General features: G+C 59.8%; 52 protein-coding genes (2 of these 52 cut by a window edge). 28 read left to right on the forward strand and 24 right to left on the reverse strand.

What is annotated here, in order from left to right:
• Window positions 1-196, reverse strand: the start of a protein-coding gene (locus tag ACP7E6_RS00825) for an alpha-E domain-containing protein (protein WP_426227034.1). It extends 743 nt beyond the left edge of the window; 196 of the gene's 939 nt are visible here — the first part of the coding sequence; it begins with the start codon at window positions 194-196; the stop codon falls past the left edge of the window.
• Window position 197: 1 nt separating this feature from the next.
• The gene (locus ACP7E6_RS00830) at window positions 198-1,592 is read right to left on the reverse strand and encodes a circularly permuted type 2 ATP-grasp protein (protein WP_426228480.1); all 1,395 of its coding nucleotides are present in this window, start codon (window positions 1,590-1,592) and stop codon (window positions 198-200) included.
• Between the two features lie 359 nt (window positions 1,593-1,951).
• Between ACP7E6_RS00830 and ACP7E6_RS00835 the strand changes: the two genes are divergently transcribed.
• Window positions 1,952-2,833 (forward strand): DMT family transporter, encoded by an 882-nt coding sequence (locus tag ACP7E6_RS00835; RefSeq protein WP_426227036.1) that lies wholly within the window; start codon window positions 1,952-1,954, stop codon window positions 2,831-2,833.
• A 137-nt stretch (window positions 2,834-2,970) separates the two neighbouring features.
• Here the strand turns inward: ACP7E6_RS00835 and ACP7E6_RS00840 are convergent, their stop codons facing one another.
• A complete protein-coding gene (locus tag ACP7E6_RS00840) occupies window positions 2,971-4,035 on the reverse strand; it encodes a GGDEF domain-containing protein (protein WP_426227038.1) in 1,065 nt (354 codons plus the stop codon).
• A gap of 290 nt (window positions 4,036-4,325) precedes the next feature.
• The gene (locus ACP7E6_RS00845) at window positions 4,326-5,876 is read right to left on the reverse strand and encodes a DEAD/DEAH box helicase (protein WP_426227040.1); all 1,551 of its coding nucleotides are present in this window, start codon (window positions 5,874-5,876) and stop codon (window positions 4,326-4,328) included.
• 847 nt (window positions 5,877-6,723) lie between these two features.
• On the opposite strand from ACP7E6_RS00845, the gene ACP7E6_RS00850 reads away from it, so the two are divergent.
• Complete coding sequence (locus ACP7E6_RS00850) at window positions 6,724-7,170, forward strand: host attachment protein (RefSeq protein WP_426227042.1); 447 nt, start codon at window positions 6,724-6,726, stop codon at window positions 7,168-7,170.
• A gap of 7 nt (window positions 7,171-7,177) precedes the next feature.
• On the opposite strand, the gene ACP7E6_RS00855 is transcribed toward ACP7E6_RS00850, so the two are convergent.
• Together ACP7E6_RS00855 and mnmD are read right to left on the reverse strand one after the other, a co-directional pair.
• Complete coding sequence (locus ACP7E6_RS00855; protein WP_426227044.1) at window positions 7,178-8,764, reverse strand: trimethylamine methyltransferase family protein; 1,587 nt, start codon at window positions 8,762-8,764, stop codon at window positions 7,178-7,180.
• 111 nt (window positions 8,765-8,875) lie between these two features.
• Window positions 8,876-9,628 carry a tRNA (5-methylaminomethyl-2-thiouridine)(34)-methyltransferase MnmD gene (gene mnmD, locus ACP7E6_RS00860; protein WP_426227046.1) on the reverse strand — a complete coding sequence of 251 codons (753 nt, stop codon included), beginning with the start codon at window positions 9,626-9,628 and terminating at the stop codon, window positions 8,876-8,878.
• Window positions 9,629-9,666: 38 nt separating this feature from the next.
• On the opposite strand from mnmD, the gene ACP7E6_RS00865 reads away from it, so the two are divergent.
• The gene (locus ACP7E6_RS00865; protein WP_426227048.1) at window positions 9,667-10,806 is read left to right on the forward strand and encodes an NAD(P)/FAD-dependent oxidoreductase; all 1,140 of its coding nucleotides are present in this window, start codon (window positions 9,667-9,669) and stop codon (window positions 10,804-10,806) included.
• 90 nt (window positions 10,807-10,896) lie between these two features.
• On the opposite strand, the gene ACP7E6_RS00870 is transcribed toward ACP7E6_RS00865, so the two are convergent.
• Window positions 10,897-11,286, reverse strand: a complete 390-nt coding sequence (locus ACP7E6_RS00870) for a PRC-barrel domain-containing protein (RefSeq protein WP_426227050.1) — start codon at window positions 11,284-11,286, stop codon at window positions 10,897-10,899.
• A 203-nt stretch (window positions 11,287-11,489) separates the two neighbouring features.
• Between ACP7E6_RS00870 and ACP7E6_RS00875 the strand changes: the two genes are divergently transcribed.
• The 6 genes from ACP7E6_RS00875 to ACP7E6_RS00900 all read left to right on the forward strand — a co-directional run bounded on the left by ACP7E6_RS00875 (window position 11,490) and on the right by ACP7E6_RS00900 (window position 15,204).
• Window positions 11,490-12,296 carry a DUF1045 domain-containing protein gene (locus ACP7E6_RS00875; protein WP_426227052.1) on the forward strand — a complete coding sequence of 269 codons (807 nt, stop codon included), beginning with the start codon at window positions 11,490-11,492 and terminating at the stop codon, window positions 12,294-12,296.
• 131 nt (window positions 12,297-12,427) lie between these two features.
• Entirely contained in the window at window positions 12,428-13,357 is a 930-nt protein-coding gene (gene puuE, locus ACP7E6_RS00880; RefSeq protein ID WP_426227054.1) for an allantoinase PuuE, read from the forward strand.
• Window positions 13,357-13,860: a 2-oxo-4-hydroxy-4-carboxy-5-ureidoimidazoline decarboxylase gene (gene uraD, locus ACP7E6_RS00885; protein ID WP_426227056.1), complete on the forward strand. Its 504-nt coding sequence runs from the start codon at window positions 13,357-13,359 to the stop codon at window positions 13,858-13,860. The genes puuE and uraD overlap by 1 nt, the downstream gene beginning before the upstream one ends.
• A 42-nt stretch (window positions 13,861-13,902) precedes the next feature.
• Window positions 13,903-14,400, forward strand: coding sequence for an ureidoglycolate lyase (locus tag ACP7E6_RS00890; RefSeq protein WP_426228482.1), 498 nt, complete (start codon window positions 13,903-13,905; stop codon window positions 14,398-14,400).
• Window positions 14,401-14,415: 15 nt separating this feature from the next.
• A complete protein-coding gene (gene uraH, locus ACP7E6_RS00895; protein WP_426227057.1) occupies window positions 14,416-14,778 on the forward strand; it encodes a hydroxyisourate hydrolase in 363 nt (120 codons plus the stop codon).
• Window positions 14,779-14,919: 141 nt separating this feature from the next.
• A complete protein-coding gene (locus ACP7E6_RS00900) occupies window positions 14,920-15,204 on the forward strand; it encodes an addiction module antidote protein (RefSeq protein WP_426227059.1) in 285 nt (94 codons plus the stop codon).
• Between the two features lie 7 nt (window positions 15,205-15,211).
• Here ACP7E6_RS00900 and ACP7E6_RS00905 read toward each other — a convergent pair whose 3' ends face one another.
• Window positions 15,212-16,348, reverse strand: coding sequence for an alpha-hydroxy acid oxidase (locus ACP7E6_RS00905; RefSeq protein WP_426227061.1), 1,137 nt, complete (start codon window positions 16,346-16,348; stop codon window positions 15,212-15,214).
• A gap of 108 nt (window positions 16,349-16,456) precedes the next feature.
• The gene (locus ACP7E6_RS00910) at window positions 16,457-17,422 is read right to left on the reverse strand and encodes a helix-turn-helix domain-containing protein (RefSeq protein ID WP_426227063.1); all 966 of its coding nucleotides are present in this window, start codon (window positions 17,420-17,422) and stop codon (window positions 16,457-16,459) included.
• A 159-nt stretch (window positions 17,423-17,581) separates the two neighbouring features.
• On the opposite strand from ACP7E6_RS00910, the gene ACP7E6_RS00915 reads away from it, so the two are divergent.
• From ACP7E6_RS00915 to ACP7E6_RS00935, 5 genes are all read left to right on the forward strand, one after another.
• A complete protein-coding gene (locus tag ACP7E6_RS00915; RefSeq protein ID WP_426227065.1) occupies window positions 17,582-18,808 on the forward strand; it encodes an extracellular solute-binding protein in 1,227 nt (408 codons plus the stop codon).
• 178 nt (window positions 18,809-18,986) lie between these two features.
• Window positions 18,987-19,895 (forward strand): carbohydrate ABC transporter permease, encoded by a 909-nt coding sequence (locus ACP7E6_RS00920; RefSeq protein WP_426227067.1) that lies wholly within the window; start codon window positions 18,987-18,989, stop codon window positions 19,893-19,895.
• Window positions 19,895-20,746 (forward strand): carbohydrate ABC transporter permease, encoded by an 852-nt coding sequence (locus ACP7E6_RS00925; protein WP_426227069.1) that lies wholly within the window; start codon window positions 19,895-19,897, stop codon window positions 20,744-20,746. The genes ACP7E6_RS00920 and ACP7E6_RS00925 overlap by 1 nt, the downstream gene beginning before the upstream one ends.
• A gap of 48 nt (window positions 20,747-20,794) precedes the next feature.
• Window positions 20,795-21,892, forward strand: coding sequence for an ABC transporter ATP-binding protein (locus ACP7E6_RS00930; protein ID WP_426227070.1), 1,098 nt, complete (start codon window positions 20,795-20,797; stop codon window positions 21,890-21,892).
• Entirely contained in the window at window positions 21,892-23,823 is a 1,932-nt protein-coding gene (locus ACP7E6_RS00935; RefSeq protein WP_426227071.1) for a beta-galactosidase, read from the forward strand. The genes ACP7E6_RS00930 and ACP7E6_RS00935 overlap by 1 nt, the downstream gene beginning before the upstream one ends.
• Before the next feature lie 68 nt (window positions 23,824-23,891).
• Here the strand turns inward: ACP7E6_RS00935 and ACP7E6_RS00940 are convergent, their stop codons facing one another.
• The 4 genes from ACP7E6_RS00940 to ACP7E6_RS00955 form a co-directional block, all read right to left on the reverse strand.
• Window positions 23,892-24,236, reverse strand: coding sequence for a hypothetical protein (locus ACP7E6_RS00940; protein WP_426227073.1), 345 nt, complete (start codon window positions 24,234-24,236; stop codon window positions 23,892-23,894).
• Between the two features lie 82 nt (window positions 24,237-24,318).
• Entirely contained in the window at window positions 24,319-25,641 is a 1,323-nt protein-coding gene (guaD, locus tag ACP7E6_RS00945) for a guanine deaminase (protein WP_426227075.1), read from the reverse strand.
• Window positions 25,638-26,876 carry a urate hydroxylase PuuD gene (gene puuD, locus ACP7E6_RS00950; RefSeq protein ID WP_426227077.1) on the reverse strand — a complete coding sequence of 413 codons (1,239 nt, stop codon included), beginning with the start codon at window positions 26,874-26,876 and terminating at the stop codon, window positions 25,638-25,640. The genes guaD and puuD overlap by 4 nt, the downstream gene beginning before the upstream one ends.
• A gap of 81 nt (window positions 26,877-26,957) precedes the next feature.
• Window positions 26,958-27,866 (reverse strand): LysR substrate-binding domain-containing protein, encoded by a 909-nt coding sequence (locus ACP7E6_RS00955; RefSeq protein WP_426227079.1) that lies wholly within the window; start codon window positions 27,864-27,866, stop codon window positions 26,958-26,960.
• A 37-nt stretch (window positions 27,867-27,903) separates the two neighbouring features.
• On the opposite strand from ACP7E6_RS00955, the gene ACP7E6_RS00960 reads away from it, so the two are divergent.
• Window positions 27,904-28,170: a hypothetical protein gene (locus tag ACP7E6_RS00960; RefSeq protein WP_426227081.1), complete on the forward strand. Its 267-nt coding sequence runs from the start codon at window positions 27,904-27,906 to the stop codon at window positions 28,168-28,170.
• Between the two features lie 43 nt (window positions 28,171-28,213).
• Here the strand turns inward: ACP7E6_RS00960 and ACP7E6_RS00965 are convergent, their stop codons facing one another.
• Both ACP7E6_RS00965 and ACP7E6_RS00970 read right to left on the reverse strand, forming a co-directional pair.
• On the reverse strand, window positions 28,214-28,507 hold the full coding sequence (locus tag ACP7E6_RS00965) for a putative quinol monooxygenase (protein WP_426227083.1): 294 nt from the start codon (window positions 28,505-28,507) through the stop codon (window positions 28,214-28,216).
• A gap of 46 nt (window positions 28,508-28,553) precedes the next feature.
• Window positions 28,554-29,522, reverse strand: a complete 969-nt coding sequence (locus ACP7E6_RS00970) for an alpha/beta fold hydrolase (RefSeq protein ID WP_426227085.1) — start codon at window positions 29,520-29,522, stop codon at window positions 28,554-28,556.
• An 83-nt stretch (window positions 29,523-29,605) separates the two neighbouring features.
• Here ACP7E6_RS00970 and ACP7E6_RS00975 point away from each other — a divergent pair, with 83 nt between their 5' ends.
• Window positions 29,606-30,190 (forward strand): TetR/AcrR family transcriptional regulator, encoded by a 585-nt coding sequence (locus ACP7E6_RS00975; protein ID WP_426227086.1) that lies wholly within the window; start codon window positions 29,606-29,608, stop codon window positions 30,188-30,190.
• Between the two features lie 3 nt (window positions 30,191-30,193).
• Here ACP7E6_RS00975 and xdhC read toward each other — a convergent pair whose 3' ends face one another.
• The 3 genes from xdhC to xdhA form a co-directional block, all read right to left on the reverse strand.
• Window positions 30,194-30,988: a xanthine dehydrogenase accessory protein XdhC gene (gene xdhC / locus ACP7E6_RS00980; protein WP_426228484.1), complete on the reverse strand. Its 795-nt coding sequence runs from the start codon at window positions 30,986-30,988 to the stop codon at window positions 30,194-30,196.
• Between the two features lie 24 nt (window positions 30,989-31,012).
• Complete coding sequence (gene xdhB / locus ACP7E6_RS00985) at window positions 31,013-33,355, reverse strand: xanthine dehydrogenase molybdopterin binding subunit (RefSeq protein WP_426227088.1); 2,343 nt, start codon at window positions 33,353-33,355, stop codon at window positions 31,013-31,015.
• Window positions 33,356-33,524: 169 nt separating this feature from the next.
• The gene (gene xdhA, locus ACP7E6_RS00990; protein ID WP_426227090.1) at window positions 33,525-35,000 is read right to left on the reverse strand and encodes a xanthine dehydrogenase small subunit; all 1,476 of its coding nucleotides are present in this window, start codon (window positions 34,998-35,000) and stop codon (window positions 33,525-33,527) included.
• Between the two features lie 222 nt (window positions 35,001-35,222).
• On the opposite strand from xdhA, the gene glpK reads away from it, so the two are divergent.
• The 7 genes from glpK to sbmA all read left to right on the forward strand — a co-directional run bounded on the left by glpK (window position 35,223) and on the right by sbmA (window position 42,174).
• Window positions 35,223-36,716 carry a glycerol kinase GlpK gene (gene glpK / locus ACP7E6_RS00995; protein ID WP_426227092.1) on the forward strand — a complete coding sequence of 498 codons (1,494 nt, stop codon included), beginning with the start codon at window positions 35,223-35,225 and terminating at the stop codon, window positions 36,714-36,716.
• A gap of 58 nt (window positions 36,717-36,774) precedes the next feature.
• Window positions 36,775-37,080 (forward strand): type II toxin-antitoxin system Phd/YefM family antitoxin, encoded by a 306-nt coding sequence (locus tag ACP7E6_RS01000; protein WP_426227094.1) that lies wholly within the window; start codon window positions 36,775-36,777, stop codon window positions 37,078-37,080.
• Complete coding sequence (locus ACP7E6_RS01005; protein ID WP_426227096.1) at window positions 37,077-37,499, forward strand: type II toxin-antitoxin system VapC family toxin; 423 nt, start codon at window positions 37,077-37,079, stop codon at window positions 37,497-37,499. The genes ACP7E6_RS01000 and ACP7E6_RS01005 overlap by 4 nt, the downstream gene beginning before the upstream one ends.
• 117 nt (window positions 37,500-37,616) lie before the next feature.
• Window positions 37,617-38,675: an LLM class flavin-dependent oxidoreductase gene (locus ACP7E6_RS01010; protein WP_426227098.1), complete on the forward strand. Its 1,059-nt coding sequence runs from the start codon at window positions 37,617-37,619 to the stop codon at window positions 38,673-38,675.
• A 78-nt stretch (window positions 38,676-38,753) separates the two neighbouring features.
• Window positions 38,754-39,503 carry a type I methionyl aminopeptidase gene (map, locus tag ACP7E6_RS01015; RefSeq protein ID WP_426227100.1) on the forward strand — a complete coding sequence of 250 codons (750 nt, stop codon included), beginning with the start codon at window positions 38,754-38,756 and terminating at the stop codon, window positions 39,501-39,503.
• 82 nt (window positions 39,504-39,585) lie between these two features.
• On the forward strand, window positions 39,586-40,785 hold the full coding sequence (locus ACP7E6_RS01020; protein ID WP_426227101.1) for an MFS transporter: 1,200 nt from the start codon (window positions 39,586-39,588) through the stop codon (window positions 40,783-40,785).
• 117 nt (window positions 40,786-40,902) lie between these two features.
• The gene (gene sbmA / locus ACP7E6_RS01025) at window positions 40,903-42,174 is read left to right on the forward strand and encodes a peptide antibiotic transporter SbmA (RefSeq protein ID WP_426227102.1); all 1,272 of its coding nucleotides are present in this window, start codon (window positions 40,903-40,905) and stop codon (window positions 42,172-42,174) included.
• A gap of 13 nt (window positions 42,175-42,187) precedes the next feature.
• On the opposite strand, the gene ACP7E6_RS01030 is transcribed toward sbmA, so the two are convergent.
• Entirely contained in the window at window positions 42,188-43,195 is a 1,008-nt protein-coding gene (locus ACP7E6_RS01030) for a polysaccharide deacetylase family protein (protein WP_426227103.1), read from the reverse strand.
• A 136-nt stretch (window positions 43,196-43,331) separates the two neighbouring features.
• Between ACP7E6_RS01030 and ACP7E6_RS01035 the strand changes: the two genes are divergently transcribed.
• The 3 genes from ACP7E6_RS01035 to der all read left to right on the forward strand — a co-directional run bounded on the left by ACP7E6_RS01035 (window position 43,332) and on the right by der (window position 46,188).
• Entirely contained in the window at window positions 43,332-43,919 is a 588-nt protein-coding gene (locus ACP7E6_RS01035; RefSeq protein ID WP_426227104.1) for an NnrU family protein, read from the forward strand.
• Window positions 43,920-44,027: 108 nt separating this feature from the next.
• Complete coding sequence (locus ACP7E6_RS01040; RefSeq protein WP_426227106.1) at window positions 44,028-44,699, forward strand: tetratricopeptide repeat protein; 672 nt, start codon at window positions 44,028-44,030, stop codon at window positions 44,697-44,699.
• A 67-nt stretch (window positions 44,700-44,766) separates the two neighbouring features.
• Window positions 44,767-46,188 carry a ribosome biogenesis GTPase Der gene (der, locus tag ACP7E6_RS01045; protein WP_113312766.1) on the forward strand — a complete coding sequence of 474 codons (1,422 nt, stop codon included), beginning with the start codon at window positions 44,767-44,769 and terminating at the stop codon, window positions 46,186-46,188.
• Between the two features lie 22 nt (window positions 46,189-46,210).
• On the opposite strand, the gene ACP7E6_RS01050 is transcribed toward der, so the two are convergent.
• Genes ACP7E6_RS01050 through ACP7E6_RS01060 form a run of 3 tightly spaced genes read right to left on the reverse strand, consistent with a single transcriptional unit; the run spans window position 46,211 to window position 47,838 of the window.
• The gene (locus ACP7E6_RS01050) at window positions 46,211-46,600 is read right to left on the reverse strand and encodes a type II toxin-antitoxin system VapC family toxin (RefSeq protein WP_426227108.1); all 390 of its coding nucleotides are present in this window, start codon (window positions 46,598-46,600) and stop codon (window positions 46,211-46,213) included.
• Window positions 46,597-46,851: a type II toxin-antitoxin system Phd/YefM family antitoxin gene (locus tag ACP7E6_RS01055; protein ID WP_264223361.1), complete on the reverse strand. Its 255-nt coding sequence runs from the start codon at window positions 46,849-46,851 to the stop codon at window positions 46,597-46,599. Before ACP7E6_RS01055 ends, ACP7E6_RS01050 begins: the two co-directional genes overlap by 4 nt.
• 60 nt (window positions 46,852-46,911) lie before the next feature.
• A complete protein-coding gene (locus ACP7E6_RS01060; RefSeq protein WP_426227110.1) occupies window positions 46,912-47,838 on the reverse strand; it encodes a sugar kinase in 927 nt (308 codons plus the stop codon).
• Window positions 47,839-48,070: 232 nt separating this feature from the next.
• Here ACP7E6_RS01060 and ACP7E6_RS01065 point away from each other — a divergent pair, with 232 nt between their 5' ends.
• The gene (locus ACP7E6_RS01065) at window positions 48,071-49,714 is read left to right on the forward strand and encodes an alpha-glucosidase family protein (protein WP_426227112.1); all 1,644 of its coding nucleotides are present in this window, start codon (window positions 48,071-48,073) and stop codon (window positions 49,712-49,714) included.
• A 290-nt stretch (window positions 49,715-50,004) separates the two neighbouring features.
• Here ACP7E6_RS01065 and ACP7E6_RS01070 read toward each other — a convergent pair whose 3' ends face one another.
• A complete protein-coding gene (locus ACP7E6_RS01070; RefSeq protein WP_426227114.1) occupies window positions 50,005-50,667 on the reverse strand; it encodes a LuxR C-terminal-related transcriptional regulator in 663 nt (220 codons plus the stop codon).
• A gap of 223 nt (window positions 50,668-50,890) precedes the next feature.
• Entirely contained in the window at window positions 50,891-52,327 is a 1,437-nt protein-coding gene (locus ACP7E6_RS01075) for a sensor histidine kinase (RefSeq protein WP_426227115.1), read from the reverse strand.
• A gap of 224 nt (window positions 52,328-52,551) precedes the next feature.
• Here ACP7E6_RS01075 and ACP7E6_RS01080 point away from each other — a divergent pair, with 224 nt between their 5' ends.
• On the forward strand, window positions 52,552-56,673 hold the 5' portion of the coding sequence (locus ACP7E6_RS01080; RefSeq protein WP_426227117.1) for a peroxidase family protein. Its footprint extends 3,165 nt past the window's final position; the window shows 4,122 of its 7,287 coding nt (coding positions 1-4,122); it begins with the start codon at window positions 52,552-52,554; the stop codon falls past the right edge of the window.

A 56,673-nucleotide genomic window follows, 5' to 3' on the forward strand; every position in this document is an offset into this window, starting at 1 on the left:
TGGTCAGCGTTGGATAGAGGTCGTCATAGATATCGCGAACGCCGGAGCTTTGCAGCACGCCGTCCCAATCGTCTTCGGTTGCCTCCGAGCGGGTCAGCGACATGCGCAGGCCGGCATCGATCAACCGGGCGCTGTTTTCGGCCCGCTCGATATAGCGGAACATCCAGTAGAGGCCGTTTGCGGTTCTTCCAAGCATGTCAGTCCTCCAGAACCCAGGTGTCCTTGGTGCCGCCGCCCTGGCTGGAATTGACCACCAGCGAACCGGCCTTCAACGCCACGCGGGTAAGCCCGCCCGGAATGATCTGCACCTTGTCGGATACGAGGACGTAAGGGCGCAGGTCCACGTGGCGCGGAGCGATGCCCTTGTTGACGAGGATCGGCACGGTCGAAAGCGAAAGCGTCGGTTGGGCGATATAGTTGGCGGGACGCGCCTTGAGCTTTTCGGCAAACAGCACGCGCTCCTTCTTGGACGCGGTCGGCCCGACCAGCATGCCGTAGCCGCCGGAGCCGTGCACTTCCTTGACGACGAGATCGGCGAGGTTTTCCAGCACGTATTTCAGGCTATCGGCCTCCGAACAGCGCCAGGTCGGCACGTTTTCCAGCAGCGCCTTGCGGCCGGTGTAGAATTCGACGATTTCCGGCATGTAGGAATAGATCGCCTTGTCGTCGCAGATGCCGGTGCCCGGCGCATTGGCGATGGTGATATTGCCGGCGCGGTAGACGTCCATGATGCCGGGAACGCCCAGCGCCGATTCGGGCTTGAAGGTCAGCGGATCGAGATAGTCGTCATCGACACGGCGGTAGAGCACGTCGATCGCCTCGTAACCGCGCGTGGTGCGCATCTTCACCTTGCCGTCGATGACGCGCAGGTCCGATCCTTCGACAAGTTCGACGCCCATCATGTCGGCCAGGAACGCATGTTCGTAATAGGCCGAATTGTAGATGCCGGGTGTCAGCACTGCGACACGCGGCTTGCCCGTGCAGCCGGGAGGGGCAAGCGACGCCAGCGAATGGCGTAGCAGATAAGGATAGTTCTCGACCGGGCGAACACGATTCTGATGGAACAGTTCCGGGAACATCTGCATCATCGTCTCGCGGTTTTCCAGCATGTAGCTGACACCCGACGGCGTGCGGGCATTGTCTTCCAGCACATAGAACTGGTCTTCCCCGGTGCGCACGATATCTGTGCCGACGATATGGGTATAGACACCGCCCGGCGGACGAAAGCCGATCATCTGCGGCAGAAAGGCGACGTTGCGCTCGATCAGCTCACGCGGAACGCGGCCGGCCTTGATGATTTCCTGTTTGTGGTAGATGTCGTCGAGGAAGGCGTTCAGGGCAATGACCCGCTGTTCGATGCCCTGGGCGAGCTTGCGCCATTCACGGCCGGAAATGATGCGCGGTATCAGGTCGAATGGGATCAGCTTTTCGGAGCTGTCTGCGTGTCCGTAGACCGCGAAGGTGATGCCGGTCTTGCGGAATATGTTTTCCGCCTCCCGCGATTTGGCGATCAGGCGGGCCTTGTCCTGGGCTGCGTACCAATCATTGTAAGTCGAGTAAGGCTGGCGCGGGCTGTTGTCCGCATTCATCATTTCGTCAAATGCCAACGGTGTGATCCCCTTTTTTGTCATTTGAGACCAACAGCAACAGCAATGCAAGAAGCATGCTCAATCGAAGCCAAAAGAAATTTCGCCGCTTTTATGGGCCTTTTGGCGGGTTTTCCGGAGGGGCATGGCGCGGTTTTCATCATGAAATACTGCCGTTTGCCGAGTTAACCCGAATTCCGGGGCAAGTCGCCGGACTTTGAAGTCTGTAACGCCCAAAATTTATGCAGCCATCCTCGACGGTTGTTGCGGAGATTGACGCTAAACATCAGGAATTTTGCTTTGACCATCATCTTGTGCGGCCCTATCGCATTCGATGACGTTTGTATCGCATTGGGAATGCCTCCATGACCCTCGACCGCCTGGCCCCGGCCATTTTCGTGATGCTCTGGTCGACGGGATGGGTGATGGCGAAATACGCCGATATCTATGCCGATCCGCTGACGTTCCTGGTGCTGCGCTATTTGCTCGCCACGCTGCTGTTCGTCGGCTTCTGTCTGGCGACGGGTGCTGCTTGGCCAAAGACATGGACTGGCGCCGGGCATGCAGTGATCTCCGGCATCTTGCTGCACGGGCTCTATCTCGGCGCCGTCTGGTGGGCGATCGGTCAAGGAGTGCCAGCGGCGATTTCCGGCATCATCGCCGGTTTGCAGCCGTTGATGACGGCGGTTGCCGCCCCCGCGTTGATCGGTGAAAATCTGTCTGGCCAGCAGAAGGTCGGGCTGACCCTGGGCTTTCTCGGGATTGCGCTCGCCGTCGTTCCCAAGGTTCTGGCGATCGATACCGGCAGGTCGCCGATCCATCTGTTTCCCGTGGCCATCAATGTTCTGGGAATGGCGGCTGTGACCTACGGCACCATCTACCAGAAGCGATACCTTCAGGACGGCGACATCCGCTCGACCGCGACCCTGCAATATGTCGGCGCGCTGATCGTCACCATCCCTGCCGCGTTATTGCTGGAAGACATGCGGGTGATCTGGAGCGTGCAACTGTTTGCGGCCTTGGCCTGGGCGGTTCTCGGCCTGTCGATGGGAGCGATTGCCCTGCTGCTTTATCTCATCCGGCGAGGACAGGTGTCGAAGGCCGCTTCGCTGATCTATCTGGTGCCGCCGCTGGCAGCCTTGCAAGCGTGGCTGCTGTTTGATGAGACGCTGACGCTGCCGATGATTATTGGTACGGTGATTGCCGTTGCCGGGGTTTATCTGACGAACAGGAAGGCGGCGGGATAAAAGTGATGGCGGTTACATGTGGGCGAATGTGCGCCGGTTGTGGACACTGAAGGCCGATGGCGACAACTCGCAGGGAACGGGGACGAGTATGACCCATTCGGCGTAATAGGAATATCGTCGACACCGACTGCCGTCTGTCAGGCGACGTCTGCGACCTTGCCGGTCCCCGATGGCAGGCTCAAGCTGTTTTTGCCTTTCGCTTTCACGGCATACAAAGCCCTGTCTGCTTCAGCGAAGATGTCTTTAGCGGGGATTCCCGGCAGGATCATTGCCCCGCCGACGGAGGCACTCACCTTGAGTTTGTTTGGAAAGGATCCGACCCACCATTCCAATTTACTGGTGATGCGTCCAGCGGCGTGTTGAAGGCGTTCGACCGATTCGCAATCAAGAATAATGGCAAACTCATCACCACCAAGGCGTGCAATCACAGTCGCATTCGGCGTTGCTTCACCAATTCTCCGGCCAGCGTCTCTTAAACACTCGTCCCCGGCTTGATGTCCCAACCTGTCGTTGACAGCTTTGAAGCTGTCCAAATCTATGAGCAGAAGTGCCTTTTGTGCGGGTGGACCGGCAGTGACAGCCTCATCAAACGCTGCCTCAAACCTTGTTCGTGATGCAAGCCCCGTGACGGGGTCGGTTTCCGCCAGGCAGCGAATGTGTTCGAACAAGGTCTTTTCGGCAGTTATATCCTGCTTCATTCCGAATATTCGCACCGGTTGGCCATCAACTCTTTCAACAATGGCGGTGATTCTGATCCATCGCGGGTTGCCCTTGGCGGTAACAATTTGGGCGTCGAGCGTAAATCCTTCTCCATCTTTGATCGCCGCGCTGCGAACTTCGGTTAGCATTCTACGCGATTCGGGGAGATAGAGCGCAACGGTGGCTTCTCTCACCAGCGGCGACCGCGGTTCCAACTCAAACAACTCGTAGACTGTATCCGTCCATGTGAGCGTTTCATCCGGCAGGGTGCACTCCCAAATGCCGACCCGAGCCGCCTTGAACGATTTATCAAACAGGTTTTGAAGCCGATTGAACTGTTCGGAGTTCGCAGGGCTGTGTGGAATCTGCTGACTGGCGTCCACTTTCATCGCGTCAAAACGGCTTTCGCAGCGAGATGGCAAACTGCTGTGCATGAATCGTTCCCACATCTCGATTTCATATCGACGCTTAACTTGCTGCAGCATGCAGCGAAAACGTTTCATTTCAGTTGCAGTGAAGGCGCTTCGTAAGCTTTTGCGCTCGCAAACGAACTCCAGAGGATGGAAGCAGTAACAAGTTTCGTTTGCAGGATCCAAACGCCGTCAGCCCAATCTGATCCACGCTGAAAAGTCCGAATCAGTCCGCAATGCGCGCGACTGTTGCCGGCCGGTAGCCTTTCCGGAAATCGAGCGACAGGTGACAACCAGCACAAACAAAAGCCGCTCGCAACAGGATGCTGCGAGCGGCTTTGAAATCTGAGCAAGGCGAACCCTGCTCCTTTTACTGGACTGGCTTACGCCTCGTCGCGGCGCGGTGCCGCGTTGGCGCGCTTGCGCTGGCCCTGGGCACCGGCGCCGGCTTCGCGGCTCTGGCCACCAGCGGCATTGCCGCCGCCGTGGTTGCGGTTGCGCCATTCGCCCTGCTTCTGGCCGGGGCGTCCGTTGCGGTTGCCGCCGGGACGCTTGGCAAGGGCGGTTTCGTGGGCTGCCTGTGCGGCCGGGCCCTGACCCTTGCGGTGCTGCTTCCTGGGCTCGCCGGTTGCCAAAAGATCGTCACCAGCAAACGGGCTTGGAGCGGAACGTTCAGCGCGGTGGACGTTGTCACTGCCGCCCTGCGGACGCGGACGGCGCTCGGCATGGCCGTTGCCGGCCGGGCGTCCGGCGTTGCGGGCACCATTGCCACCACGGCCACCCTTCGGGCGGGCACGGTCGGCAGGAATTTCGCCGCTGGCAACAGCGATATCGATGTTCATCAGGCGCTCGATGTCGCGCAGCAGGCGGATTTCGTCCGGCGCGCAAAACGCGATGGCGATACCGTCGCGGCCGGCACGGGCGGTGCGGCCGATGCGGTGAACGTAGGCATCCGCCACTTCCGGCAGATCGTAGTTGTAAACGTGGGTGACGCCGGGAACGTCGATGCCGCGCGCGGCAACGTCGGTGGCGACGAGAACGCGGGTCTGGCCGTCACGGAAGTTCTTCAAGGCACGCTCGCGCTGGCCCTGGCTCTTGTTACCGTGGATCGAGGCGACGGAGAAGCCGGTATGCTCAAGATGCTTCATCAGCTTTTCGGCGCCATGCTTGGTGCGCGAGAAGACGAGAGCCAGGCCCTGCGGGTTCTCGGTCAGCGACTTCTTCAGCAGTTCGGTCTTCTGGCTGGCGCCCTGGACGAAGTGCACATACTGCTCGACCTTGTCGGCAGCCTTGCCTGGAGGCGTGACTTCGACGCGTTTCGGGTTGCTCAGGTATTCGCTGGAAAGATCGGCAATCGCCTTCGGCATGGTGGCCGAAAACAGCAGCGTCTGGCGGTTCTTCGGAACCAGCTTGGAGATCTTGCGCAGGTCGTGGATAAAGCCGAGGTCGAGCATCTGGTCGGCTTCGTCAAGCACGAGATAACGCGCCTGCGTCAGGGTGACGGCGCGGCGGGCGACGAGATCGAGAAGACGGCCGGGGGTGGCGACGAGGATGTCGACGCCGCGCGCCAGCTGTTCCGACTGCTTGTTGATCGATGCGCCGCCGACGACGAGGCCGATCTTCAAGGGGGTCTTCTTGACGAAGTCCTTCAGGTTGGCAGCGATCTGGTTCACCAGTTCGCGGGTCGGGGCGAGAACGAGAGCACGGATGTTGCGCGGATCGGGACGCTTGTCGTCCTTCAGCATCTTTTCGATCATCGGCAGGCCGAAAGCGGCCGTCTTGCCGGTGCCGGTCTGGGCGAGACCGATGAGGTCATGGCCTTCCATCACGAGCGGAATGGCTTCGGCCTGGATCGGCGTCGGCGTATCGAACCCAAGGGCGGTGAGGGTCGAAAGCACGTGCTCGGAGAGGCCAAGGTCTTTGAAAGTGGTCAATGTAGTACCTTTTTCGGGGGCGCAAAACGAGATTTGCCGGAACTGCACCATGCGGTTCCGGTTTCGCTTCGCGTCAAGAACCCCGCGTGATTTGGGAACTTGTGGGTTGATTAAACTCGTCTAGCGCATGCATTTTGCCACGTTTGGCAAAACATTCTGTGTTGCGCTTATCCTTCGTTACGGATCGGTTAGATCCCGCAGGGCTCGCTCACGCGGCGGCCGGAAGGTGACGCTGGGCCTCATGTCGTTGTTTTGCGGTCAAAAGTCAAGGGATAGTTTTTTGCAGGTGCGAAGAGACCCGTGGATTACGCCATCACAAGCTGGAAATCTCCGCCTGCCAAAACGGTACCGTTGACGAGAATGTCCAGCCGGGCCGCCGGGATAATAGTGCCGCGTGGCGCGTATCGCATGCTGGCGCGTCATCGTAACGGTCTCAGCGGGGGCAAGCACGAGGCTCTTCCATCCACCTTCGGCGCAAGGCTGCCATTGGCTTTGCGATGATGGATCGCATAGTTCGAACCCTGTGGAATGGGTGGCGATATGATCCGCCATCGTCTTTACGAGTGCCGGATGCAAAAGATTTTACAGCGGTTCAGCCATGGCATCCATCCAGCGTTCGATTTCCCGTGGACCACAGCTGCAGTTCTGCCAGGCCCATAGATCAGGTTTCCGCCGTCATGGTTACGCACCGGATTTTACAGGGATTATTTCGGAACCTTCCTTTTTGCCGCTGCGTTGAAACTCACACGCGCCATGATTGAACGAGGCGTGTGTTGACGCCCAGTCATCCTGCCGCCGGTATGGTGACATGCGGTTGTCGATATGAACATTGCTCGAGGAGTGAAGTATGACCACGACATGGATTCTTGCCGCTGACGGAAACCAGGCTCGCCTTTTGAAGGGCGTGAATTTCCTCAAAGATGGACCCCAGAGCCCCGAGCAGGAGGTTTTTCAGCTGGATACCAAGCGTGTCCAAGACATCATGAGCGACAGGCCCGGCCGCAGCCATTCGTCGGTCGGACATGGCCGTTCTGCGATGGAATATTCCAGTGATCCGGTGCGCGAAGAACAGCAGAAATTCACTGCCGATGTTGCCAGCAAGATCGACAGCTATGAGCACGAGGGGGCATTCGACCGCCTGGTTGTCTGCGCAGCACCCCAGACGCTTGGCGATCTTCGCTCGATGCTGTCAACGGCAACGCGGGCAAAGACCATTGCCGAGATCAGCAAGGACTATAGCAACCTTCCGACCGACAAGTTGATTTCGTCGGTTCGCGTTGCGATGTCGAACTGATCCTCCGTCAGAAATCCGTCGGAACGCCACCTTCGGCTTTCCGGCGGGCAACAAACGCATCAAGCTCGGCCTCTACGGCAGGGTCGAGCGGTGGCTTCTCGTATTCGTTGAGCTTTTCCTTGAAGACGCGGTTGGCGTGATCGTAGGTCGTCGGCCGCCCGGCCTCGGTCCAGGTTTCGAAATTACGCCAGTCCGACAGGATCGGCGAGTAGAAGGCTGTCTCGTAGCGGGCGAGCGTATGGGCGGTGCCGAAATAGTGGCCGCCTGGCCCGACATCGCGGACGGCATCGAGACCAAGCGCATCCTCGCTGACATCCAGGGGAGTGAGAAATTCCGCCACCATCTGCAGCATATCGACGTCGAGAATGAATTTCTCGAAGGATGCCGTCAGCCCGCCTTCGCTCCAGCCGGCCGAATGCATGATGAAATTGCCGCCGCCCTGCGTCAGCGCCCAGAGCGACAGTGCTGATTCGTAGGCCGCCTGTGCATCGAGCGTGTTGGAGGCATTGGTGTTGGAGGTGCGGTAGGGCACCTTGTAGCGGCGGGCGAGTTGACCGCCGGCAATCACGGCCTTCATATATTCCGGCGTGCCGAAGGCGGGCGCTCCGGTTTTCATGTCCACATTCGAGGTGAAGCCGCCATACATGACCGGCGACCCGCGCCGGACCATCTGGGTAAAGGCGATGCCGGCCAGCGCCTCGGCATTTTGCTGCACGACCGCACCGGCGATCGTCACCGGTGCCATGGCGCCCGCCAGCGTGAACGGCGTCACGACGACGACCTGGTTGCGCGAGGACATTTCGATGATGCCCTGCAGCATCGGCCCGTCGAGGCGCAGCGGTGAGGACGTATTGATGATGGTGAACAGCGACGGCTCGCTTTCCATCTGCTCGGCGGAAATACCGCGGCCGATGCGGGCGATCTCAAGGGCGTCGATATTGCGCTGCTGGCCGAGCGAATAGCAGTGGAACACCTTGTCGGTCAGCTTCACCATGTCGGACAGGCAATCGAGATGGCGCACGGACGCGTGGATATCGATCGGCTCGACCGGATAGCCGCCAGTGGTATGAATGATGTCATAGGATTGGGCAAGCTTGACCAGCTTGCGGAAATCTTCCTGATTACCGGCACGGCGTCCGCCCTCGCGGTCGGCGACAAACGGCGCCGAGGCGATCTGCGCGAACACCAGATTGTTGCCGCCGATCTGCACATTGCGTACCGGATTGCGCGCATGCATGGTGAAGTCGGATGGCACGGACGCCATCATGTCCATGATCAGGCCGCGATCGAAACGCACCCGGTCGGTGCCGGGCGTCACGTCGGCACCTGCCGCCTTCATCCGGTCGCGGGCTTCCGGCAGGATCACGTCCATGCCGATCTCTTCAAGGATGGTCAGCGAGGCATCATGAACGGCCTCCAGAGCCTCTTCCGACAGCACGGAGGATTTCGCCATCGTGTTGACGAGATTGAGATATTTCGAGCTGCTTACGCCCTTGCGCGAGCGATCCGCGCCACGTCCGCCGGTTCGGCGGCGGCGTTCCACCGGCGCTTCGGTGTCGCTTTGGGTGGACTGCGGAAATTCGTGCTCGCTCATGACTTTTCCATCGGTTTGGACAGAGGGGCATGTTGCAGATCCGGTGCCCCGAAGGCGCCACCATTTGCGACAGCAAAATTCCCTGAAAGAGAAGGGCGGTTTCGAGGCTGGTTATTCCGCGACGCGCGATGTCGATTTTACGCCGCCGAGCATTTCCCGCTTGCTGCCAAAGCCGGTCCTGCGTTCGACTGTAAAACCTGCAGCCTGCAGGTTGCGGCGGACAAAACCGGCAGCGGCATAGGTCGCAAACGTGCCGCCCTCGACGGTCTTTTCATAGGCAAGCCGCATCAGGTCTTCCGACCACATGTCGGGATTGCGCTTGGGCGCAAAGCCGTCGAGATACCAGGCATCGAATACCTCTGAGAAATCACTGATACCTTGAAGGGCAGGCCCGCAGATCACGGTGAGACGCAATCCGTCTGCGAAATCGATATCGATCCGGCCCGCCGGATCGTCCGGCCAATGGGCACAGAGCGCCAGCCGTTCTGCCTCGATCTCCGGCCAGCGCGATAGCGCCCGGTCGATTTCGGGCGCGCGCATCGGAAACCGTTCGAACGAGACGAAATGCAGATTTCCGCCCTTTAAAGGGGCTGCTTTCCATTGCCGCCATGTCTCGCAGAAATTCAGTCCGGTACCGAATCCGAGCTCCCCTATCCTGAATGTGCCGGGTCTGCGCCAACGCTCGGGCAGGCCATTGCCTGCGAGAAAGACATGGCCGCATTCCAGCCGCCCGTCTTCGCGGCAATAAAAATGGTCGCCAAATTCCTGCGAATAGGGCATATCGCCCTCGTGCCATTCAAGCGTTTGCCGGTTTGGGCTTTGCCCGTCCGGCGTGGGCGTTCCGTCCAATTGATCGCGGGTCATGGCGAACCGATAATCTCCACGTTCAAGAAGGTCAATCGATGGTGGATCTGCTGATTGCCGGCGGCGGCATCATGGGCCTCTGGGCGGCCGTCATGGCCGATCGGGCCGGGCTGAAAACCGTTCTCGTCGAGCGCGACAGGATCGGTGCCGGGGCCAGCGGCGGCGTGCTCGGCGCTTTGATGCCGTACATGCCGGATCGCTGGGACGATAAAAAACAGTTCCAGTTCGATGCGTTGCTTTCGCTCGAGCAGGAAATCCTGGGTCTGGAAGCGCAAACCGGGCTATCCGCCGGTTACCAGCGTTCCGGCCGCCTGATGCCCTTGCCGAAGCCGCATCTGCGCACCATTGCGTTGCGCCACGAGCAGGATGCGCTTGTCAATTGGCATCAGGCAGACCAGCGGTTTTTCTGGCATGTGCAGGATAGCCCGGCGGCAGCGGGTTGGCCGGAAAACGAGGCGATGGCCAGCGGCGTCGTGTTCGATACGCTGGCCGCCCGCGTCGATCCCCGTCGGTTGCTTGCCCTGCTGGCTGCAACACTTGGCCGGTCGCGGCATGTGCGGATCGAGGAAGGGCGCGCACTTCTGGGCCTTGATCCGGCTGCCGGCACGGCGACGTTTTCGGACGGGCATTCCGTCTCTTTCGGTGCCTGCATTCTCGCCAACGGCGTCGATACCTTCCCGCATCTGGATGCGCTTGAGGAAACGCCACTGACGGTGTCCAGCGGCGGCGCGGTCAAAGGGCAGGCGGCGGTGCTGAAAGCCGATCTCGATCCCGCTTTGCCGGTCATTTTCATGGATGGACTCTACGTCGTGCCGCATGACAATGGCCTCGTCGCGGTCGGAAGCACCAGCGAAAACAGTTTTGCCGATCCTTCTTCGAACGATCACCTGCTTGACGATCTGCTGGCGCGGGCACGCGCGGTGGTGCCCTTGCTTGCCGATGCGCCAGTGATCGAGCGCTGGGCTGGCTTGCGGCCAAAGGCAATCGGCCGCGATCCAATGACGGGCCGCCACCCCGATCATCCTCGGCTCTACACCCTGACCGGCGGCTTCAAAATCAGCTTCGGACTGGCGCATCGCTTGGCAACCAGCGTCATCGGCGAAATGTCCGGACAGCAGGACGATGCACTGCCGGACTCGTTTCGCTGTGCCAGCCACTTTTCGCTGTTACGCGACTAATGAGGCTGTGGTTGCCTAAGATGGTCTATCAATCACGCAAAAAAGCCCTGCTCACATGAACAGGGCTTTTTGCTAGCGATTCACGATAATTTACATCCAGTAGGGCGGAACGCCGTAGTAGTCATAGACCTTTCGGCCGTTTTCCTTGTTCCAGTCATACTCATCATCGCCTTGATATTTTGGCGCGCTTTCGACCTGTTCGCGGGTGATATCGGTCCGATAGCCGCCAAGACTTTCGTCATAGCTGAGCTTTTGCCAGGGAAGCGGATAGTGGTCTTCACCGATGCCGAGGAAGCCACCGAAACCAAGCACGGCATAGGAAACACGGCCGCTACGCTTTTCCAGAATCACGCGTTCGATCGAGCCGATATGTTTTCCATCCTGGCCATACACGCGGGTTCCGACCACCTTGTCGCTGGCGATCAGGTCGTGTGTTTCCTTGACGCTGGCATCCTGGATAGTGTTGTCCTGGTAGGTCATGCTTCGTCTCCGTTTTTTAATGTTACCGCGGAGAAAACGAAGCAAAAGCGGGTTGGTTCCGTCCAAAAGTCGGCATTTGCAGGGAGGATCCGGTTTTTGATCGAGCGACGGTAAGGCAAGTACTATCGACCGCCCCATTCGTCATTGTGTCATGCAAATCACTTAACCCCGGCTTCAGAACAAGTTTAAACGGAGCGGGGCCGATGCGGTACGCTATCTATTTCACGCCGTCGATATACGATCCGCTGTCGGTCGCCGCAGCAAGCTGGCTTGGCCGCAACGTCTATTCCGGCGAAGCCCCGGAAGCGCCCTCCATTGCCGGCTTCAGCCGCCAGGAACTGGCTTTCCACACGGCCGTGCCACGCCGTTACGGATTTCACGGAACGATCAAGGCGCCGTTCCGCCTGCATGACGAAACCAGTGAGCCGGCGCTGCTGAAGGCGCTGATGCATTTCGCCAGCACGATGACCCCGTTCGAAATTCCGCGGATGGAAATCGGGCGGCTGGGCGAATTCTTCGGCCTTGCACCTTCGGTTCCCTGTGAGCAGATGAACCATCTTGCGGCTTCCGTGGTTCAGGCGTTTGATGAATTTCGGGCGCCGCTCAGCGATGTCGAGATCGAGCGGCGGGATCCGGACCGGCTGACCGCGCCACAGTTTTCCAACCTTCATCGCTGGGGCTACCCCTATGTGATGGAGGAATTCCGTTTTCATATGATGCTGACGGGTCCGGTGAATTCCAATCTCAACGCACGCTTCGAGGCCGCCTTGCGTGATTTCTTCGAGCCGGTGATCGCCGATCCACTCAAAATTTCCAGCCTTGCTCTGTTCATCGAGCCCGAGCCCGGTGCGCCATTGCGTGTGCATTCGCAGCACCCGCTCGGCAAGCTCTCGGCGCATCGGCCGGTCGCTGCCGGTGCCAAGGCCAGCGCAACGGCGCTTACCAATGTGCCGCGCATCCGCGAATCGAAAGCGGCTGTCGCTGCCCGTCTGCTGCAGGCGAGCTGCTGAGCGGCCGATGCCGTTCTGACGGGTAAAGGTTCGGCCTGTTCAAGCTTTGGACAGATCACCTCCGGCCTCCATTTTGACTTCGATTTTCCGGTTCCGGATGCTACCGTCCGGCAAATTCGAAGGGTGATTTAATGGCAGAGCAATCCTATCCACGCGATCTCATCGGCTATGGCCGCAATCCGCCGCAGGTGCGCTGGCCGGGCGATGCGCGTATCGCCGTGCAGTTTGTTGTCAATTATGAAGAGGGCGGCGAGAGCTGTATTCTCGACAGCGACAAGGCATCCGAATCGCTGCTGTCGGAAATCGTCGGCGCGCAGCCCTGGGCCGGCCAGCGCAATCTCAACATGGAATCGATCTACGAATATGGCTCGCGTGCCGGCTTCTGGCGGCTGTGGCGGATGTTTACCAGCCGCAATGTCGATGTCACCGTCTATGGCGTGACGCTTGCCATGGCGCGCAATCCGGAAGCGGTCGCCGCCATGAAGGAAGCTGGCTGGGAAATCGCCAGCCACGGTTACCGCTGGCTGGAATACAAGGATTTTTCCGAGGAGGAAGAACGCAAGCATATCCGCGATGCCGTGCGCCTGCACACCGAGCTGACGGGATCGCACCCGCTCGGCATGTACCAGGGCAAGCCATCGGACAACACGCTGAAGCTGGTGATCGAAGAAGGCGGCTTTGTCTATTCCTCCGACAGTTATGCCGACGAACTGCCCTATTGGGTGCCGGGCCTCACCAAGGACAAGCCGCACCTGATCATACCCTACACGCTCGATGCCAACGATATGCGCTTTGCAACGCCGCAGGGGTTCAATTCCGGCGACCAGTTCTTCGCCTATCTGAAAGACACGTTCGACGTGCTCTATGCCGAGGGCAAGGAAGGCAGCCCTAAGATGATGAATGTCGGCCTGCATTGCCGTCTCGTCGGCCGCCCGGGCCGGGCCGCAGCGCTCGCCCGGTTCCTCGATTATGTTCTCAGCCACGAGAAGGTCTGGACGCCGAAGCGCATCGATATCGCCCGGCACTGGCAGGAGCATCACAAGCCGGAAGGGGGTCTGTGATGCTGGCGCGGGATGAGTTTGTCGCGCGATTTGGCGGGATCTTCGAGCATTCGCCCTGGGTGGCGGAGCGTGCTTTTGACGCGACCCCGGATATTTCGCTGACGTCCGATGCCGTGCATGAAGCGCTGGTCGCACCGTTTCGTGACGCCTCGCATGCCGAACGCCTGGCAGTTCTTCGCGCCCATCCGGATCTTGCCGGCAAGCTGGCCATCGCCGGCGGACTGACGGAGGATTCCAAGGCGGAGCAGGCAGGCGCCGGACTGGACCGCCTGAGTGCTACCGAACATGCACGGTTCACGGCGCTGAATACTGCGTACACGGAGAAATTCGGCTTTCCTTTCATCATCGCGGTCAAGGGGCTGAACAAGGACGATATTGTCGCTGCCTTCGAAAGGCGGATTGACAATAATCTCGAAGAGGAATTTGAAACGGCGTCAGCGCAGGTCGAAAAGATCGCGCTGTTGCGTTTGCGTTCACTGCTTCCGGGAGAAGACAATGCCTGAGACGACACCGCCATGCCATTTCACGGCGGGACTGACGATCTGATGCCACAGTTCCTGACGTTCGAGCCGCTGACGCAAGCGGCATTCGCGCCTTTCGGCACAGTTATCGAGCCTGATCCGGACACCATGCGGCTGATCAACGGTGGCTCCACCGAGCGGTTTCATGCACTCGGCCGCGCCGATGTGAGCGGCGAAGATGCCCGTGTCATCATCAACATCTTCCGCGGCCAGCCGCGCAGCTTTCCCTATTCGGTGACGATGATGGAACGCCATCCACTGGGCTCGCAGAGCTTTTCGCCGATCGGTGGTGGTTCCTGGCTTGCAGTTGTTGCGCCGGATGTTGGTGGAAAGCCGGGCTTGCCGCGCGTTTTCCTGGCCACCAGCGCACAGGGCGTCAACTATGGCCGCAATGTCTGGCATCATCCGTTGATGGCGGTCGGCGCGGTCAGCGATTTCCTGGTTGTCGATCGCGACGGCCCGGGCAACAATCTGGAAGAGGTTTCCTACGACGAACCCTTCGTCATCGCCAATCCCTTCTGATCCAAGCGAGGTTCCATGAGCACGTCCGGCCGCCTGACCACCCACGTCCTCGATACCGCGCTGGGCAAGCCGGCCAAGGGCTTGAAGATCGACCTGTTTTTGATCGAGGGTGAGGCGCGCCGCCTGCTGCGCACGGTCGAAACCAACAGCGACGGCCGCGTCGATGGGCCGATGCTGGAGGGCGAAGCCTTTACCGCCGGGACTTACGAGCTGCTGTTCCATGCGGGTGATTATCTGCGCGCAACCGGCGCTGTCCTGCCGGAACCGCCCTTCCTCGATCTCATCCCGCTGCGTTTCGGTATTGCCGATGCTGGCAGCCACTATCACGTGCCGCTGCTGCTCTCGCCGTTCAGCTACTCGACTTATCGGGGGAGTTGAGCGGGATTTTCGGAAGGCCTGAAAGATCTTTGTTGTTCGCTGTCATGCGATCTTTGTGAATTGTAGTTCACAGTCTTTGCTGTATTCTGGAGCTGAGGAATCCGGGTTATCGCGTCAATCGCAGGCAATTTGGCATAGATCATGATCATTGAAACATTGCCGTTTGATGCGGCGCAGTATCTCGATAGCCCGGAAGCCTATGCCGAGCTTCTCAACGATGCCTTTGAAACAGGCGACACAGCCTATATCGCTGCCGCCCTCGGTGTCGTCGCTCGCGCGAAGGGCATGACAAAAGTCGCGAAGGATGCGGGTGTCACAAGAGAGGCTCTCTACAAGGCTTTGAGCGCAGACGGCGATCCCAAGCTTTCGACACTCCTTGGTGTCGTCAAGGCGCTGGGCGTCAAATTGACGGTCACTGCAGCCTAGTCAGTCATCACTCCGCAATCACTTCCCTGTTGATATCGCGGATATCCCGTTTGCCGCAGAGCGCCATGGTGATGTCGAGTTCCTTGCGGATGATATCGAGTGCCGTCGTCACGCCGGCCTTGCCGCCGGCGCCGAGGCCGTAGAGGAACGGGCGGCCGATATAGGTGCCCTTGGCGCCGAGCGCCACGGCCTTCAGCACGTCCTGGCCGGAGCGGATGCCGCCATCGACATGGACCTCGATCTGGTGGCCGACGGCATCGACGATCTTCGGCAGCATGCTGATCGACGAGGGGGCGCCGTCGAGCTGGCGGCCGCCGTGATTGGAGACAATGATCGCGTCAGCGCCAGTGCGCGCCGCCATCTTGGCGTCCTCGACATCGAGAATGCCTTTGAGGATCAGCGGACCGCCCCACATCTTCCTGATCTCCTCGACATTTTCCCAGGACAGCTGCGGATCGAACTGTTCGGCGGTCCAGGAGGAGAGGGAGGAGAGATCGGAGACGTTCTTGGCGTGGCCGACGATGTTGCCGAAGCTGCGGCGCTTCGTTTGCAGCATCTGCATGCACCACAGCGGCCGGGTCGCCATCTGCCAGATATGCTTTGGTGTGAATTTTGGCGGTGCGGACAGGCCGTTGCGCAGGTCCTTGTGGCGCTGGCCGAGGATCTGCAAGTCGAGCGTCAACACCAGCGCCGAGCACTTGGCTGCCTTGGCGCGGTCTATCAGGTTTTTGACGAATTCCCGGTCGCGCATGACGTAGAGCTGGAACCAGAAGGGCTTCGTCGTCACCGACGCGACGTCCTCGATCGAGCAGATGCTCATGGTCGACAGCGTGAAGGGAACGCCGAATTCCTCGGCTGCGCGTGCCGCCAGCATCTCGCCATCGGCGTGCTGCATGCCGGTCAGGCCGGTCGGAGAAAGCGCCACCGGCATCGACACCTTCTGACCGATCATCGTGCTTTCCAGCGAGCGGTTGGTCATATCGACCAGCACCCTCTGGCGCAGCTTGATGTTGCGGAAATCCTCCTCGTTGGCGCGGTAGGTGCCCTCCGTCCAGGCGCCGCTATCGGCGTAGTCGAAGAACATCTTCGGCACGCGGCGCTTGGCGAGGGCCTTCAGGTCGCTGATTTCGAGGATTTTGGACATGGCGCATGTTTCCAGCTCAAGAGATGGCCCGCCAATACCATGTTTCCAGAACCATTGTTAAGTGTGGAATCGCCAAGAGGTAAAATATTTTTACCTCTTTTATGGTGCTCAGTTTTCGCCGGCGATCTGTCCGTTTACCGTCGCATGGACCTCGCGCGCTCTGGGCGGCTTGGCGAGGCGGCGGCGGAATGTGCCCGGCTTGGTGCCGAAACGATCGTGAAATGCCTCGTAAAACCGGGAGAGTGAGCCGAAACCGGCCTCGAAGGCGATAGACGTGATCGGCAGGTCGGTGGAGATCAGCAGCGATTGTGCCGTGTCGAGGCGGTGGCGGACGATCGACTGGTTGATGGTCATGCCGACCGTGCGCTTGAAGATGCCCATGGCGTAGTTCGGGTGTAACCCGACATCGCGGCCCACATCTTCTGCCGATATGTTTTCAAGCGCATGTTCGGTGATGAAGCGCATCATCCGCTCGACATGGAACATGCGGTCGGCGTCGTGGTGTTCGAAGGAGGCGATGGCCGACCCCTGTTCGCGCAGATCGCGCCAGCCCTCGCGGTCAAGACGGCGCACGCGCGCGCCGAGCTCCTCGCGGACGATCTGCTCCAGTTCGTCGTCACCGGAGAGCAGCTCCTCGCGCCAGCGCATGAAGACGTCGCGGTCATAAGGCCGGATATCGAGCGCCTCGATCATCGCGCCGCGAAAGACGGCATCGCGAAAACGGCTGAGGCTTGGAAGCGCCAGGAAAACCGACATGGGCACGTAGAGGCAGATGAACCGCGTCGGTTCCTTGATATCCGTCACCTGGTGCGGGATCATTCCCCAGAACAGGCAGAGCCGTCCTTCCGAAACGCTCAATTCACGCCCGTCGAACCAGTAGGTCATTTCGCCTTCGAGCACGAAGTTGAGTTCGATCTGGCTGTGCATGTGCGGGCCTTCCATGCGCCGCACATTGATGTTGTCGCCCGCGCAGAACCGGTGATCGCCAAACACCACCAGCGGATGGGCCGGATCGCGCTCCGGATGGACGGGGGTCGCCCCGAGCCTGTTCACGAGTTTCGGACGGCGGGTCATTTCATATCCTGCTGATGTTAGGAAACCGGAAGTCTATGCTGAAATGTCGGAAGTAGATTGCGGGTTTCGGCCGCAAGGTCAAGGCGTTCATGCGGGAGAGAGGAACAAGACGACCTGCGGGACGCAACGGCACCACACGCTTATCCTTGGGAGGATATCATGAATTCTTTTAAAGCCGCGATCGCGCTCGGCTATGCACTGACCGTCTCGACAGCTTTTGCGGGCGAACTCGTCGTCAATTCCGACCAGACCGATCCGGCGCCGAAAAAGGCAATGGAAACGCTGATCGAAGGGTTCAAGGCTGCCCACCCGGACGTCACGGTCAAATGGAACAATTTCGACCATGAAGGCTACAAGTCGGCGATCCGCAACTTCCTGACGGCCGATGCACCGGACGTCGTGTCCTGGTACTCGGGCAACCGCATGGCCCCCTTCGTCAAGGCTGGCCTGTTTGAGGATGTCACCGACCTCTGGACCGAAAACAAACTGGACGATCAGCTGAAATCGGCCGTCAAGTCGATGGAAATCGACGGCAAGAAATGGGGCATCCCCTATTCCTACTATCAGTGGGGCATCTACTACCGCAAAGACATCTTCGCCGAGCAGGGCATCACCCCGCCAAAGACCTGGGCCGAACTGATTGCCGCCTGCGAAAAGATCAAGGCGGCCGGCATGACGCCGTTTGCAATCGGTACAAAGGCCCTGTGGCCGACCGGCGGCTGGTTCGACTATCTCGACCTGCGCGTCAACGGTTACGAATTCCACATGGATTTGACCGCCGGCAAAGTTCCCTACACCGATCCGAAGGTGAAGGCTGTCTTCGAGAAATGGGGCGAACTGGTCAAGCCGGGCTACTTCCTCGAAAACCACGCCGCCATCGACTGGCAGGACGCCATTCCGCAGTTCGTGCAGGGCAAGGCGCCGATGTATCTGATGGGCAATTTCGCCGTTGCAGCAATGGTCGATGGCGGATTGAAGGAAGACCAGATCGGCTTCCTGCAATTCCCGGAAATCACCGCCGGTATTCCGATGGCCGAAGATGCGCCGACCGAATCCTTCCACATCCCGTCCGGTGCGAAGAACAAGGAAGATGCCCGCAAGTTCCTCGCCTACCTGGCAACGCCCGAGGCGCAGACCAAGATGAACGAGGTGCTCGGCCAGCTTCCGGTCAACAACCAGTCGGCCAAGTCGAACGATCCCTTCCTGAAGGCTGGCTTCGAGATGCTGGCGAATGCCTATGCGCTCGCCCAGTTCTATGACCGCGACGCCCCGGCGGAAATGGCCAAGGTCGGCATGGAAGGCTTTCAGCAGTTCATGGTCAAGCCGGACAATCTCGACGCCATCCTTGCGCGCCTCGAAAAGGCACGCGGCCGGATTTATAAGTAGCGACTGTCTCGGAATAACCCTCCCCCTTGTGGGGAGGGTCGGAGCGGAGCGACGGGGAGGGGTTCTTTTGTCTTAAACAGAAGAAAGCCCCTCCCCAACCCTCCCCACAAGGGGGAGGCAGTACTCCGAGCAAGAGGCATCTTTCGCGCAATTTCATAGATATCAAAAAGGGGCCGCGATGAGCAGCACCGTTCCCGCGACATCGAGTTACTGGAAACGCAACCAGCAGCGCCTCGCGCCCTGGCTGTTTCTGGCGCCCGGAATGATCATGTTTTCGATCTATGTGATCATTCCCATCTTCGAATCCATCTGGATCAGTTTCTACGACTGGGACGGGATGGGCGCCAAAACCTGGATCGGCATGGCCAATTATGCCGAGCTGCTCGATGATGAGGCGTTCTACACGTCGCTGAAGAACAACATTCTCTGGCTGGTGCTCTACCTGTTGGCGGTCCCCGCCGGTCTTGCCGTTGCGTTGTTCCTCAACCAGACGGTCACCGGCATCCGGCTTTACAAGTCGCTGTTCTTCTTTCCCTTCGTCATCAGCCAGGTCGTCGTCGGACTGATCTTCACCTGGTTCTACGCGCCGGATTTCGGTCTGCTCTCGGCGCTGATCAAGGCGGTGAGCGGCGAAAACATCGCCATCCTCGCCGACGAGCGCTACGTGACGCTGGGCATCATCGCCGCTGGTCTTTGGCCGCAGATCGCCTATTGCATGATCCTCTACCTGACAGGCCTCAACAATATCAATCCGGAACAGGTGGAAGCCGCCCGTATGGATGGCGCCAAGGGCTGGTCGCTGCTGTGGAACATCGTCTTGCCGCAGCTCGGCCCCGCCACCTTCATCGCCATCGTCGTCACCGTCATCGGCGCGCTGCGCTCCTTCGACCTGGTGTCAATCATGACTGACGGCGGACCCTACGGCTCGAGCCGGGTGCTGTCCTTCTACATGTACGAGCAGGCGCTGTCGGAATACGGTTATCGCATGGGGTATGGGGCGGCGATTGCGGTCGTTCTGTTCATGATCATGATGGTCTTCATCACGCTGTTTATCGTGCGCATGCTGATGCAGGAAAGGAACGCCTGATGTTTCCAACCCCTGTCCAGAAGGCCGCTCCCTGGGTGCGCCACGGCTATACGGTCATCCTGCCGATCGCACTGATCGTCTGGCTCTTGCCGCTGATCGGTGTTGCCATTACCTCGATCCGCCCGTCCGGAGATCTCGCCGCCGGCAACTATTTCGGTATCCCCTCGCGCTTTGCCGGCTTCGAAAACTACACCGCTGTGTTCCGGGATTCGCCGATCGGCTGGTATATTCTCAACTCCTTCAAGGTGACGATACCAACGGTGATCGGCGCTGTCGGCCTCGCCTGTCTCTCCGGCTTCGCGCTGGCGGTCTACAAGTTCCGCGCAAATTTGATCGTCTTCTTCCTGTTCGTCGCCGGGAATTTCATTCCGTTCCAGATCCTGATGGTGCCGGTGCGCGACATGACGCTGAAGGCGGGGCTTTACGACAGCATCTCCGGCCTCGTGCTTTTCCATGTCGCCTTCCAGACCGGTTTCTGCACCTTGTTCATGCGCAATTTCATCAAGTCGCTGCCGTTCGCGCTGATCGAATCCGCCCGTGTCGAGGGCGTCAGCGAGTGGCGGATCTTCCGCTATATCGTGCTGCCGCTGATGAGGCCCGCCATTGCCGCCCTCTCGGTACTGGTCTTCACCTTCATCTGGAACGACTATTTCTGGGCGACGGTGCTGGTGCAGGGACAGCATGCCATGCCGGTAACGGCCGGGCTCTACTCGCTCAACGGCCAATGGATCGCCGCGTGGCATCTGGTTTCGGCCGGCTCCATCGTCGCCGCCATGCCGCCGGTGCTGATGTTCTTTCTGATGCAGAAGCACTTCATCGCCGGCCTGACGCTGGGAGCGACCAAGGGATGATCGCCGCCTGCTTTTCCACCATTCACTTCATTTCGGGAGGCAAGGCCAATGGCTGATGTCACGCTCCACAATGTCAAGAAACAGTTCGGCGCCGTCAGCGTCATCAAGGGTGTGGACCTCACCATCGCCGATGGCGAGTTCTGTGTCTTCGTCGGCCCGTCCGGCTGCGGCAAGTCCACGCTGCTGCGCATGATCGCCGGGCTGGAAGATATTTCTTCCGGCGAACTCAAGATCGGCGGCAATGACATGACCCATGTCGGCCCCTCCGAGCGCGGCGTCGCCATGGTGTTCCAGTCCTACGCGCTCTATCCGCATATGACCGTCGCCGACAATATTGGCTTTGGCCTGCGCATGACCGGCCACGACACGGACGAGATCGACAAGCGCACCAAGCATGCGGCAAAGATGCTGCAGCTCGAACCGCTCCTGGCCCGCAAGCCATCGCAGCTTTCCGGCGGCCAGCGTCAGCGCGTCGCCATCGGCCGCGCCATCGTGCGCAATCCGGAGGTCTTCCTGTTCGACGAGCCGTTGTCCAACCTTGACGCAGCGCTGCGCGTGCAGATGCGCACCGAGATCAGCACGCTGCATCAGGATTTGAAGGCGACGATGATCTATGTCACCCACGATCAGGTAGAAGCCATGACCATGGCCGACAAGATCGTCGTCTTGAGCGCCGGTTCGATCGAGCAGATCGGCTCGCCGCTGGAGCTTTATCACCGGCCGAAGAACCTTTTCGTCGCCGGCTTCATCGGTTCGCCGAAGATGAATTTTTTGCGGGCAACGGCCGCCCCGGCAGGTGACCATATCCGCGTGACTTTGCCGGGCGGCGTCGATGTCCTGCTGCCTGCCGGTAATGCGAAGGTTGGCGAGGGTCAGCCGGTGACGCTCGGCATTCGCCCTGAGCATATCGATGCCGATGCGAAAGACGGCGCCATCCTGCCGGCAAAGCTCAGGCTCGCTGAATATCTCGGCTCCGAGACCATGTTCTATGTCAGCCTTGCCGACGGACACGATATCGCCGTCAAGGCCGATGGCCTTGCCACCGCAAAACCGGGCGCGGATTTCCGCATCGGCATTCCACCGAAAGCCTGCCACCTCTTCGACGCAAATGGCGTCGCCATCATCAACGGGGATTTGACGAAGTAATGCTGGGCGTTTGCTATTATCCGGAACATTGGCCAGAGGCATGGTGGGCAAAGGATGCCCGCCGGATGCGGGAGCTTGGGATTTCCTTCGTGCGGATCGGGGAGTTCGCCTGGTCGCGGCTGGAGCCGAAGCGCGGAGAATTCGACTTTGCCTGGCTCGACAGGGCGATGGATACCTTGGGTGCTGCAGGTCTGAAAGTCGTGCTCGGCACGCCGACGGCGACGCCGCCGAAATGGTTGATGGATGAACATCCCGATATCGCCCCGGTGGATCAGCAGGGGCACGTGCGCGGCTTCGGCTCGCGCCGGCATTATACGTTTTCCTCCGAAGTCTGGTGGCGCGAGAGCGCGCGCATCGTCGAGATTCTCGCCAAGCGTTATGGCGACCATGCGGCGCTGGATGGCTGGCAAACCGACAATGAATATGGCTGCCACGACACGACGCAATCCTGGGGACCGGAAGACCTGAAGGCATTCCGCCGCTGGCTGAGGCTCCGCTACCAGTCGACCGACCAGTTGAACGAGGCCTGGGGCAATGTCTTCTGGTCGATGGAGGTCAACAGCTTTGACGATGTCGTGCTGCCGAACCTGACGGTCACGGAGACCAATCCATCGGCAAGGCTTGATTTCTGGCGCTTTCAGTCACAGCAGGTTGCGGCCTATGACAAGATGCAGTGCGAGATCATCCGCAAGCATTCGCCGGGCCGCTGGATCACCCACAACTTCATGGGCTTCGTCAATGATTTCGACCATTGGAAAGTCGGTGAAAACCTCGATATCGCCTCCTGGGACAGCTATCCGATTGGTTTCGTCGAAAAATTTCCGTTCAGCCAAGAGGAAAAGAACCGCTGGGCCGAGACCTCGCATCCCGATATCGCACCGTTCCATCACGACCTCTATCGCGGCGTCGGCCGCGGCCGTTTCTGGGTCATGGAGCAGCAGCCCGGCCCGGTGAACTGGGCGCCGTGGAACCCGGTACCCAAACCCGGCATGGTGCGGCTCTGGACCTGGGAGGCTTTGGCGCATGGTGCCGAGGTCGTCAGTTACTTCCGCTGGCGCCAGGCACCGTTTGCGCAGGAGCAGATGCACGCGGGGCTCAACCTGCCCGGATCGGACGAACTGTCCGTTGGTGGCCGCGAGGCGGAGATCACCGGCCGCGAGATCGTCGAGATAGGCGAACTGCCGTCAACCGAACAGGCGACTGTGGCGATCGTCTATGATTACGAAACCTATTGGGCGACCGTGATCCAGCCGCAGGGCCGGGACTTCCACTATCACGAACTGGCCTTCCGCTGGTACGAGGCGGTCCGCAAGCTCGGCCTCAACGTGGATTTCGTGCCGCCGGGAGCGCCGCTCGACGGCTACAGGCTGGTGCTTGTGCCCTCGCTGGCGATCGTCTCGGAGGCGGCGCTCGATGCCTTCAGCGCGGCTGACGGAACCGTGCTCTATGGTCCGCGTTCCGGCTCGCGCACCCGGCAATTCGCCATTCCGGAGAACCTGCCGCCGGGTCCGCTTGCCGGGTTGACGGGCGTTCGCGTCACGCAGGTTTCGTCGCTGCGTCCGGGGCTTGATGATAGCGTGTCTGGAAGCGTCTCGGGTGCCGCCATCCGTTGGCGGGAATATGTCGAGGCGGACGGCGACGTACTCGCGCATTTTGCCAATGGCGATCCGGCGCTGACGGCCAAGGGCGGACACTGCTATCTCGCCTGCTGGCCGGACGAGAGCCTGCTCCAGCAGACGCTGAGCCATCTGGCGGCGAAAGCCGGTGTCGAAACGCTGGCGCTCCCCGATCATATCCGGCTGCGCAAACGAGGCGGCGTGATCTTTGCGTTCAATTACGGGACGGAGGTCTGGTCAAGTCCGGCAACGGGCAAGGTCATCCTGGGCGAGGCAGAGGTGAAGCCGCAGACGGTGACGGCCTGGAAGGTGTAGAGTAACGGCTTTTGACTTGATCAAAGCAGCGGCGATTTTCCGACCGGAATTGTCGCCGCTCGCTCCTATTAGGCGCTTGGCTGCGTATCCTGTTTGTCCTTGGCTTTCGATCGCTTCGCTTTTGGCGGCGTGTCTGTCGCCGCCACTTCGGCAATCGGAGCCGCGACGTCCTCATCGTCGTCTTCATGGCCGCCATCCAAACGATGTTTGATCGCCAGCGCGTAAATCGTGTGAAGAATGGTGCCGTCCTTGATGTCGGGATCGCTCAGGGCGAGAAGGGAGGCTCTGACGATATTCTTGCTTGACACTTTCGGCACCCGCTTCTGCACGAATTCAAACAGCCCCTTGTCCGAAAGTCCCTCCGTCGCCCCATCGACCAACGCCCGGTAAATCCGCTTTTTCTTCTCGCTCATACCAATTCCTTCTCACTGCTGCTGAACCGTTTCCGCCGCACTGTTTGTCATGGTACTGTCACAATCAACCCCTTCGGCGAGGCTAAAAAACCGCGCCGGCCAGCCCCGCCTTTGCCGCTGCACCCGCCACATAGGTTTCGACGATCGCCCGGTCATCCCCCATGGTCTGCAGCAGGAAAAGTTCGTCGGCGAGTGAGGTCACCACCTCCGCCTTCAGTGCCATGGCCGGGGTCGCCGCCATGTTCAGCACGATGAAATCGGCATCGGTGCCGGGGGCGAGCGTGCCGATTCGGTCTTCCAGTGACAGCGCCTGAGCGTTGCCCAGTGTCATGAAATAACAGCTTTCCAGCGGGTTCAGCCGCTCGCCCAGCAATTGCTGGATCTTGTAGGCTTCGTCCATGGTGCGCAGCATCGAATAGCTGGTGCCGCCGCCGATATCGGTGGCGAAGGAAACGCGCACCGGCTTTTCTCTGGTCATCAACTGCCGGAGCGGAAACAGGCCGGAGCCGAGGAAGAGGTTGGAGGTCGGGCAGTGCACGGCGATCGAGCCGGTTTCGCTCATCGCATCCATTTCGCGGTCGGACAGGTGGATCGCGTGACCGAACAGGGTCTTTGGCCCGAGCAGGCCGTAGCGGGCATAGACATCGGTATAGTCGATGGCGTCCGGATAGAGCGAGCAGGTGAAATCGATCTCGTCGCGGTTTTCCGAAAGATGCGTCTGCACGTGCAGATCGGGAAACTCGCGCACCAAGGCTTCCGCAGCCGACATCTGTTCCGGCGTCGAGGTGATGGCAAAACGCGGGGTGATGGCGACGTGGTTGCGGCCCTTGCCGTGCCATTGTTCGATGACGGCGCGAGTTTCGTCATGGCCCATCTGAGGCGTATCGAGCAGGCCCTGCGGCGCGTTGCGGTCCATCATCACCTTCCCGGCGATCATGCGCATGTTGCGGTTCAGCGCTTCAGCGAAAAAGGCGTCGGCCGAGGCCTTGTGCACCGAGCAATAGGCAACCGCCGTCGTGGTGCCGTGGCGGACCATTTCGTCAAAGAATTTTCCGGCGATGCGCTCAGCATGTGCCGTCTCGACGAAGCGGCATTCCTCTGGAAACGTATAGGTGTTCAGCCATTCCAGCAGATTGGCGGCATAGGAGCCGATCACCTGCATCTGTGGGAAATGCAGGTGGGTGTCGATGAAACCGGGCAGGATCAGATGCGGACGGTGGTCGATTTCAATGACGTCTTCGGCTGCCTGTCCCTTGACGGCATCATAGCTGCCGTTTGCCAGGATCAGACCATTCTCGACCAGCAGCGCACCGTCGGCCTCATAGGTATAAGCGCCGGTATCGTCGATGCTCAAGGGAGCACGGCTGAAGCTCAGCGTGCGTCCACGAATGAGGGTAGCGGTCATTCTGTCTTGCCTTCCGAAACCGCGCTTTCGAACCATGCGGTCAAAAGCTTGCGTTCGTCACTGGTCATGTCGGTGATATTGCCGGGCGGCATCGCATGGCTGCGCCCGGCCTGGATATAGATTTCGCGGGCGTGGGAAGCAATCTCCGCGTCATTTTCCAGCACGACGCCCTTCGGCGGCCGGTTGATGCCTTCATAGACCGGCTCGGCGGAATGGCACATGGAGCAGCGCGTCGAAATCGCGTCTTTGACGGCCGGGAAATGCGCGTTGGCGGCAAATTGCTGGAAGGCGGGCGCGACTTCGGCCTTGTCTTCGCCGGTCAGCACTTTCGGCACGGTGGAAAGCCAGATGATGACGATGAAAATGATCAGGGTGACGATCCAGGTCCAGGTCGGACGTCCTTTTCTGGCATGGGTGGTGTTGAACCAGTGGCGGATGGTGACGCCCATCAGGAAGACCAGCGCTGCAATTACCCAGTTATAGTCGGTGGCGAAGGCCAGCGGGTAATGGTTCGACAGCATGAAGAAGATGACGGGCAGGGTGAGGTAGTTGTTGTGCAGCGAGCGCTGCTTGGCGATGGCGCCGTATTTCGGGTCCGGCGTGCGACCCGCTATCAGGTCTGCGACGACGACGCGCTGGTTCGGCATGATGATGAAGAACACGTTGGCCGACATGATCGTCGCGGTAAACGCGCCGAGATGCAGAAAGGCGGCGCGGCCGGTGAAGACCTGCGTATAGCCCCAGGCCATGACGACGAGCGCGACATAGAGAATGCCCATCAGCGTCCAGGTGTTCTTGCCGAGCGGTGATTTGCACAGCAGATCGTAGAAGATCCAACCGATTGCGAGTGAGCCGATCGAGATGGCAATCGCCGTGGTCGAGGAGATATCCAGCACATGCCGGTCGATCAGGAAGAGATCGGCGCCGCCATAATAGACCAGACAGAGCATGGCAAAGCCGGACAGCCAGGTGGCATAGCTTTCCCATTTGAACCAGGTCAGATGTTCCGGCATGGTCGCAGGCGCAACCAAGTATTTCTGGATATGATAGAAGCCGCCGCCATGCACCTGCCATTCCTCGCCATAGGCACCAACGGGCAGATGATCACGCTTCACCAGGCCGAGATCGAGCGCGATGAAATAGAAGGACGAGCCGATCCAGGCAATCGCCGTGATCACATGCAGCCAGCGAACGGCAAAAGCCAGCCATTCCCAGGCGATGGCGTATTCGTACATTGAGGTCCCCTTTCATGCTTCGTCTGCGCACCTTGCGCAAAAATCCACGGTGGGGGAAGGGGGCGACGTGATCGTCACGTGCTATTTGGCGACGCCGCTGGTTTCTGGATTGAGTTCCCCCAGAATCCAGTCGCGGAAGGCGCGGATTTTCGGCGTATTGCGGCGGGCATGCGGATACGCCAGCCAGTAGTCGCGGCCATCATTGCAGCGCAGTTCGAAGGGTTGGTAAAGCCTGCCGAGCGCAACGTCATCCGCATAGAAGTCGGGGGTCAGGATGGCGACGCCCTGGCCTGCGACAGCCGCGCGTGCCTCAAAGCTCTGCGCCCCGAGCCGGCTGGTCGGCCGGCCCTCGAGATCCGGATCGCTGACGCCGGCGGCGGTAAACCAGATCCGCCACCAGGGGTCGGCAGCATCGATGATCCTCAGTTTCAACAGATCGCGCGGCTCGTGAATACCGCCGACCGTTTCGGCAAGGGCCGGGCTGAGCATCGGCGTGAACTCGCTGCGCATCAACGGATGGCTGTCGAGCCCGGGCCAGACGCCAACACCGGCGCGAATGGCGATATCGCTGGACTCAGCGATGAGATCGATCAACTTTTCGGTGGTGCTGAGCCGCACGGCGATGTTCGGATGGGCGAGCTGAAAGCTGCCGATATTACGGGCAAGCCACTGAGAGGCGAAGGTCGGTGTCGAGTTGATCTGGAGAGCGGTGTTGATGTCGCCACGGGCCGACGAGACCGCCTCCTGCAGCATCTCGAAGGCTTCGCTGACGCGCGGGGCGAGCTGCTGGCCGACGTCGGTCAGCACGATCTGGCGGGGCCGCCGCAGGAACAGCGGCTCGCCGATATTCTCCTCGATCAGCTTGATCTGGTAGCTGACCGCCGTCTGGGTCATGCCCAATTCAGCGCCCGCCTTGGTGAAGCTGCCCAGCCTTGCCGCCGCTTCGAATACCCGAAGCGCATTCAACGGAAACTGTTTCGACATTTTCATGGATAAGTTCTCTTGATGCACGCAGACGGTTGTTCGATTGGAATTGGAGCATGTTTGCGCGCATGCTGCAATCACATTCAGGAAAACAACAGGTGCCGCCATGGATTGCCAAGCAATTGAAAGATATCAACCAATACCGGAAACACGCAAGGCCGGATGGCGTTTTTGGCTGGCCGGGCTGTTGCGCGGACTGGAACCCAAATATCCGCCGCTCGATCTCGAAGTCATGTCCGAATACATGAAGAGAGACCTGGGTTTTCTGGACGGGCGCGACCCGCGCGAGGAAGCGGATCTGACGCGATAAAAGCCGTTCGCCGGAACATATCGGATATTCTGGCGGCATGATTTTAGCGGGATGCGTCCAGCACGCCGCGTTCCAATTGTTCCAGATAGATGAATTCCGGCGCCTTGACGCCGGCCTGGGCGCGGATTTCGATAAGCCGCTCCGACTCGAAAAAAGCTCTCGCCGCATCCAGCGAGCGCCAGAGCGAATAGTGAACGATCCGATTGGGATCGGTGTCGTATTTCAGCACTTGATAGGCGATTTCGCCGGCATCGCGGCGCATCCCGGCGGCGGCGTCGAAGATGCCTTTCCAGGCAGGATAGTCGGCGACTTCGTGGATGATCAGAACATAGGGCATTGTTTCTCTCGAAGAGTTGGAAGGGCCTTGTGCAGGCTTGTCCGCGTCACATCAGGCCCTTGGCGAGAATATAACAACGGGTGGTGAAAGAGGCGTCCTTGCTGGTCTCAACCTCTTTGCCGAACGGTTTTCCCGGCCAGGGATTGATGCCGTCGCGCAGCCAGAGCAGGCTATCCAGCCAGAAACCGGCAGCATGGCGTGTGTGGAAGAGGCTGAAATGGCCGATGCGATCCAGGCCGAACTCGATGGGTGATAGTGCGACTTCGACGGGCTCGGCATTCCGGTAATATTGCAGCGCGCGGCGAATGGCTTGCGGGGTTCCGATCTCGTCATCCGTGACGCCAATCGCCAGAATGCCGGCGGTGACAGCGGCGAAACGCCGCAAGATATCGGGCCGGTCGTCGCAGGGATGGCTGAGTTCCATCCGTGACCGGCGAAAACTCCAGTCTATCGCCACCCCAGCCGGAAGATCCTCCAGCCAGCCGAGCGCCTTGCCGGGAAAATATCCGCACAGTGCTGTCAGGAGCGGCATGACTATGTGCCATTTCAGCAGAAGGTGGGGGCGCCGGGCAGGGGCGTAATCCCGCCAATAGGCATATTGGGCACCGATCGTGAGCATGCGGTCGATCAGCGGTGCATTGCGGGCAAAGCCGGGCAGGAATCCACCGATACTGTGGCCGACCACGAGCCTTGGGCCATCCGGAGCATGTTCATGGAGAAAGCCAAGTGCTGCGGCAAAGTCCTGCTCGCCCCAATCCGCCCAGCGATAGTTGCAGCCGGTTAGCGCGGCGAGCCGGGACTGACCGATGCCGCGATAGTCATAGGTCAGGACGGTGAAGCCGTGACCGGCAAGAAACCGCGCATAGGAATGATAGTAGCGCGCCAAAACGCCGGTTGCCGGATTGATGACGACGCTGCCGCACGCACTGTTGCCCATGCCTGCCCAGAGATGGCCGCCAAGCCGGACGCCGTCCTCGCAGACAATCCCGATGGGCCTTCCTTCCATCTCCAGCATGGTCTCTCTCCAGCGGTTTCGATGGGGATACCGTAGGCGAGAGCATTGCTTGTGTATATTCACTGGTCGGTATACATTGCGGCATGGCAACATCGGCACTTCCCACCCGCGACCGTATCGTTTCTGCCGCCTCAAAACTGTTTTACGCCGAGGGAATCCGTGCCGTCAGCGTCGATGCGGTGGCGGAAAAGGCGGGCATTACCAAGCGCACGCTCTACTACCATTTCGACAGCAAGGACGATCTGATCGCCGCCTATCTCGACATGCGCGATCAGCCCAACCTTAATTTGTTCAGGCGATGGTTTGCGGAAACGCAAGGCGATGTCGCCGACAAGGTGCGGGGTATCTTTTTCAATCTGGCGATATCGGCGCGGCATCCGCGCTGGAAGGGCTGCGGGTTTCTGAGAACGTCGGCAGAACTTGCCAACATGCCCGGCCATCCGGCGATGAAGATCGGCGCTGCCCACAAGCGGCGGGTCGAGGACTGGTTGCACAGTGTCTTCGAGGCAGCGGAGCTGGGCGCGCAGGCCCGAATGCTCGCCCGGCAGACGATCCTGTTGCTGGATGGTTCCTTTGCCGTCGTCCTTCTGCACCGCGATCCGTCCTATATGGAAACGGCGGGCGAGGCCGCGCATGCGTTGATCCGCGCCAGTGCCGCGCGCCCATAAACGTTACTGCGCGTTGAGTGCGCCAAGGATCTCGGCTGCGGTCATGGCGGCAATCACCGCAGGGCGCTTGTCGCTGACGGTCTTGCCGCCGATCGGCAGGATCAGCCTGCCGGTCGCATCGTCGCCCAGACCTTCCTGCTTTGCCCAGCTTGCAAATGTCGCGCGCTTGGTCTTCGAGCCGATCATGCCGACATAGGCCAGATCGTTGCGGGCGAGCGCTTCTCTTGCAATCAGGAAATCGAGCGCATGGTCATGCGTCAGGATGACGACGGCGGAGCCGGGCGCAATATCCTTGACGGTCGCCTCGGGCATGGCGACCAGCCGATGGCTGGCACCGGCCGACATCAGGTCGAGTTCGCTCTTTCGCGTTTCCACCGCATAGGTCTTCAGCGGCAAAAGCAGCAGCGCATCGGCCAGCGCCCGGCCGACATGGCCGGCGCCGAACAGCCAGACTTCCGGCAACGCTTTCAGCCTTTCCTTGAGTTTCAGATCGAGTGCTGCGCGCGTCGCGTCATCGCAGATGCTAAACGTCAGGACGATGCGGCCGCCGCAGCATTGGCCGATATCGGGCCCAAGCGGAATGTCCATCTCGACCTGGTCGCTGACGCCGGCCAGAAGCGCGCGGGCGTTGTCGATGGCCATATGCTCCATCTGGCCGCCGCCGATCGTCCCATGCGCATCGGTCGGCGACACCAGCATGAAGGTGCCGGCTTCGCGCGGCGTCGAACCGAAGGTCTGTTTGATCTCGACGATGACCAGTTTGTATTCGCGCTCAAGGAACGCGTCGAGGCTGTCGATTGCAAAGTTCATTTCAATGGCTCTTTACGCTTGTCCTGTCCGCAGGCGCTCGACGGCCATCAGGACGCGTTCCGGCGTTGCCGGCGTGTCGAGCCGTGGGCACTCGCGGTAATCGGCGACGCTGGCAACGGCCATCGACAGGGCTTCCAGCACCGAGATCGGCAGCATGAAGGGGGGTTCCCCGACCGCCTTGGAGCGGCCGATGGTCATTTCGGCATTCTCGGCCCATTCCGCCAGCTTGACGTTGAAGATCTTTGGCCGGTCGGAGGCGAGCGGGATCTTGTAGGTCGATGGCGCGTGGGTGCGCAGACGGCCCTTTTCATCCCACCACAATTCCTCGGTCGTCAGCCAGCCCATGCCCTGCACGAAGGCGCCTTCGACCTGGCCGATATCGATCGCCGGATTGAGCGACTTGCCGACATCGTGCAGCACATCGACCCGATCGACCATGTATTCGCCGGTCAGCGTGTCGATCGAAACCTCGGAGACGGAGGCGCCATAGGCGAAATAGTAGAACGGGGTGCCACGGCCGGTATTGCGATCCCAATGGATTTTCGGCGTCTTGTAGAACCCGGCCGCCGACAGCTGCACGCGGGCGAAATAGGCCTGCTTGATGAAATCAGGGAAGGGCACCAGTTCGTCGCCGATCTTCACGTGGTTCGGTACGAAAGAGACGTTACCGGCATCGGTCTGCCAGCGCTCGGCGGCGAACGCGACCAGGCGTTCCTTGATCTGCCGGGCGGCGTCATGAGCCGCCATGCCGTTGAGGTCGGAGCCGGATGAGGCGGCGGTTGCCGAGGTGTTCGGCACCTTGCCGGTGGTGGTGGCGGTGATCTTGATGTTGGTGATATCGACTTGAAAACTGTCGGCCAGAACTTGGGCTACCTTGGTATAGAGCCCCTGGCCCATTTCCGTGCCGCCATGGTTCAGGTGGATGGAGCCGTCCTGATAGACATGTACCAGCGCGCCCGCCTGGTTGAAGGCGGTCATGGTGAAGGAGATGCCGAATTTCACCGGCGTCAGCGCGATGCCCTTGCGGATGATGCGGCTCGATGTGTTGAAGTCGATGACCGCCTTGCGCCGCGCCTGATAATCGGCGCTTGTCTCCAACTCTGCGACGATGCGCTGGATGATATTGTCTTCCACCTGCTGGTGATAGGGCGTCAGATCGCGGCCGGAGCCTTTCTCGCCGTAGAAGTTCAGCTTGCGGATATCGAGCGGATCCTTACCGAGCGCATAGGCGATCTCCTCGATGATCCGCTCGCCGCCGACCATGCCCTGCGGCCCGCCGAAACCGCGATAGGCGGTGTTGGAGACGGTGTGCGTCTTCAGGGGCTGCGAGGTCAGTTTCACATGCGGATAGAAATAGGAGCTGTCGGCATGGAACAGCGCGCGGTCGGTGACCGGGCCGGACAGGTCCGAGGAATAGCCGCAGCGGGCCGCGTAATTGGCCTTCACCGCATGGATGCGGCCGTCGTCGTCGAAGCCGACATCGTAATCGACCAGGAAATCGTGCCGCTTGCCGGTCGCGGTCATGTCCTCGTCGCGGTCGGGCCGGAATTTTACGGCGCGGTTGAGTTTCTTGGCGGCAACAGCGGCCAGTGCTGCAAACTGGTTGCCCTGCGTCTCCTTGCCGCCAAAACCGCCGCCCATGCGGCGGACCTGCACGGTGACCGCATTGGAGGGAACGCCGAGCACGTGACCAACCATGTGCTGCACCTCGCTCGGGTGCTGGGTGGAAGACCAGACGGTGATGTCGTCGTCCTCGCCCGGAATGGCCATGGCGATATGGCTTTCGAGATAGAAATGTTCCTGTCCGCCGATCCGCATCCGGCCGGTGAGGCGTCGTGGGGACAGTTCCAGTTCGGCCTCGGCATCGCCGCGCGACAAGGTCAGCGGCTTGGTGACGACCTCGGCACCGTTTTCCAGCGCATCGAGAATATCGGTGTGATGCGGCAGGTCGCGATAGGTGATCTTTGCTTTGCGGGCGGCGCGGCGGGCAATGTCACGGGTTTCGGCAATCACGGCAAATGCCGGCTGGCCATGAAACTGCACCAGGCCCTCGGCCAGCACCGGCTCATCGTCGAGATGGCTGGGGCTGATATCGTTGGAATGCGGCATGTCCTTTGCGGTCAGCACGCAGATGACGCCCAGTGTCGCCTCGACCTCGGACAGGTCCATGGAAACGATCTCCGCATGGGCGCGGTCGGTCATCCCCAGTGCGCCGTGCAGCGTTCCTGCCGGTTCCGGGATGTCATCGATATAGTCGGCGGTGCCCGATACATGCTTGTGGGCGCTGTCATGCCGCAGGTTCGAATGCATCGATCCGGCGATGGTCTTGCGTTGCTCGAAAGTGGAGTTGTCCATCAGCGGGATCCTTCGCTTCTTTCTCTTCTCCCCACCGGGGAGAAGGTGGCCCGAAAGGCCGGATGAGGGGGAGCCAAGTGGGCAGGCGTTTGCCGCAAGACCCCCTCATCGCCTCGTTTCACTCGGCACTTCTCCCCGCTGGGGAGAAGAGGAAAGCTGCCGCCCGCACTCATGCCGTCACCTCAAACCGGACGAGTTCCGCCTTTTGCCCCGAAGTCTCCAGCAAAAACCGTAACAGCAAATTCTTCGCCGTCAGCATGCGATAAGCGGCCGTGGCGCGCCAGTCGGTCAGCGGTTGGTAATCCAGATCGAATGCCGCCTGCGCCGCCTTGACGGTCTCCTCGGTCAAGGGCTTGCCGATCAGTGCCGCCTCGACATGTGACGCCCGCTTCGGCGTCCCGGCCATGCCGCCAAAGGCGATCCGGGCGGAGGCGACGGTGTTGTCACTGTTGAGCGCGATCCGGAACGCGCCGCAGAGCGCGGAGATATCCTCGTCGCGGCGTTTGGAAATCTTGTAGACGGCGAAATGATCGTCCTTCGGCAGGTCCGGCACGAAAATGCTCTCGACGAATTCGCCGGGTTTACGGTCCTGGCGGCCGTATTCGATGAAATAGGCTTCGAGCGGCACGGTGCGCTCACCGGCTTTCGAACGCAGATTAACGCTGGCACCGAGCGCGATCAGCGGCGGCGGGGTATCGCCGATCGGCGAGCCGTTGGCGACATTGCCGCCGATCGTGCCCATGTTGCGCACCTGCTCGCCGCCCAGCCGGTCGAGCATGCGGCCAAAGGCGGGATAGCGGGCGGAAATGGCTGAAAAGGCGGCGGAATAGCTGACACCGGCGCCGATCAGGATGCCGTCTTCCGTCTCACGGATGAACTGAAGGTCTTCCAACCCATTGATGAAGATGACCGGGTTCAGTTCCCGCATCTGCTTGGTGACCCAAAGCCCGACATCGGTGGAGCCGGCAACGATGGTCGCCTGCGGATGATCGGCCAGCGCGTCGGCAAGATCGGCCGCCGTACCGGGCACGATCAGGGTGGTATCGCCGGTTCCCATGCGGATCGTCTGCGTCGAGCGGATCGCGCTCAGCTTGGCAATGATATCTTCGCGGACCTTGACGATAGGGTCGAACACGGCATCGGGTCTCGCCTTTGCCACGGCTTCCGCCGCCTTGACGATCGGCTCGTAGCCCGTGCACCGACAGAGGTTGCCTTGCAGCGCCTTTTCGATATCGGCGCGGCCGGGATTGTCTTTCGACAGCCAGAGGCCGTAGAGCGACATGACGAAGCCGGGGGTGCAGAAGCCGCATTGCGAGCCGTGATAATCGACCATCGCCTGCTGGACCGGATGCAGCGTTCCGTCCTTTGCCGCCAGGTGCTCGACGGTGACGACATGGGTGGCGTTCAGCGAGCCGGTAAAGCGGATGCACGCATTGACGGTTTCGTAGATGAGTTCGCCGCCTGACAACCGCCCAACCAGCACGGTGCAGGCACCACAGTCGCCTTCGGCGCAGCCTTCCTTGGTGCCGGTCAGCCGCTTTTCGAGCCGCAGAAAATCGAGCAGCGTCGCGGTCGGTTGCAGGGTGTCCAGCGCAATCTCCCGGTCGTTCAGGATGAAACGGATGCTGCCGGCGGACTGTATCATGCTGTCTCTTCTTTTCATTTCGACTCTTGAAACTATGCCCAAAACCGGCACGGTGACAATTGTGTTTCTACCATCACCGTCCGGCTTTTTCGCCCGTTAAAAAGGCTTGTTAGCTTGCGTTTTGTTTTCGTTTGACATTCGTTTTTGTATCGTATTGAAGTTTTTGAAATGGCTTGCGGTCTTGAGGAGAGTGCGGGCAAAAGAAAAGCTGGGAGGGGCAAGATGAGCGGATATGTTCTCGCAATCGATCAGGGCACGACATCGAGCCGCGCGATCGTCTTCGACAGGGACCAGAAAATCGCCGGGTCCGGGCAGAAGGAATTCAAGCAGCACTTTCCGAAATCCGGCTGGGTCGAGCACGATCCCGAGGAAATCTGGGACACGGTCGTCTGGGCGATCAAGGAAGCCATTCGCAAGGCCGGCATCAAGGCCAGCGAGCTTTCGGCGATCGGCATCACCAACCAGCGCGAGACGGTCGTCGTCTGGGAGCGTGACGGCGGCAAGGTCATTCACAACGCCATCGTCTGGCAGGACCGCCGCACCGCTTCCTATTGCGACAAGCTGAAACGCCAGGGGCTGGAAAAGACCTTTACCAAAAAGACCGGCCTGCTGCTCGATCCCTATTTTTCCGGCACCAAACTCTCCTGGATGCTCGCCAACGTCAAAGGTGCGCGGGCGCGTGGAGCGAAGGGCGATCTGTGCTTTGGCACGGTCGATACGTTCCTGATCTGGCGGCTGACCGGCGGCAAATCCTTCGTCACCGACGCGACCAATGCGTCGCGCACGCTGATGTTCAATATCGTCACCAATGACTGGGATGGCGAACTGCTCGACATCCTGCGCGTGCCCGAGGCGATGCTGCCCGAGGTGCTCGACTGTGCGGCGGATTTCGGCGTCACAGACGCCTCAGTCTTTGGCGCAGAAATCCCGGTCCTGGGCGTTGCCGGCGACCAGCAGGCCGCAACCATCGGCCAGGCCTGCTTCCAGCCGGGCATGATGAAATCAACCTATGGCACCGGCTGCTTTGCGCTTTTGAATACGGGCAAGGATATCGTCCGCTCGAAGAACCGCCTGCTGACCACGATTGCCTACCGTCTCGACGGCGAAACCACCTATGCATTGGAAGGCTCGATCTTCGTCGCCGGTGCCGCCGTGCAATGGCTGCGGGACGGCCTCAAGGTCATCAAGGCGGCATCCGATACCGGTACGCTGGCCGCAAGCGCCGATCCGTCGCAGGAAGTCTATCTCGTGCCGGCCTTCACCGGCCTTGGTGCGCCGCATTGGGATCCGGATGCGCGCGGGGCAATATTCGGCATGACGCGCAACACCGGCCCGGCCGAGTTTGCCCGCGCCGCTCTTGAGGCCGTCTGCTACCAGACGCGCGATCTGCTTGATGCGATGCACAAGGACTGGAAAAGCGAAGGAAGGGAAACCGTCCTGCGTGTCGATGGCGGCATGGTCGCTTCCGACTGGACGATGCAGCGCCTGTCCGATCTGCTCGATGCGCCGGTCGACCGGCCAACCATTTTGGAAACCACGGCGCTCGGCGTTGCCTGGCTTGCCGGCAGCCGGGCAGGGGTCTGGCCGAACCAGACGGATTTCGCCAAATCCTGGGCTAGAGATCAGCGTTTCGAGCCCACGATGGACGAAAAGACCCGCGCCGGAAAGCTGAAGGGCTGGCGCAATGCGGTGAAGCGGACACTGAGCGACGGGTAGAAATATTGAAGCCGGACATTAAATGTAGTAACGTTGCTACAAATTAACGGAGGCGCCGATGAGCACCACATTGTCCAGCCGGGAATTCAACCAGGACACCGGGCGTGCCAAGAAAGCTGCAGCAGATGGACCCGTGTTTATTACTGACAGGGGGCGCCCTGCTCATGTGCTTTTGTCGATCGAGGAATATCAGAAGCTGACAAATGACAGAGGCGATCTCCCGGATGCGGAGGCGTCTGGTGGAAATCACAGGAAAAATATCCTCGAACTTCTGGCTATGCCGGGATTGGAGGTCGTGGATGACGACTTCGAGTTTCCGGAAATGAAAGGGGACTGGGGTCTTAAAACCCCCGATTTCTCGTGAAATTTATTCTGGATACGAACGTCATTTCCGAGTTTCGCAAGGCTGCCAGCGGCAGGTGTCATCCGTGCGTGAAGGATTGGGGCGAGAACGTCGATCCGGAAGAGATGTACCTCTCCGTCATCACGATCATGGAGCTGGAGGTCGGCTATCTGTCGTTGAGACGCCGTGATCAGCGGCAGGCTGCGCATGTTAAAGCCTGGATATCCGATTATATTCCTCGGGTCTTCGGGGATCGCATTCTGGTATTGGACGATGCGGTGGCTCTTGTTTGTGCTGGGTTGCATGTTCCAGATAAACGGCCGGAACGGGATGCGATCATCGCGGCGACCGCGCTCCATTACGACCTGACCGTGGTTACCCGCAATATCAGGGATTTTACGGGCACAGGGGTGCGTCTGCTCAATCCATGGGAATCCTGACCCGACTGGAAACGCACTGTTTCAACTGGCGTGCTGTGATCCGCCCGCAATGTTGATTATCTGAGTAATCGAAACATTCTCTTTGCCATCAGGTCTTTTCAGACAGACAGGAATCGCATGGAACTTGGTCTTTACACATTCGGCGATGTTCATCCCGAGGCGCCGCAGGGGCGCGGCCGGGAGGGTGAGGAGCGGGTGCGCCACCTGATCGAGGAAATCGAGCTGGCCGATCAGGTCGGGCTCGATGTTTTTGGTCTGGGCGAGCATCACCGTCCGGATTATGTCGCATCGGCCCCGGCGATGATCCTGGCTGCTGCGGCTTCGCGCACGAAAAACATCAAGCTGACCAGCGCAGTCACCGTGTTGAGCTCGGACGATCCCGTCAGGGTTTTCCAGCAGTTTGCAACGCTCGACCTGATTTCGAACGGCCGCGCCGAAATCATGGCGGGGCGGGGCTCTTTCATCGAATCCTTCCCGCTGTTCGGCTACGATCTGGAAGATTACGATCAGCTGTTTTCGGAAAAGCTGGACCTGCTTCTGGCCATCCGCGATGGCGAGGTTGTCACCTGGTCGGGCGAGAAGCGCGCGCCGATCAATGGCCGTGGTGTCTATCCGCGTCCGGTCAACGATCCGCTGCCTGTCTGGATCGCGGTCGGCGGTACGCCGCAATCGGTGGCGCGGGCCGGTGCTCTCGGTCTGCCCGTGGCGCTGGCGATCATCGGTGGCGAGCCGGCGCGTTATGCGCCGCTATTTGATCTCTACCGCGAGGCCGCGCGCCGGGCCGGGCAGGATGCGGCCAAGCTGAAGACCAGCATCAATGTCCATGGCTTCATCGCCGATACCAATGACAAGGCCGGCGACCAGTTCTACGGCCCGCAGGCAGAGGTGATGAACCGCATCGGCCGCGAGCGCGGCTGGGGACCGACCAACCGGGCGCATTTCAACCAGTCGATCGGACCGGACGGCAATCTCTTTCTCGGCGATCCCGATACGGTGGCGGAAAAGATCATCCGGCACCAGAAGATCTTCAAAAACGACCGCTTTCTGTTGCAGATGGCGATTGGCCCGATGCCGCATGACCAGATCCTGCGTGGCATCGAACTCTACGGCACGAAAGTCGCGCCGCTGGTGCGCGCGGCGCTGGCAGAGCAAAAGAAACAGGCGGAAACCGCCTGACCTCCGCGATTTTCCCATCGTGGGTGTCTGGATTGGCCGCTTTCGGCTTGTTACATAAGCAGCCGAAAGCGAGAGACGATGACACTCAACAACGACGAAGACCTGGAGCGGCTGAAGGACATCGGCCGTATTTGTGCCAATGCGATCCAGATCATGGCGACGGCGCTTGAGCCAGGCATGACCACGGCGGAACTTGACGCCATCGGCCGCAAGGTTCTGGAGGATGCCGGCGCCCGGTCTGCGCCGGAACTGACCTATAATTTTCCCGGCGCCACCTGCATCAGTGTCAACGAGGAAGTCGCCCACGGTATTCCAGGGAGCCGCATCATTCAGGCTGGCGATCTCGTCAATATCGATGTGTCCGCCGAGAAGAACGGACTGTTTGCCGATACCGGCGCGTCCTTTGCCGTGCCGCCGGTCAAGCCACCGGTCGAACGCCTTTGCCGCGACGGCAAACGCGCCATGTGGGTGGGGCTGAACGAGGTAAAATCCGGCAAGCCTCTGGCCGCTATCGGCAATGCCATCGGCGCCTTTGCCAAGAAGAACCGCTATACTCTGATCACCAATCTGGCCAGCCACGGCGTCGGCCGTTCGCTGCACGAAGAGCCCACCGAGATCGCCACCTGGCCGGACAAGCATGAAAAGCGGCGGATGACCGAAGGCATGGTTTTTACCGTCGAGCCTTTCCTGTCGCTCGGTGCGCAATGGGCCGAAGGCGGCGATGACGAGTGGACGCTCTATAGCGAACCACGGGCGCTGACCGTTCAGTACGAGCATACCGTGATCGTTACCCGCAACGGGCCGCTGGTCGTCACCCTGCCGGGCTGACGGCTGTTCCATTCACGCGGTTGAACGGCACCATCAGATTTTGTCATTTGTCATCGCCATGCTGCATTGCAATAGGTAGGCCATGACCAGACCCGACCGCGTGCCCGCCCACAACCTTGCCCCGACCGCCCTTGCCGGTGCCATAGCCATGGCGGTCGCCATGGGTTTCGGGCGGTTTTCCTATACGCCGATCCTGCCCGGCATGATGACGGAACTCAGCCTGACGCCGGCCGATGCCGGATTGATCGCCTCAGCGAATTTCGTGGGCTATCTCGGCGGTGCGGTCGCTGCGGGTTATGGCTGGGCAGCCGGGCGCGAGCGGATGGTCAGCCTGTCGGCACTCGTCGCGACCACGGTTCTGTTGCTTGCCATGGGCCTGACGTCATCGCTCCTCCTGTTTTCCCTCATCCGGTTTCTGGCCGGTGTCGCCAGCGCCTTCACGATGATCTTTACCTCGGCGATCGTGCTCAGCCGGGGATTGGCGGCGGGCAATCCGCATGTGCAATCCGTGCATTTCGGCGGTGTCGGTATCGGTATCGCCGTTTCCTCGCTGATGGTCTTTCTGCTGCCCGCCCAGGGTTTCGGTGGACTTGCCAATTGGCAGGCCGCGTGGTTCGGCGGCGCCCTCGTTGCCTGCATAGGCACGATTATCGTGGCGGCCCTGCTACCGTCCGGGCCGGCTTCCGGCAAAGCCGCTGAACGGGAAAAGCCGCTGGTCTGGAGCCGGCCGCTGGTCGTCGTCACGCTGACTTACGGCCTGTTCGGCTTCGGCTATGTCATCACGGCGACCTTCCTCGTTGCGATGGCGAGGCAAGGGGCGAGCGATCATACGGTCGAATTCCTCGCCTGGCTGATCACCGGCCTGTCTGCAGCAATCTCCGTCCATCTCTGGCGCCGCGCCGTCCCGAGGCTCGGGATCGTCGGCGTGTATCTGCTGGGGCTGCTGGTCGAGGCTATCGGTCTTATCCTCGTCGTTGCCCTGCCATCGCCTTATGCGCCGCTCATCGGCGGGCTGATGCTCGGGGCGACCTTCATCATGGTCACCGCCTATGGTCTGCAGATCGGCCGGGCGCTTGCGCCGCAAAGCCCGCGCAAGGCGCTCGCCTTCATGACGGCGGCCTTCGGTGTCGGCCAGATCATCGGACCTCTGGTGGCCGGCTGGTTGGCGCAGGGAAGCGGCAGTTTCACGGTGCCGACATTGCTGGCATCCGGGGTGCTGCTCTTCTGTGCCGCCTTGATCGGGCTGGAAATGCGCCGGATTGTCGCCGCCACAGGAGCCTGATCGCCCCCGTAATTAAATAACCGTAACATTAGCTTGACGTGATTGGCAGGTGAGGGCTTTTGCCCTAGGTTCCAACGCACTTGCCATCTGAACCTTCGTCAAACGAAAGCGTCCGATTTGTTCACTTCCTTCTTTCCCAATCCACGCCTGTTCTTTCCATCCGCCATCTTATGGTCCTTGCTTTCCATGATCGTCTGGTACAGCGGCGGCGAGCAATTTGGCGCTCTGATCGGACTTCCGCCGCTTCAACCGGGAAAGGAAGCTGTAATCGGGGTTTCGGTCTTCTGGTCGTTACCGTTCCTCTGGTTCTATATCTATTACGCAATTATGGTTGCGCTGTTCTCCGCATTTTGGATGACATTCAGACCGCACCCTTGGCAAATGTGGTCGGTGCTTGGGACGGCGTTCATCATCTTCAATACCTATTTCTCAGTCCAGGTGAGTGTCGCTCTAAATGCTTGGTACGGGCCGTTTTACGATATGATCCAGCGGGCGCTTGCCCGCACTGACCCGATCCCGACGGAGATGGACATTTATGTCGGCATGATCGGCTTTGCAGGTATCGCCTTCGTTGCCATCACTATCGGTACGCTAAATCTTTTCTTCGTCAGTCACTATGTCTTCCGCTGGCGTACCGCGATGAACAATTTCTACATGTCCCACTGGGATAAGCTGCGTCACATTGAAGGCGCATCACAGCGTGTTCAAGACGATACGATGCGCTTTTCGCGCACTATGGAGGGGCTCGGCGTCAGCTTTGTCAGTTCGATCATGACCCTCGTCGCCTTTCTGCCCGTGCTCTTCAAGTTCTCAAGTACCGTGACCGTGCTGCCTTTTATCGGCGAAATTCCGCATGCGCTGGTCTGGGCTGCTATTGGCTGGTCGCTATTCGGAACATTCTTCCTTGGGCTCGTTGGCATCAAGCTGCCAGGCCTTGAATTTCGAAACCAGCGGGTCGAGGCGGCTTATCGTAAGGAATTAGTGTACGGGGAGGATCATGCTGATCGTGCGCAGCCACCGACGGTTGCGCAGCTTTTCGACAACGTCAGGAAAAACTACTTTCGCCTGTATTTCCACTACATGTATTTCAATATTGCCCGCATCTTTTATCTTCAGGCGGACAATCTGTTTGGAACATTCGTTCTCGTTCCCTCGATCGTCGCCGGCAAGTTGACACTCGGCGTTATGGGGCAAATCCAGAACGTGTTTGGACAGGTGAGAGATTCCTTCCAGTATCTCGTCAATTCCTGGACAACGATTGTGGAACTGCTGTCGATCTATAAGCGTCTGAAAGCATTCGAGGCTGCCATTTACGACGAGCCTCTTCCCGTGATTGATCAAAACTATCTTCAGCGTCAGACTGAAGATGACGAGCCTGTTAGGGTCTAAAACAGAACAACACTCAAAAGGCGGAGCGATCCGCCTTTTGCTGTTTGGCGATCAGCGGTAGCGCCTGGGCATAGCTGACGCAGGCGACGTCCGGTTTGCTGCAGGTTTCGGTCAGGAACCGGTCGAGGGCCCGCCAATAGGCACCACCGTTCATTTCGACGAAATGGAAACCCAGCTGCAGGGGAATGCGGTTGCCGGCATATTCCTTCTGAAAAGCCTTGCGATAGGCGTCGAGCGTGCGTTCTTCGAAGGCGACGCTGTCCTTGCGGTTCTCGATGCCCATGGAATGGCGAACGAACAGATTGTAGTCCATGCCGATCACCCGGCGCTGTTGCGGCCCTTCGGGAATGAGCGGCAGGCCGAAGCGCGGCAATCCATCGGCGTCGGACGGCCAGCCCGGTCCCTTGGTCACAAGGCTGGCGTCATAGTTGAAGCCGTCTTGTTTCAAGGCAGGCAGCAGACCGTCGCTTAACGAGAGATAGGGTGCGCGAAACCCTCTAATGTCGTGGGCGGCGAAATCGGCCCAGCCCTGCGGCTCCTCGCTGGCGATGCCGCCGGCCTTCCAGGCGTTGACCAAAGCTGCGTTGAAGGCGGAGAATTCCCGTTTCCAGTCGGCAGCAGTCCAGCCTTTGCCGTCGAAATGGCCGCAGGCATGGCTGCCGATATCGTGACCAGCCTGACGGGCCTGCCAGATATGGCGCACACGGGTCTGGATCTCTTCGCGGCTCTGGGCGAACCCAACATTCGAGCGTCCGGCTTTGTGGCCCGGTGCCTGATAGGCCTTGCCGCCCTCCGCCCTGGTCATCAGGAATGTGCAGGAGAGGAAATAGGTGAAATGCGCGCCGGTGCGCCTGGCCATGTCGAGGCTCTTTTCCCAGAGCTTGTTGTCGTGCGCGCCGTCGAACGAGATGATGACGAGTTGCTTGCGGTCCGCCGGTACCGGAGGCTCGACGGCGTGGGCGAGGGTGGGGACCAATGCCATTGCAACGGCAAGACAAGGTGCTGCGGAAAATCTGGACATGCGAAAACCTTGGACGGCGAATGCGGAACTGCGACCCTTGAGCCCAGAATGCGGCAATCCTTTGATCGGACTGGAAAACCGGCTGCGTTACCGGTATGCGGTAGTTCGCAATTCATAACAGTCACGGGTGTCCTTCATGGCCTTTCTCATTCTCGGTATCGTCATCTTCCTCGGTATCCATCTGATCAAGAGCTTCGCGCCTGGCCTTCGCGCTACGGTCGTCGAGCAGGGCGGCACCGGGCTGTGGCATGCCATTCACGGTTTTTGTGCTCTCTTGGGCCTCTGTCTGATTGCCTACGGCTTCGATATTTCCCGGGCAACGACCGGCATTCTCTACACGCCGCCGAAATTTTTCACCCATATCGCAGTGACGCTGATGCTGATTTCCTTCATCTGTCTGGCGGCCGCCTTCCTGCCTGCCGGCAGGATCAAGGCAGCAACAAAACATCCGGCTATCCTCGCCATCAAGATCTGGGCAGTGGCGCATCTGATGGCCAATGGCGAGGGCAATTCGGTGCTGCTGTTCGGCACGTTCCTGGTCTGGGGCGTGCTTTTGCGTATCTCGGCGAAGCGCCGCTGGCGTGCCGGCAGCGTCACGCATCCGGTGTTCGTATCCTACAAATACGATGTCATCGCTGTGCTTGCGGCCCTCGTCGTTTACGGGCTGTTTGTCTGGAAGTTGCACGAAGCGCTGATCGGCGTTGCGCCGATTGTCATGGGTTAAGAAGGCCTAAATCGCGCTGCCCCCTTACAACAGCCTCAAAATACGGTAGAAGCGCGGAAATCTTTACATTCATCTTTGCAGGGAAGGCCGGGAAACCGGAACTTAGGAATGGCGAACCAGGACGAAAGCTTTATCCGCGAGGTCAACGAAGAACTGCGTTCCGAACAGGTGAAAGCCGTCTGGACGCGGTTCGGTAGCGTGATTATCGGTCTCGCAATTCTCATCGTGCTTGGTACGATCGGCAAGGTTGGCTATGAATACTGGCATGAAACCTCTGCCTCCAAGTCCGGCGACGAATTCCTCGCAGCCTTGACCCTTTCCCGTGAAAACAAGACAGATGAGGCAATTGCAGCGCTGAACACGCTCGAAAAGGATGGCTACGGCGCCTATCCGGTTCTGGCCAAGATGCGGGCTGCAACCCTGCAGGCGCAGAAGGGCGATACGGCAGGGGCCGTCAAAGTCTTCTCCGATATCTCCAAGGATACTGCCCTGCCACAGGCGATGCGCGATGCTGCCCGCATGCGTGCTGCCTATCTTCTGGTTGACACCGGCACCTATGAGCAGGTTTCGGCCGAGGCCGAGCAGCTCGCCGTTCCTGCCAACGGCATGCGCCATTCGGCCCGCGAGGCTCTCGGTCTTGCAGCCTACAAGGCCGGCGATATGGCCAAGGCCAAGAGCTGGTTCCAGCAGATCACTGATGATGCCGAGACACCGCGCAATCTGGCAAACCGCGCCCAGATGCTGCTCGATCTGATTACTGCCAGCGGCAAGGCGTCCTAAGCGGGCGCCCAAGAAAACAACATTGGAGCATGACCGGTTGCGGATGCTCTGAGGACAGGATTATTCGATGAACTTCACCGTCGCCATCGTTGGGCGCCCCAATGTCGGAAAGTCGACGCTTTTCAACCGTCTGGTTGGCAAGAAGCTGGCGCTCGTCGACGATACGCCGGGTGTGACCCGCGACCGCCGTCCGGGCGACGCCAAGCTCGTCGATCTGCGCTTCACCATCATCGATACCGCCGGCCTTGAGCAGTCCGGACCGGAGACCCTGCAGGGCCGCATGTGGCTGCAGACGGAAGCAGCCATCGAAGAGGCCGACCTGACGCTGTTCGTCGTTGACGCCAAATACGGCCTGACGCCGGCCGACGAGACGCTCGGCAAAATGCTGCGCCGCCGCGGCAAGCCTGTCGTACTGGTTGCCAACAAGTCGGAAGCCAAGGGCTCCGACGGCGGCTATTACGATGCCTTCACGCTCGGCCTCGGCGAGCCTGTCGCCATCTCGGCCGAACACGGCCAGGGCATGATCGACCTGCGCGACGCCATCGTCGCAGCACTCGGCGAAGACCGCGCCTTTCCGCCTGAGATCGACGAGCCGGCGACCAATGTCGATCTGCGCGGTGAAGAGGACCTGGAAGATGACGATTACGAGCCGGAATACGATGATACCAAGCCGCTGCGCGTGGCGATCATCGGTCGCCCGAATGCCGGCAAGTCGACGCTGATCAATCGCTTCCTCGGTGAAGACCGTCTTTTGACCGGCCCGGAGGCCGGCATTACGCGCGACAGCATTTCCGTGGAATGGGACTGGCGCGGCCGCACCATCAAGATGTTCGACACCGCCGGCATGCGCAAGAAGGCGCGCGTGCAGGAGAAACTCGAAAAGCTCTCGGTTGCCGACAGCCTGCGCTCGATCCGTTTTGCCGAATCCGTCGTCATCGTCTTCGATGCGACCATTCCGTTCGAAAAGCAGGACCTGCAGCTGGTCGATCTCGTTGCCCGCGAAGGCCGCGCCGCGATCCTTGCCTTCAACAAATGGGATCTCGTCGAAGACACCCAGGCGCTATTGGCCGATCTGCGTGAAAAGACCGAACGTCTTTTGCCGCAGGTGCGCGGCATCCGCGCCGTGCCGATTTCCGGCCAGACCGGCTATGGCCTCGACAAGTTGATGCAGTCGATCATCGACACGGACAAGACCTGGAACCGCCGCATCTCCACCGCCAAGCTCAACAAGTGGCTGGAATCGCAGCAGATCCAGCATCCGCCGCCGGCCGTTTCCGGCCGTCGCCTGAAGCTGAAATACATGACCCAGGTCAAGGCCCGCCCGCCGGGCTTCATGATTTCCTGCACGCGTCCGGAATCCGTTCCGGAAAGCTATATCCGCTATCTGACAAACGGCCTGCGCGCCGATTTCGAGATGCCGGGCGTGCCGATCCGTATTCATTTGCGAGCATCGGAAAATCCGTTCGAGAACCGCAAGAAGAAGCGGTAGGGCCTGGAATGAGCTTGGGCCCCTACCAGGTGATGAAGGTCGGGCTATAGGTAGCTATCTTGCTGTCGCGGGTGACCAGGATCAGCGGCTCGGTGATGGCCTGCGCGATCAGCAGGCGATCGAAAGGGTCGGCATGCGGCGTCACGACTTTTTCGGTCGCCGCCGCATGTTCAGCGGTGATGTCCAGGATGCGGCTTCCGGCGTTGGTGAAATGACGGATAGCCTCGTACCCGCTGAACGGTATCGCCTTGTCTCTGCCGGCCATGAACTTGATTGAAATTTCCCAAATGCTGGCTGTCGAAATATACGTCTGATTGTCCGGATCCCTGAGAATGGCCTTGATTTTGGCGGACAGCATGTCAGGCGACGAAATCGCCCATATCGCAACATGCGTATCCAGCAGAAGGTTCATTCGTCCTTCAACCCGAAAAGCCTGGCCACCTCTTCATCGAGGGCGTTGAAATCTTCGAGCGACATCGGTGGAAACTGGCCCTGCAGAAGACCTAGCCGCATTCCCTTTTTTTCGCTTTGTGCCAACGGCACCAGCCTTGCCGCCGGTTTGCCGTCGCGCGCAATGATGATCTCGTCTTCCGCGCCGCTTTCAACGGCGCTGACAAGTTGAGAAAGGCGCGTCTTGGCTTCCAGCATATTGACGGTGGTCATCGAAATTCCCCTTGGCTAAGGTTGACCAAAGGTAAGGCTGAAAAGCCGAAATTGCAACATTCACACCTGAATGCTGCGTTCGAGCTTATCCTTCGAGACAAGCGCTCCGTGATGCTGGATGACGGCCGCTGCCGTTTCCGCCGCAAATAGCGCCGCAGCGTGGGCATCGCCATCAACGGCATACTTGGCAAGGAAGGCGCCGTTGAAGCTGTCGCCGGCACTGGTCGTGTCGACGATCTTCTCGACCTTGGCGGAGGGGACAAACTGGAGCGGTGCTTCGCCGAAGCTGAGCGTCACGCCGTTTGGCCCGTCCTTGACGACAATGTTTTCGGCGCCCAGACCGCGATAGCGCGCGATGGTTGCCGCGATATCTTCATCGCCGAAATGCACCGCTTCGTCATCGAAGCTCGGCATGACGAGGTTGGCCGCGCGGGCGCCGGCCGAGATCGTTTCGAGCATATAGCTCTTGTCGTCCCACAGGCGCGGGCGGATATTGGGGTCGAAGACGACCCGCTTGCCTGCCGCCTTGGTGCGGCGCAGTTCGGACGACAGCGTCTCGACGGCGGACGGTGCCAGGATGGCGAGCGTGATGCCGGAAAAGACGATGATATCGGAGGCTTCGATTGCGGCGCGCAGATGGGCGGCATCGTCGGCCAGGGTCTTTGCGGCCGAGACGGAGCGCCAGTAAGAAAAGCTGCGCTCGCCGTCTTTCAGGTGGATCATGTAGAGCCCCGGCGAACGGCCCTCGATGCGGCGGATGAAGCCCGTTCCGACGCCGGTCTTGTCGATGAAGGCCAGCATCTCGTCGGACACCGTATCGGTTCCGACGGCGGTCAGATAATCGACCGACCAGTCGCCCGGAAGGAACAGCCGGGCGTAGTAGGCGGTGTTGAACGTGTCGCCAGCATAGCCCTTGCGCAAGTGATCACCTTCGGCCTGCATCAGTTCCACCATGCATTCGCCGATCGAAAGCAACTTGCCCGCCATGAAATTCTCCCGCTCTTCACGTCCTTGCGACAGCGGAGATACGGCTTACCGGGACGGAAGGCAAGCGGATGCGGCCGTCGCGACGGTTCCTGCGCTCTCGCGCCAAACGCCTTGAATCGTCATTTTTGCATCGCAGTTGGTCAATTGCCGCAAACAGCCGCAACGGCCGTTTACTCGCACCTGCAGCAACGATACATCTTGCAGCATATCCTTGTGATCGCGGAGCTTTTTGATGGCATCTCCCTTGAAGTCCAACCCCGATTGGTGGCGCGGCGCGGTGATCTACCAAGTCTATCCACGCTCCTTCCAGGATACGACGGGGGATGGCCTGGGCGACCTCAAGGGGGTGACGCAGCGGCTGCCGCATATAGCCGGCCTCGGCGTCGACGCCATCTGGCTGTCGCCCTTCTTCACCTCGCCGATGGCCGACATGGGCTACGACGTTTCGGACTATTGCGATGTCGATCCGATATTCGGCACACTCGCCGATTTCGACGCCCTGCTGAAGAAAGCGCACCAGCTCGGCATCAAGATCATCATCGACCAGGTGATCTCCCACACGTCCGACCAGCACCCCTGGTTCAGGGAAAGCCGCTCGGATCGCACCAACCCGAAAGCCGACTGGTATGTCTGGGCCGATCCAAAACCGGACGGCACGGCGCCCAACAACTGGATGTCGATCTTTGGCGGGCCGGGCTGGGAATGGGACGGCGTGCGCAAGCAGTATTATATGCACAATTTCTTGGGCTCGCAGCCGGACCTCAACTTCCACAATCCGGATGTGCAGGAAGCGCTGCTGGAGACCGTGCGCTTCTGGCTGAAGCGCGGTGTCGATGGGTTCCGGCTCGACACAGTGAACTTCTATTTCCACGACAAGGAGCTGCGCGATAATCCGCCGCTGGTCTATGATCCCGACGCCATCGGTCTGGATGCACCCGACGTCAATCCCTACGGAATGCAGAACCATCTCTATGACAAGACGCAGCCGGAAAATATCGGCTTCCTGCAGCGGTTTCGTGCTTTGCTCGACGAGTTCGGCGATCGGGCGTCGGTCGGCGAAGTCGGCGATGGCGCACGTTCGCTGAAGACAGTGGCCGCCTACACCGGCGGCGGCGACAAGCTGCATATGTGCTACACGTTCGACCTTTTGGGGCCGGATTTTACCGCCACCCATATTCGCCGCTGCGTTCAGGCCTTTCAGGATGCGGTCACCGACGGCTGGGTGTGCTGGGCTTTTTCCAACCACGACGTCACCCGTCATATCAGCCGGTTCACGCAAACGGCCGAGGAACGCGAGCGGGTTGCCAAACTGGCGATCTCGGTGCTTTCAGCGCTGCGTGGCTCGATCTGCCTCTATCAGGGCGAGGAACTGGCGCTGCCGGAAGCCGAACTCGAACTGGCGGACTTGCGTGATCCCTACGGCATCCGATTCTGGCCGGCCTTCAAGGGGCGGGATGGATGCCGTACGCCGATGGTCTGGGAAAAGGCGGCTGATCATGCCGGTTTCTCCAGTGCCAAACCGTGGTTGCCGGTTCCCGCCGAACATCTGCCGCTCGCTGCCGATCAGCAGGCGGGCACCGGGTCAGTTCTCGATCACTACCGGCAGACGCTGGCCTTCAGAAAGGCGCATGCGCCGCTGCTCGACGGCGCGATGACATTCCTCGAAACCAACCAGGACATCCTGGCTTTCACGCGGGAAAGAGGCGGCCAGAAGCTGCTGTTCATCTTCAACCTGCACCGTGGCCCGCAAACGGTCGACCTGCCGAAGGGCGTGGTGATTGCCGAGGTTCTGCCGATGCCGGGGTTTGCGCCGCAGACCGTCGACGGCCAAATCGTTCTGGAGGCTATGGACGTGTTTTGCGGGCGGCTGGGATAGGCACGGGCTGCCTCTGAGAACCAGGACGCTTTCCTGTCGACTGTCCCTTCCTGGCGACTGTCGGTTTATGCATCGACCTCCGGCGTTAGGTTGTTCAGGCCCCCATCTGCGGGAAGAAGCCTGCTGCAAAACGACAGGCAGCTTCGAGCTCGATGACGACGTCGCGGCAAAAGGCATCCGGGTGCGCTTCCGTCGCGACAAGAAAAACCGTGCTGTACCTCACGCAACAATGGCACCCGTTACCGCGACTAAATGTCGAGAGTGAACCTCTGGAACGGTGACAGGGTCTGTCAATGGCGCAGTACTGGTGCACCGTCATGGTCGAGTTTCTGCGCGGCAATCAAAACCTCAAGGCGATTGCGAACGTTCAGCTTCTGCATCAGGACAGTCATGTAATTTTTGACGGTCTTTTCGCTGATTTTCAGCTCGGAGGCGATCTGGCGGTTGGTGCAACCGCGTGTCAGCATTGCGATGATCTGGGCCTCCCGAATGCTCAGTTTAACCGGTGGACCGGCAGCGACACGCAGGGAAGCCAGTCTCTGTTCTTCAACCAGTTTGCATGCCAGAGCACGAGTGATAAAGGTTTCGCCGCGATGCACGGCCTTGACGCCTTCAATAAGTTCCTGCGGGCTGCTGCCTTTGAGAACATAGCCGCTCGCTCCGGCATCCAGGGTCTTGATCGCGATGTCTGATCGTGACATCGCGCTGAAAGCGAGCACCTTTGTCTTCCCGCCGTATCTCACCAGTTTCAGAATGGTGTCGAATACGTTTCCTGGCATCATGATATCGACGATGAACACATCTGGTGCCGATCGAAGGCCGACCTCAAGTGCTTCATCCGCGTTGGACCCCGTCCCGACTACTTCAAATTCTTCTTCAGTTTTAAATAATTCCAAAAGACCAGAAAGCATTAATGGATGATCGTCGGCCAGGGCCAGCGAAATTGATTTCATGATTGATACCAACCCTCCCGGACATAGCTATAACCTCGCGGAAGTTTCATGTCCATGCGAGTAGTCTCTAGCTATACTGATTAGGTATGGGCCGGTCTGTTGATCTCGGATTTTATAAATCAATGCGAAACAACAATTTTGCATATTATTGTTATATCGAATATATTTTTTGTTTGTACACGGTTTAGTTGTAGTGTGTGCTTGGGTATCAACTGTACTCAATCTAGTCGCTATTGCCATTCAGTGGAACAATGACCACAAGCTCGGTCCGGCGGCCGTCGCGTCTCCTCACCTTGAGCGTACCGTTAAAGGCTTCTACTCTGTTGTGAATGCCAAGCAAGCCGAGGGGCAGCCGGTCTTTACCGGCCCGATTGAGCGGTAAACCCGGCCCGCCGTCGCTGACGGTTATCGTAATATTCCGTTCGTCCGCACTCGCATCGATATGTTGATCGATCCCGTTTCCATGGCGAAATGCGTTGTTCAAACCTTCCTGAACAATGCGGTAGAGGCAAATTTTAAGCGAGCTTGCCACCGTCACCGGAAGTCTTGTGTAGTTTGCACCGACCCAGGTTCCTGTCGTGAACTGATGCCGGTCGACGGCCAGCCTAAGCGCGTCCTCCAGCGAGAGTTCGTCGATCTGCGGCATGACAAGTCCGGTCGAAAGATCTCGCAGCTGCGTAAGGCACTCCGTGGCGATACTGGAGGGGGTCAGGTTTTCGGGTACGTCTTCCGTCCTGGTCGTTGCCTGCCCCAAACGCAGGATTAGCAAAGCCAGAAGCTGCATCGGTCCATCATGCAGATCGGAGCCGATACGGTTGAGAAGGCTCTCGTTCGACTTGCTTGCTTCGAGACGGGCCTTATTGGCGAGTTCCCGCAGGTCCCTGTTCTGCTGCGCCATGGCCTTTGCGTCTGCCAGCTGACTTTTCAACCTGTTCCGCTGAACACCGATCAGGTTGTCGGCGCGGCGCACGATCGCATAAAGCGCTGCCAAGATTGCAAGCGTGGTGGCAGCGACAATGTACCAAGTCCGTCTCTGAACGTCGTCCCGCCGCTCGATGAAATCGCTTGCGTCTTCGTAAACCTCACCAACAGCCAAGGTGTCTCGAGTCCCTTCACGATAGATGGGTGCATAGATTTCGATCAGAGGCCTCTCTTCAGCGGGGGACAAATTTCCTTCATCATCATGCCCACTTTCCAAGTGAGCAGAAACTTTGCCCAAAAAAGCTGCCTCGACACTGGGCGATGGAAAAGTCTTTCCGATAAGGGCTTTGTCGGTGCTGTAGAGGATCAGGCCGTCGCGCCGCCAGATGCGCAGGCTGTCGATGCGGCGTGCCAGATCCGGATTGATGAGCAGTTCATCGAGTTCCTCAATTCCCTCGGAGGTCACGGTGGGACCGAGGTCGCCGGATTGGACATGCCGGGCGAGAAACCCCTCCATGTAGAGAGCTCCCGAGTCGGCCCTGCTTTGAAGCTGGCTGGCGGCGATCTGCAGGTTCACCCATTCGCCCAGGATGGCCATTGAAAGGCTGAGGATCAGCGACGCGACGATCAGGAATTGCGACCGCAAGCTAAGTTGTTGCCAAAGCTGGTTTAACTGGAAAGTTGCGGTTTTGCCGCGTCCGGTAACAGTGACGTTGGTCACATCGTCTTTACGGCCCAAGGTCACGCTCTCCTCTAGTACAAAGTCGCAAGAAAGCCCCGACCAAGGCAACTGTTCAACCAGCCTGCGAACAACTGATTATTGGCAAGTTAGATTAAGCGAACGTTTCTGTCGGCGATGCCGGGTTGAAGACCCGTGCCGGCAAGAACACCGACGAATTTTCAATAATTATTTCAAAACGGTAACGGTTCTTCGTGTCCGAAGCAATCAAAGGGAGAGAAAAGATGGTTGCCTATATTCGTTCTGACCTTGATTTCATCTTGAAACAGATCAAGATCGCAGAGGATCACGCGCTCTTTGAGCAGTCGGGTGGCACCCAGGGCAAGTCGCTGTTCGGTCCGGCCGGCTCTATTCCAAGCTACAATATCTCTTGGGGACTGCGCACGGTTGACGGGACCTACAACAACCCGCTCCATCCGGAATGGGGAGCTGCCGACAATGAATTCCCTGAGCCGCTGGGCACGGATTTCCGCACGATCATGGTGGACCCCGACGGTCCCGGCCCGGCCCCGATGGTTCCGGTTACCTACCAGCCTGGCGTCGACAATGACGGCCCCGGAACAGCCGGCCCCGGCGATGTCTTCGACCCCTATGTCCGTACCATCTCGAACCTGCTTGTCGACCAGACCCTTGGCAACCCGTCAGCCATCCTGACGGGCCTCCAACGGGCAGGCATCGTCCTCCCGGAACAACAGATGGCCGTTACGGCGGCGATTTCCGCCGCCTATGCCCCGTTGATCCCGCAGTTCAGGGCGGTCGCGACGGCGGAACGCGAATATGCAGAAGCCGCCGCAGCGGCCTCGGCCAGCCCCAACAACGCAGCACTTCAGCAGGCGGCAGCCGATGCCCTCACGGACCTGAACGCGGCACGGCTGGAGCTTGCCGCGGTAGACGATGACCTGATGACCCTTCTCGAAACCAACGGTATCGAACTGGAGGGCGCCAACGTCAAGATTACCAACCTGGCGCCGGACGAAGGTCTCTCGGCGTCATTCAATTCCTGGTTCACGCTTTTCGGCCAATTCTTCGACCACGGCCTCGACCTGGTCGCCAAGGGCGGCAATGGTACGGTTTTCATTCCGCTCATGCCGGATGATCCGCTCTATGTGCCAGGTGGCACCACGAACTTCATGGTTTTGACGCGCGCAACCTTGGCAGGGCCGGGCAATGATGGCGTGATGGGAACTGCGGATGATACGGACCGTCCGGTGAACAACACCACGTCCTTCGTCGATCAGAACCAGACCTACACCTCGCACCCTTCTCATCAGGTTTTCCTTCGCCAGTATGTTCTGAACGGGGACGGCGTTCCGGTCGCAACCGGGCAATTGATTGAGGGCGTCAATGGTGGGATGGCGACCTGGGCCGACGTCAAGGCGCAGGCAAGAGACATCCTCGGCATCAACTTGACCGATTTTCATGTCGGTAACCTGCCTTTGCTGGCAACCGATGCCTATGGCAATTTCATTCCCCATCCGACCACGGGCTTCCCGCAGGTCGTCATGGCAGGACCTCCGCAGACGCTTGCATCCGGCACGCCAGCCGCGCCGCTCAGCCTGTACAATCTCGTAGCGGACGGCGCCGACGCCGACACGCTTCCGGATGTCGTCCATCTCGCAGTCCGCACCGGCCATGCCTTCCTGGCAGACATTGCCCACAACGCGGTCCCGACCGGTCTTGCCGACGGCGATCTCGAGATCGGCTTGGGCAATCCGGACCAAACGCCGACCGATGGACAGTATGACAACGAGCTGCTCGATGCCCACTTCATCGCCGGCGACGGCCGGGCAAACGAGAATATCGGCCTGACAGCCGTCCATCACGTGTTCCACTCCGAACATAATCGGCTGGTGCAGCACACCAAGGACGTGGTCTTGGCCGATGCCAATGCCATGCTGACCAACGGTGCTTCGCAGGCGGAAGCCGTGGCATTCCTCAACGAGTGGCTGAGCGTCGATGTCGCGGCGGTTCCGGCAAACGCAGCCGGACTCATCTGGGACGGCGAACGCCTTTTCCAGGCAGCCAAGTTCGGCACCGAAATGCAGTACCAGCATCTTGTGTTTGAAGAGTTCGCACGCAAGATCCAGCCCAACATCAACGTGTTCCTGGTGCCCGACGGTTTCGACGTCACCATCGACCCTTCGATCGTGGCCGAGTTCGCCCATGTGGTCTACCGCTTCGGTCACTCGATGCTGACCGAATCCATCGACCGCTTCGATGAAAACTTCAACGAAGACCATATCGGTTTGATCGAGGGCTTCCTCAATCCGATCCAGTTCAAGAACAATGGTACAGCCGATGTCGTCGATGCCGATATCGCGGCGGGCGCCATTATCCGCGGCATGACACGACAGGTCGGCAACGAGATCGATGAGTTCGTGACCAGCGCTCTGCGCAACAACCTGCTTGGTCTGCCGCTCGATCTGGCGACCATCAACCTTGCACGCGGCCGTGACACCGGGGTGCCAACCCTGAATGAAGCTCGCGCCCAGTTCTACGCCGCGACAAATCAGGATAGCCTGCTCAAGCCTTACGAGAGTTGGGTCGATTTCGCCGGACATCTCAAGCATGAAGCCTCGATCATCAACTTCATCGCCGCCTACGGCACGCATTCGCTGATCACCGGTCAGACCACGATTGAAGGCAAACGGGATGCCGCAATGACCCTGATCTTCGATCAGTCATATGGCGGCCTCGCAGTGCAGGCGGATTCCGCCGACTTCCTCAATGCCACCGGAGCCTATGCCGGCGGTTCGCTTGGCGGCCTCAACGATATCGATCTTTGGATCGGTGGCCTTGCCGAACAGATCATGCCGTTCGGCGGCATGCTCGGCTCGACGTTCAACTTCGTCTTCGAAACCCAGATGGAGAAATTGCAGAGCGGCGACCGCTTCTACTACCTGCAGCGTCTCGACGGCCTGCACCTCTTCGGCGAGATGGAGAACAACTCATTCGCCGCCATGATCATGCGCAACACCGATGCGGGACATCTTCCGTCCGACGTGTTCTCGACGCCCGGTCTCATTCTCGAGATCGACCGGACCAAGCAGTATAATTCCGGTCTCGGCGAGACTGCCGGAGCGGACGGCATATTGGAAGACAATCCTGCGACGGCTGCCAACGAAAGTGCCGACAACCTCGGCAACGATCCCGTTGGTGGTGGTATTCTGACGCCTCTGGTCGTGCGCAACAACCCGGCGACAGCGGGACCGGATACCAACTATCTCAAATACACAGGCGGAGACCATGTCGTCCTCGGCGGCACTGACGGCAACGATATCCTGATCGCCGGCATCGGTGACGACACGCTCTATGGCGATGGCGGCAACGACCGGCTGGAAGGGGGCTTCGGCAACGACATCATCAATGCCGGCGCGGGCGACGACATTATCGTCGACTCCGGCGGCGACGACAATATCAAGGCTGGCGCGGGCAATGACGTCGTCCATGCCGGACCGGGGCTCGACCTGGTCATGGGCAATGACGGTCAGGACTTCATCTTCCTTGGCACTGACATGGGATCGGAGGTCTTCGCCGGAACCGGCAACGACTTCATCTACGGCAACAAGAACGCCGAACGTATCCTCGGCAACGAAGGCGACGATTGGATCGAGACCGGCACATTCGACGGTGCGCCTGGCGACAACTTCGACGAAGTCTTTGCTCATGACGGTGTAGATGGGCACGACGTCTTCCTGGGGGATGGTGGCTTTGATGAGTTCATCGGCGAAGGCGGCGACGACATCATGGTCGGCAGTTCCGGCCGTGGAAAGATGGCGGGCATGTCCGGCTTCGACTGGGCGACCTACAAGGACAATACGCTTGGGGTGAACGCCGACCTGTCGATCCCAATCATCTTCGACGAGGCTCCGACGTTACCGCAGAATGCTGCACTGGATGAGTACGCATCCATGGAAGGTCTCTCCGGGACGAGGTTCAATGACGTCCTGGCCGGCACGGAAGACGTGGCGGCGGATAGAGCCCCGCTTGCCCAGGGCGGGACGACAGGTTATCTCGGCAGCGGGCTCGATGCCCAAGGAATTGCTCTCGTCAACGGCCTGCAGGCCTTGCTTGGCGCCGGTGTCACCTCGTTTGCCGGCGGAGACATCATCCTGGGCGGCGACGGCAGCGACCGCATCATCGGTAACGCCGGCGACGACATCATCGATGGGGACAAGTGGCTTGACGTGCAGATCGGCGTCTATGCCGCCAATGACCCCGAACATACCGGCACGCCTGTCCTGCACAACAGCATGACGACGCTCGCCGCCTCCATGTTCAACGGCAGCATCAATCCGGGCCAGCTGGCGATCGTTCGCACGATCCGCGACAGCAACGACCAGCCC

It is taken from the genome of Pararhizobium sp. DWP3-4, assembly GCF_049898205.1.
Classification (GTDB): domain Bacteria; phylum Pseudomonadota; class Alphaproteobacteria; order Rhizobiales; family Rhizobiaceae; genus Pararhizobium.

What these genes read in the sequence shown, in the direction of transcription:
- mnmD (WP_426227046.1), bottom strand. Translation starts at nt 9,628, where the DNA reads ATGACCCGCGATCAATTGGACGGAACGCCCACGCCGGACGGGCAAAGC.
- ACP7E6_RS00970 (WP_426227085.1), bottom strand. Translation starts at nt 29,522, where the DNA reads ATGCTGGAGATGGAAGGAAGGCCCATCGGGATTGTCTGCGAGGACGGC.
- uraD (WP_426227056.1), top strand. Translation starts at nt 13,357, where the DNA reads ATGCTGGCGCGGGATGAGTTTGTCGCGCGATTTGGCGGGATCTTCGAG.
- uraH (WP_426227057.1), top strand. Translation starts at nt 14,416, where the DNA reads ATGAGCACGTCCGGCCGCCTGACCACCCACGTCCTCGATACCGCGCTG.
- map (WP_426227100.1), top strand. Translation starts at nt 38,754, where the DNA reads ATGACACTCAACAACGACGAAGACCTGGAGCGGCTGAAGGACATCGGC.
- guaD (WP_426227075.1), bottom strand. Translation starts at nt 25,641, where the DNA reads ATGACCGCTACCCTCATTCGTGGACGCACGCTGAGCTTCAGCCGTGCT.
- ACP7E6_RS00955 (WP_426227079.1), bottom strand. Translation starts at nt 27,866, where the DNA reads ATGAAAATGTCGAAACAGTTTCCGTTGAATGCGCTTCGGGTATTCGAA.
- puuD (WP_426227077.1), bottom strand. Translation starts at nt 26,876, where the DNA reads ATGTACGAATACGCCATCGCCTGGGAATGGCTGGCTTTTGCCGTTCGC.
- ACP7E6_RS00915 (WP_426227065.1), top strand. Translation starts at nt 17,582, where the DNA reads ATGAATTCTTTTAAAGCCGCGATCGCGCTCGGCTATGCACTGACCGTC.
- ACP7E6_RS01060 (WP_426227110.1), bottom strand. Translation starts at nt 47,838, where the DNA reads ATGGCGGGCAAGTTGCTTTCGATCGGCGAATGCATGGTGGAACTGATG.
- ACP7E6_RS00855 (WP_426227044.1), bottom strand. Translation starts at nt 8,764, where the DNA reads ATGAGCGAGCACGAATTTCCGCAGTCCACCCAAAGCGACACCGAAGCG.
- ACP7E6_RS01055 (WP_264223361.1), bottom strand. Translation starts at nt 46,851, where the DNA reads ATGACCACCGTCAATATGCTGGAAGCCAAGACGCGCCTTTCTCAACTT.
- ACP7E6_RS00850 (WP_426227042.1), top strand. Translation starts at nt 6,724, where the DNA reads ATGACCACGACATGGATTCTTGCCGCTGACGGAAACCAGGCTCGCCTT.
- ACP7E6_RS01040 (WP_426227106.1), top strand. Translation starts at nt 44,028, where the DNA reads ATGGCGAACCAGGACGAAAGCTTTATCCGCGAGGTCAACGAAGAACTG.
- ACP7E6_RS00890 (WP_426228482.1), top strand. Translation starts at nt 13,903, where the DNA reads ATGCCACAGTTCCTGACGTTCGAGCCGCTGACGCAAGCGGCATTCGCG.
- ACP7E6_RS01020 (WP_426227101.1), top strand. Translation starts at nt 39,586, where the DNA reads ATGACCAGACCCGACCGCGTGCCCGCCCACAACCTTGCCCCGACCGCC.
- ACP7E6_RS00865 (WP_426227048.1), top strand. Translation starts at nt 9,667, where the DNA reads ATGGTGGATCTGCTGATTGCCGGCGGCGGCATCATGGGCCTCTGGGCG.
- ACP7E6_RS00975 (WP_426227086.1), top strand. Translation starts at nt 29,606, where the DNA reads ATGGCAACATCGGCACTTCCCACCCGCGACCGTATCGTTTCTGCCGCC.
- ACP7E6_RS01010 (WP_426227098.1), top strand. Translation starts at nt 37,617, where the DNA reads ATGGAACTTGGTCTTTACACATTCGGCGATGTTCATCCCGAGGCGCCG.
- ACP7E6_RS00920 (WP_426227067.1), top strand. Translation starts at nt 18,987, where the DNA reads ATGAGCAGCACCGTTCCCGCGACATCGAGTTACTGGAAACGCAACCAG.
- ACP7E6_RS00925 (WP_426227069.1), top strand. Translation starts at nt 19,895, where the DNA reads ATGTTTCCAACCCCTGTCCAGAAGGCCGCTCCCTGGGTGCGCCACGGC.
- ACP7E6_RS01035 (WP_426227104.1), top strand. Translation starts at nt 43,332, where the DNA reads ATGGCCTTTCTCATTCTCGGTATCGTCATCTTCCTCGGTATCCATCTG.
- ACP7E6_RS00910 (WP_426227063.1), bottom strand. Translation starts at nt 17,422, where the DNA reads ATGACCCGCCGTCCGAAACTCGTGAACAGGCTCGGGGCGACCCCCGTC.
- xdhB (WP_426227088.1), bottom strand. Translation starts at nt 33,355, where the DNA reads ATGGACAACTCCACTTTCGAGCAACGCAAGACCATCGCCGGATCGATG.
- ACP7E6_RS00900 (WP_426227059.1), top strand. Translation starts at nt 14,920, where the DNA reads ATGATCATTGAAACATTGCCGTTTGATGCGGCGCAGTATCTCGATAGC.
- ACP7E6_RS00965 (WP_426227083.1), bottom strand. Translation starts at nt 28,507, where the DNA reads ATGCCCTATGTTCTGATCATCCACGAAGTCGCCGACTATCCTGCCTGG.
- glpK (WP_426227092.1), top strand. Translation starts at nt 35,223, where the DNA reads ATGAGCGGATATGTTCTCGCAATCGATCAGGGCACGACATCGAGCCGC.
- ACP7E6_RS00830 (WP_426228480.1), bottom strand. Translation starts at nt 1,592, where the DNA reads ATGATGAATGCGGACAACAGCCCGCGCCAGCCTTACTCGACTTACAAT.
- ACP7E6_RS01070 (WP_426227114.1), bottom strand. Translation starts at nt 50,667, where the DNA reads ATGAAATCAATTTCGCTGGCCCTGGCCGACGATCATCCATTAATGCTT.
- ACP7E6_RS01000 (WP_426227094.1), top strand. Translation starts at nt 36,775, where the DNA reads ATGAGCACCACATTGTCCAGCCGGGAATTCAACCAGGACACCGGGCGT.
- ACP7E6_RS01065 (WP_426227112.1), top strand. Translation starts at nt 48,071, where the DNA reads ATGGCATCTCCCTTGAAGTCCAACCCCGATTGGTGGCGCGGCGCGGTG.
- ACP7E6_RS00875 (WP_426227052.1), top strand. Translation starts at nt 11,490, where the DNA reads ATGCGGTACGCTATCTATTTCACGCCGTCGATATACGATCCGCTGTCG.
- ACP7E6_RS00940 (WP_426227073.1), bottom strand. Translation starts at nt 24,236, where the DNA reads ATGAGCGAGAAGAAAAAGCGGATTTACCGGGCGTTGGTCGATGGGGCG.
- ACP7E6_RS00935 (WP_426227071.1), top strand. Translation starts at nt 21,892, where the DNA reads ATGCTGGGCGTTTGCTATTATCCGGAACATTGGCCAGAGGCATGGTGG.
- ACP7E6_RS00840 (WP_426227038.1), bottom strand. Translation starts at nt 4,035, where the DNA reads ATGAAACGTTTTCGCTGCATGCTGCAGCAAGTTAAGCGTCGATATGAA.
- puuE (WP_426227054.1), top strand. Translation starts at nt 12,428, where the DNA reads ATGGCAGAGCAATCCTATCCACGCGATCTCATCGGCTATGGCCGCAAT.
- ACP7E6_RS01050 (WP_426227108.1), bottom strand. Translation starts at nt 46,600, where the DNA reads ATGAACCTTCTGCTGGATACGCATGTTGCGATATGGGCGATTTCGTCG.
- ACP7E6_RS00870 (WP_426227050.1), bottom strand. Translation starts at nt 11,286, where the DNA reads ATGACCTACCAGGACAACACTATCCAGGATGCCAGCGTCAAGGAAACA.
- der (WP_113312766.1), top strand. Translation starts at nt 44,767, where the DNA reads ATGAACTTCACCGTCGCCATCGTTGGGCGCCCCAATGTCGGAAAGTCG.
- ACP7E6_RS01030 (WP_426227103.1), bottom strand. Translation starts at nt 43,195, where the DNA reads ATGTCCAGATTTTCCGCAGCACCTTGTCTTGCCGTTGCAATGGCATTG.
- xdhA (WP_426227090.1), bottom strand. Translation starts at nt 35,000, where the DNA reads ATGATACAGTCCGCCGGCAGCATCCGTTTCATCCTGAACGACCGGGAG.
- ACP7E6_RS00905 (WP_426227061.1), bottom strand. Translation starts at nt 16,348, where the DNA reads ATGTCCAAAATCCTCGAAATCAGCGACCTGAAGGCCCTCGCCAAGCGC.
- ACP7E6_RS00930 (WP_426227070.1), top strand. Translation starts at nt 20,795, where the DNA reads ATGGCTGATGTCACGCTCCACAATGTCAAGAAACAGTTCGGCGCCGTC.
- ACP7E6_RS00835 (WP_426227036.1), top strand. Translation starts at nt 1,952, where the DNA reads ATGACCCTCGACCGCCTGGCCCCGGCCATTTTCGTGATGCTCTGGTCG.